The sequence below is a fragment of the uncultured Polaribacter sp. genome (assembly GCF_947501385.1).
Taxonomy (GTDB): Bacteria; Bacteroidota; Bacteroidia; order Flavobacteriales; family Flavobacteriaceae; genus Polaribacter.
In genome coordinates, this window is record NZ_CANMVP010000004.1 from 57,672 (window position 1) to 115,342 (window position 57,671).

Consider the following 57,671-nt stretch of genomic DNA (forward strand, 5'->3'; position numbering starts at 1 on the left):
AAATGAATACCAGGTTCAAAATCTAAAAATAATCGAGACAAATGCTGTGAGGATGCCTGCCAAGGTTGCCATAAAATATGGGTAAAAAAAGAAACTAACATAGCGCGCATTCTAAAATTAAGATAGCCTGTTTCTTCCAAACATCGCATACTTGCATCTATTAAGGGAAAACCTGTTCGCCCTTCTTTCCAAGCTTTTTGGTATTTTATAGAAATACTCTTTTTTAATTTGTGATAGCCTTTGTTAACACTCACATTTTCCATCGTATGTTCCATTTCAAACTTTTGAATAAAATGCGCTTGCCATCTTAATCTAGAAATAAATGCGCCTAAAGGTTTTTTATTACTTTCTGTTTTATGTTGATGCGCTTCTTGAAATATTTGACGAATAGATACATTTCCCCAAGCAATATAAGGTGATAATCTGCTACAACTTTCTCTAGCCAACGCGGGTTTAGAAATATTGGACATGTATTTTCTATAACGTTTCTCGAAAAAAGTATCCGCATATTTCCAAGCCATTTTTGTACCTCCTTTTTGAAAATAAGGATGCTTCGGTGTTTCTAAATTTACTACTTGAAAGTATTTTTCTAATTGAGAAATTTCGTCTGTGGAAATAAATTTAGTTGCATTTAGTTCATTTTTTATTTGAACATCTAGCATGTATGCATCCCATTTTTCAAACCAGTCTTCTCTAGTTAGTAAGCCTCTTAACACACCATTGTTATTGTTTTCTATCCAGTTTACAGAATTGTTTCTACAATATCTAGTAAATTCTTTATCTCTGTTGAATGTAATTAACAAACCAGTTTCTTGATGAGAGAAAACAGTGTTAATTTTATAGCTGTCAAAAAGCGTATTAAAAGCGTTTACAACTTCTGTTTGAACGCAAAGAACTTTTGTGTTGTATTTTTTTAAATCGGTATTTAAATCTTGAATAGATTGTTTTATAAAATTCCAATGGCGCTCATCATAATGTGCATCTTCTAGTAGAGAATTTTCAAAAACATATACTAAGAGTGTACGTTTGTTAGATTGTAAAGCGTTGTGAATTGCCTCATTATCTTGCAAACGTAAATCACGTTTAAACCAAACAACATTTATTTCTTCTCTATTAATATTCATCTAAATTTTCTATAATATGATTTGCTTTTTCTTTAATCTTTGTTCTATCTGCTGCAGACATTTTATGGAGCAAGCTGTACATCATTTTCATTCTAAAATTAGAAGAAAGCTGCGCTTGCTTTTCATCTAGAAAATTCCAATATAGGGTGTTAAAAGGACAAGCATCGTCTTCGAATTTTTTTGTCTTTTTATACACGCAAGCATCACAATAATTACTCATTTTGCTAATATAGCTTCCACTAGAAACATAAGGTTTTGTTGCAATTTTACCACCATCTGCAAACTGACTCATGCCTCTTGTGTTGGGCAACTGAACCCATTCAATAGCATCTACATAAATACCCAAATACCAAGCATCAATTTCATCTGGATGTATCTGGGTTAACAAAGCAAAATTGCCAGTAATCATTAAGCGTTGAATGTGATGTGCGTACCCGTTATCTAATGAATTGTGAATCGCGTTTTTTAAGCAATTCATTTTGGTGTTGCCAGTCCAAAAGAAATCTGGTAATTTATTGTTGTTCTCTAAAAAATTTTCATTTTTATAATCAGGCATCAACATCCAATACATGCCTCTCATGTATTCTCGCCAGCCTAAAATTTGTCGTATAAAACCTTCCACTTGAGAAATGTCTATATCGTTTTCTGGTTTCCTATAGGTTTCTAAGACTTGATTCACGACCTCTTTTGGCGAAATCATTTTCGTATTCATAGCAAATGAAATTCGACTATGAAAAAGATACATTTTGTCTGTATGCATCGCATCTTGATAATCCCCAAAATGGACTAATAAATGTTCGCAGAAATACGTTAATTGCTCTAAAGATTGTTTTCTGGAAATGGAATATTCAAAATATGTAGGATTGATTTTCCCAATCGTTTTGATACCTGCTTTTTCAATTTCTGAAACAATTTCTTCCACATTCGTATCGAAACTTATTTCTTGCGGAATGAATGCATCTCCTTTCCATTTCTTTCGATTGCTTGCATCATAATTCCATTTGCCACCTTCTGGTTGATTGTCTACAACTAAAATTTGATGTTTTTTACGCATGTTTCTGTAAAAATTCTCCATTAAAAATTGCTTCTTCCCTTTAAAGAAAGTTTCTAAATGGTCTCTTTCTGTGTAAAAATGCTCTGTGGAAAAAACTTCAGTAGCAATCTTTAATTCTTTACAAAAATCTTTTAACTGTTTGTCTAATCTGTATTCATCTGGTGCTAAATATTCAAATTTTTCAATATTATTTTCTTTGATTAAAATTGATAAATTTTCAACTAAACTTTGCGTGTTTTTCTGATCATTAATATTGTAATAAATACATTTATGATGGGCTGTTTTTAGCTCTGCTGCAAAATTCCGCATTGCAGTAAAAAAACCAACTACTTTTTGAATATGATGTATAACATAATCTGTTTCTTGCCGCATCTCAAAAAGACAATACGTAACATTTTCATCTGGATTTAGAAACCATGAATGTTCGCTGTTTAGTTGGTCGCCTAAGATTAGCCTTAAAGTTTTCATTTTTATTTTTTTTTGACAAGGGAGCGAGCATGCTTCCTTGCTAGAATAACGTTTTTTCTAACCACAATTTTCTGAATTTATGATTGGCATCATAACGTGCTGCTTGTAGTTTTGTGTTAAATTTTCTATCTCTAGGGTCATTTCCAACGCCAGCAACATACATCCAGTTTCCATAGTTACTATGTACATCATAATCTATTAAAACCGATTCAAAATAAGCGGCACCGATTCTCCAATCTAACAAGAGTTCTTTTGCAAAATAAGAAGCTACATTTTGTCTTCCTCTATTGCTCATCCAACCCGTTTCTTTGAGTTCTATCATATTTGCGTTTACAAAATCGTCTTTTGTTTCACCGTTTATCCATTGTTGAATTAATTCTTCATCAGCGTTCCAGTCATAATTTTTAGCTAAGATTCCGCCAATTTTAAAAATAGCTGCGTTGTGTTTTAAAGAGATGTACTTAAAGTAATCTCTCCAAATCAATTCAAAAATCACCCAATAAGTCGATTGATTTGCACCATATTCTGCTTCGTATTCTTTTATTTTCCAGTAGATGGTTTTTGCAGACAAACTTCCATTTGCCAACCAAGGTGAGAATTTTGTACTATACTCTGTTCCCAATAAACCGTTTCTGGTTTTTTTATAAAAACCGACCTTCTTTGTTTCAAAAAAATAGTTATGTAGTCTTTCTAAAGCAGCATTTTCTCCGCCAGAAAAAGGAAATGCAGCTTTTTTAGGAATTTCAAAATCTGAAATACCGAAATCTTTTAAGGTTGGTATTGCTGTGTGATGCTGTGTTAGATTTTCTTTTGGCAGTTTTAAAATAGCTACTTCTTTTTCAATTTGTACGGTCTTTTCTAGCTTCTTTCTAAAAACTGTAAATACGTTCGGGATGTTTGCAAAGTCTTTAGAAACACTTTCTGGATGGTATAAAAACTGATCATAATCTTCCACAAAAGCCACATTTTCTGGAAGTGTGTTTTTAATAAAAGTATTGGTTGCAACTTCCTCTTTTGTCCATTCTTTTTGAGTGTATATTGTGTCTATTGAAAACGCATCACAAAGGGTATGAATTTTATTTTCCGGACTTTCGAAATGGGTGAGTAGTGTTATGTTTAAATCTAAAAGATTTTTTTGTAGCGCTGTAACTGTTTCAATTAAAAATTTAGTTCTAAACTTGGCTGTTTTGGTAAATCCGAATTTATCTTTTACAAATAATTTCGGATCAAAAAAATAAACAGCAAGTACTTTTTTGTGGCGCTCTGCGGCTTTTTTTAAAGAGGTATGATCGTTTACTCGTAAGTTATTACGAAACCAAACTAAACCCGTGTTTTCTTGTTTCTTCTGCATTTTTCACTACAATATTTTACGTTTTCCCAATTCTTCCCCCACTTTTTTCGCCAAGCAAAAGGTCTATCACAGACCAAACATATTTTTTCTGGAAGGTTTTCTTTTTTGTGCATTATGTGAAAAGGAAGTATGCTCCGTTGCTATTTATTAATGTTATTGATCATTCCGTTAAAGACAAACCAATGAAAGGGCATTACCGCATACCAATACATTCTACCTGCAAGTCCATGAGGTCTAAAAGTGGCTGTTTGGTATAAGTAGCCATCTTCAATTTTAAATTCTAACCAAGCTTCTCCTGGTAAAATCATTTCTGCATACAATAAAAGTCTTCCTTTTTCTTTATCCGCATAAATAACACGCCAAAAGTCTAAGGCATCACCAGAAAATAATTCAGTTGGGTGTCTTCTTCCTCTTCGCAAACCCGCACCACCAAAAATCTGATCTACAAAACCTCTAATTTTCCATAGAAATGTTCCGTAATACCAACCCGTTTCACCACCAATAGCCCAAACTCTATCAAGTACTCTATCTCTATTTTTAACTTTTCTTTTTTTAAAGTCTTTAAAGCAGCCAAATTCTGGAACATTGATGAATTCATGTACGTAATTCTTCATTCTACCGCTGCTTACGTAAGAATCTTTCCAACTAGAAACAATACTGTTTTGTTCTATCTTTTTGAAAGCCAGTCTTACGGCTTCTTTGTAAGACATGGGTTCAACATCTAAAAGCGTATTGATATTACTTTTTTTTCCGATGACTTCAACACCCATAGAATTTACTAATGTTGAAGCCAATTTGTAAGAGGTAGAGGTCACAAAATACAACCAATAGGAGGATAGTTTTGGAGTCATCACAGGTACGGTAATAATGTATCTTTTCAACTTTCTTACTGCTGCAAATTGCAATAGCATCTCTTTATAAGTAAGTACTTCTGGGCCAAAAATGTCATGAGAAGTATTGTATAATTCTTCTTTTCCTAAAGATCTGTGTAAGAAAACCAACACATCTCTAATGGCTAGTGGTTGCGTTTTTGTATTTAGCCATTTAGGAGCAATCATTGCAGGAAGTTTTTCAACAATATCTCTTATAATTTCGAAAGAAGAACTTCCAGAACCAACAATAATGCCTGCTTTAAATGTGGTTAATGCATATTTTTCTGAAGCCAATGTGCTTTCTACATTTTTTCTTGAGAGTAAGTGTTTAGAAAGATTGGTGTCATTTGTAATACCGCTTAAATAAATAACTTGTTTTAGCTGAGAATCTTCTGCAAATTTTTTAAAATTAAATGCACACTTTTCTTCTAAAGCATGAAACTCTTTCGCAGAATTAGACATCGAATGAATTAAATAGTAAGCAGCATCAATATCTTCTGGAATGGCACTTAGTGTATGTCCATTTAAGAAGTCTACTTCTATCAACTCTATATTTTGCTGATTTTTAAAATAATTCTCAGCTCTTTTTTTATCTCTTATAGCACAAACAACGGTATGACCATCGTTTAATAATAAGGGTATTAATCTTTTACCAATATAACCCGTTGCGCCTGTTACAAGAATTTTCATACACTTTTTTCCAATTTTTTTGGTCTTTGGTAAGACAGTTGTTTCTTGAATTTTGGAATCGCATAGGTATCTAAACCATTAATAGTTGCCACATTTCCTTTAGAAAGGTTTATCAAACCATCTTCTTGCAACAACGTATCATTTACATATAGTTCTTGAATTTGCGCTACAACTAATAGTACATCGTTAGAAGGTACATAAATTTCTTCTATAAACTTCATACTCATTTGAACGGGTGCATTTTTAACAAAAGGAGCTTTAAAGTCTCCTTTAAATTCCTCTTCTAAGCTGGTAACATCAAATTCCGAAACTTCTTCAGGATATTTTGCAGACGTGTGATGCGCATCATCAATAATCTCTTCATAAATATGATTGATCGTAAAAAAACCTACATCTTTAATGTTCTTGTGTGTATTTCTTGGAACCGTTGTAGGTCTTAAAATAAAACCTAAGGTTGGCGGATTAGAACCTAAATGTGTAACAGAACTAAACACAGCAACGTTTGTAATGCCTTTGGTAGAAATAGAACCTATTAAATTTGCAGATTTAAATCCAGAACAACTGTTTATGAGGTTAATTCTAAAAATTTTATCTAATGCATCTAAGTTTTTTCTGTTGAAAAATGCCATTATAAAGAATTGTAATTATTAATTTTTACATTTTTCGCTTTCAGATCGTGCATTAAATTATACAAACCAAAAAATGTTCTATTGATATAAATAAAATGTTTAGAACCCCTATTCCCGTTCATGTTTTTTAATTCTGTACTTTTAGCATACTTCGATCCTAAATCAGCTATTTTACCAAAGAAAATACCATCAGAAAAATCAAAAAATTCTTGATGAAGTGGTTGTGTAAACAGGCTTAACATTTCATGAAACATCGCTCTAAAAAAGTCTAACTCTTCTTTAGAATCATCTTCTCTAAGAATTTCTAGTTCATATAATTTTTGTTCAAAAATTGCAGGATTGGAAATGCTTTCTGGTTTTGCCAATTCAAAATAAGGTATATAAAAATCCATAGGAATGGTTTTCATACAACCAAAATCAATCACAATTAATTCGTTTTTTGGAGATACCAAAAAGTTTCCCGGATGTGGATCTGCATGCACTTTTTTAAGTGTATGCATTTGAAACATATAAAAATCCCACAGAGCTTGTCCTAATTTGTTGGAGATTTCTTGATCGTTTGTAGCAAATTCAGATAAATGAATGCCATTCATCCAATCCATCGTAATAATTCTATCTGAAGATAACTCTGAATAATATTCTGGAAAATTAAGATTAGGAATGTGTTTGCAGGCAGCTACAATTTCTTTACTTTGTTCAACTTCTAAAATATAATTGGTTTCTTCGACCAATTTATTTTCTACTTCTTTAAAATATTTATCAGAGTCTTTTCCTTTGATATTAAACATTTTAACAGCAATAGGTTTTACCAAAGATAAATCAGATGAAATACTTTGAGCAACCCCAGGATATTGAATTTTTACGGCTAATTTTTTGCCATCTTTTTCTGCTTTATGCACTTGGCCAATGCTTGCTGCATTTACCGAAACAGCATCAAAATTGTCATAAATTTCACTTGGATTTTTACCAAAATACTTTTTAAACGTTTTTAGAACCAAGGCAGGAGAAAGTGGAGGTACAGAAAACTGTGAAAGCGAGAATTTTTCAACATACGCCCTTGGTAAAATACTTTTTTCCATACTCAACATTTGAGCAACTTTTAATGCACTTCCTTTCAATTGCTTTAAACCATCATAAATATCTTCTGCATTGTTTTCATTCAACCTTTCTTTTGCTTCAACTTCTGTTTTGGTAATTTTATCACCATAATACTTTAAATAATTTACACCAATTTTAGCACCTGTTGTTACTAATTTTGAGGCACGTTGAATTTTTGATGTTGGTATGGAATCTATTGTTTTCATATTTGCTGAATTTATTTCAGAATCTTTTTTTTAGTTAAAATTTACTTTTTCTTTTAAAATAAATTTCCCGAAATCAATAATACTTTTTAAAGGTTTAATATCCATCAAGTCAAAACGAGCATTGATAGATTTTTCTATAAAAATATCTGTTTTTTCAAATGAAGGAGAAGCATCATCTAACCAAAATTTTATCGTAATTAATAAATGCATCCAAGAAGATTCTTGAATGGTCTTGTCTTGAATTTTCTCTAGTTTTTCTTGCTGTAAGTCGATCTTTTCAATACCTATATTATTTACAAATATTTTGTAATCTTGTCTTAAATGTTTTAAAGATTTTAATTTCTTTAAATCACCATTCTCTCTTAATGCATATACAACGTAGCTTCTGTTAGCTGTTAATATTTCAAAGAAAGTAAAATAGAAAGTTAATAATTTATTTCTAGCATCATAGGTAGGATATTCTTCACTTTTTGCTAAAAGTTTCATTGTATTGTTAAAGAACTCACTAAAAATAGATTGTTCTATTGCCTCAAAAGAGCCGTAAAATTTATAAAAATCTCCTTCTTCGAAATTGTTTTCTTTTGCAAAACTGAAGACAGATTTTGGGTCGTGGTTGTTTTCTAGTACAAACTCCATGTACCAAGAAATTAGATTGTCTTTGCTGATGTTTTTCTTGCGAGCCATAATTATTAAAATTTAATGTAAAGATACAAATGTTTAAGGAAATTGATTATTAGTTAAACAATAATCTTTTGTTAAATATAAAAGTACGTTAAAATGGGTTTTTCTAAGCCTGTAATTAGAAATTTGTTTGTAAATAAATTTTGTATCTCAATGCAATATGTATTTTTGTGTAGGGTAGAAAGTTAGCCTCCATCAAATTATAATTTTAAATTCTCAAAAATGATATTCAAGTTGAAATTCTCTGTCGTTATCCTGTTACTTTTTTCGTTTTTTTTACTTTCTTGTCAAAAAGACAATCAGGCGAAAAAAAATAGCGAAGAAAATTTAGAAACAATTACCGATGTAGCTAAAAAAGCACCAGAAGGAATGGTTTGGGTTGCCCCAAAAACATTTTTAATGGGGGCAAAAGAAGGAGACGAATTTGCAATGATGAGAGAAAAACCAGCACACGAAGTGTATATAGATGGTTTTTTTATTGATGCTCATGAAGTTACAAACCATCAGTTTAGAAAGTTTGTTGAAGCTACTCAGTATATAACTACTGCAGAGAAGCCGATAGATTGGGATGAAATCAAAAAAGACTTGCCCGAAGGAACCCCAAAACCTGCAGACTCTATTTTACAGCCTGGTAGTTTAATTTTTAATAAAAATGCAGGAAAAGTTGTTTCGATGAATAATTATAGCCAATGGTGGTCTTGGAAAATAGGTGCAAACTGGAAACAACCAGAAGGGCCTGGAAGTTCTATAGAAGGAAAAGATAATTTTCCGGTGGTACATATAAGTTATCATGATGCTTTGTCATATTGCAAATGGGCAAATAGAAGATTGCCAACCGAGGCTGAGTGGGAAGCAGCTGCCCAAGGAAAAAATAGCAATACCATTTTTACATGGGGAAATGATAAAAAAGATTTAAATGCAAACGCAAATACTTGGCAAGGAAATTTTCCGGTAACTAATATTTCTGAAGATGGTTTCGAATATATTTCACCCGTAAAATCCTATCCATCAAATAGTATAGGCCTTTATGATATGGCTGGTAATGTCTGGGAAATAACTACAGACTTATTCAACGTGAACTATTATCAAAGTTTAAAACCTGACGAAGTTTTAACAAACCCAACGGGAGCAGAAAAGTCCTATTCACCTGCAAATCCTGCTCAATTAGAATATGTAATAAAAGGCGGTTCTTTTTTGTGTCATGAGTCTTACTGCGCAAGTTTTAGAATTTCTGCTAAAATGGGCATGGAGCCAAGCTCAAGCTCAGATCATATTGGTTTTAGAACCGTAGCAACTGAGAAAATGTTGTTAAAATAAGTAGTATTCAGCGCACTTTCTTTTTTTATTTCTTGTAATTATTGCATTTGAGTTAAAGTTTAATTCAAAAAAACACTTTGCAAAATATACATTTGTAGTCTTAAAACTAAAAAAACAAATTATTATGGCAGAAATTAAAATTGAAAAGAAAAAGGCTATCTGGCCGTGGATTCTTTTAGTACTATTGGCTTTAGCAGCAATCTTTTATTTTATGTTGGCTGATGACGATAACGACCTAGATGATGACGTTATGACTACAGAACAAGTATTAGACAACAGTAAAAATGATGAAGATAAAGTTTTAGATGCTGATGATTTAGCAGCTTATAGAACCGCATTCGCTAAATATTCAGATTATATTGGAGATACGAGTAAAATGGGTATTGATCATGAATATAGCAATGCTGCATTACTTTACTTAATCAATGCTGTAGAGGCAAAATCTGACGTTTTAGATGTAGATATTAAGGCAGATTTAGACCAAGCTAGAGAGAATGCAGAAGAAATTACAGAAGAACCATATGAAGTGAATCATGCAGACTTGATTAAAAATTCTGGAAAAATTATTACACGTGCGCTTTCTACTATACAAAAAAGCAAGTATCCTAATTTAAAAGCAGAACTTTCTAAAGTTGAAAATTCAGTGGCAGCGATTACAAAAGCAGAACACACATTAGATCAAAAAGGTGATGTAAACGGCTTTTTTAAAGCAGCAGAAATGTTATTGTTAAAAATGAACTAAAAAATTTAATTATGAGCAAAGAGAAAAATTTATACTATTTAGAAGAACTTAGTGACTATAAAGTTGCTAATAGCGATAAAGATGTTCGTGGTTGGGTTGTAAAAGACGCCAATGGCAAAGTAATTGGTAAAGTAGATAATTTACTAGTGAATAAAAAAACAGAACGTGTGGTGTATCTAGACGTTGAGGTAGATACATCTATTATAGATGCAAACCACAAACCTTTTAATTCTAAAGCAGAAGATGGTGTGCATGGTTTTATTAATGAAGACGGTGAAAATCATATCATCATTCCTATCGGAATGGCAGATTTGAATTTAGAAGACGAAATTGTATCTACAAATCAAATTGATCACACTACCTTTTTACAAACCAAAAGAGTTAAAAAAGGAACACCAATTAACAGAGATTATGAGGTGATTGTTTTTGATACATATATCCGTCAAGGAGAAAATTTTATTTATCCGTTAGATGATAAATTTTACGATCAAAATGAATTTAATTCTTAGTCTAAAGTATTAATTGAATATTTAAAAAGTCGAAAAACAAAATGTTTTTCGGCTTTTTTTTTAAAAAAACCTGAGTTCGATTAATATCTAAAACGCAATGTGTTGATTTTTAATGGAAAGCGTTTATTTTTTATATCCTGCAAGGTTTTGTTTTAACCTTGTAGGTATTGGGTTTAAACATAACAGACCTACAAGGTTTTCAAAACCTTGCAGGTCAACTACGAACAACTGATAATCAATAACTTATTACTCGAACTCAGGTTAAAAGTAATGTTGCTTTTAAATGAGTCATTTAAACTCTGATAACTAGATTTTATAAAGATTATTTAAGTATTATCTTACTCATTTTTCATACAATGTTGTAATGATTTTTTAATAAATATTTCGTGTTCCTTTAAAGTTTTGTCTAAATTCTGATGGCGTACAGTTTTGTTTTTTTTTAAAAATTCTATTAAAATTAGAGATGTTATTAAAACCGCAATTGTAACATATTTCAGAAATGCTTTCGTTTGTTTCTATCAATTTTCTTGTAGCATAGCCCAAACGCAATTCATTTAAAAATTCCACAAAAGTTTTACCCGTACGCTGTTTTATCAATCTACTGAAAGAAATTACAGTCATATTTATATAGGCAGCAGCATCTTGTACTTTTATCTTTTTCTCATAATTAGATTTAATATAATTGTAGGCTTTTTCGATGCGATCGCTATTGTAAAAATCATTCTGATTTTCAAAAGAGATATTGGTTAGAGTTTTCTTGCCTTTAGAAATGGCCAACTGATATAGTAAAGTTTGAAAATCAATAAAATTTTCAAAGCCACTTTTTTCAGAAATGAGCACTAATTTTTTTTCTAGATTCATCGCAGTTTCTTTAGAGAATAAAATCCCATGATTAGAGCTTTTAAATAGTTCTTTAATGGGTTTAATGATATTTTTATTCAAAAGTTTAGCATCAAATAAATCTCTAGGAAATTGTATCGTTATCTCGTGTAAAGTTTTAGTTGTATCATTTTTGTAATTTTCCCATCCATGATAAATATTCGGACCCACCATTACCAGCTCATATTCCTCAATTTCAGCAATGTGATCTCCAACAACCCTTTTTGCACCTTTTGCATTGTGAATAAAGTTAATCTCATATTCTGGATGAAAATGAATGGGAAAAGTAAACTCATTCCGTTTTCTGTCAAAAATCAAGAAACAATCACTTTCCTTTAATGGAGTTATTTCTCTGTGTACCATAATAAATATGCTTACAAAAATTAAATTTTTATAAAAATACACAATTTAATGATAAAATAGTATGTATTCTTTTTTAACATATTAATATTCAATATTAACATTAGTTAATGCTTGTCATAAAATTATTAAATAATTTTTATTTCAATTTGCTGATTTTCAAATTATTAATATAAAAATGATTCAATTTTAATAATTTAAAATATATAGAAATCGAATGTTAAAGTTGTAAAAGTATTATGTATTGATGTAAAAATACTTGTAATAAGGGGCACATCTGTATAATTTTGACATCAACATTAAAGATGTTGCAATTTAAGATGCTCTAAATTGATAATAATAGAATAATTACTATAGATTTTTAAAAAATAGACAAATAAATTAATAATCATTATGAAAAAAAACTTTCCGCAAATTTTAGTATTCCTATTTCTTATTTCTTGTTGGAATACATTTGGACAAGAAAAAATAATTTCTGGAATTGTTACAGATAAGAATTCCGAACCTTTATTTGGTGTTACAATTAGAATTAAAGGAACCAATAAAGGAACCACTACAGATTTTGATGGTAAATATTCAATCAAATCAAATAACAATCAAAATGTTTTAGTATTCTCTTACTTAGGGTTTAAAACGGAAGCGATTCGTATCGATGTTCAGACGTCTATCAATGTAGTTCTTGAGGAAGATTCTTTAGCACTTAATGAAATTGTAATCGTGGGTTATGGAGCGATGAAAAAAAGCGATTTAACCGGTGCAGTTTCCTCAATTAGTGGAGATGACTTATTAAAAGTCGCGTCTAACAGACCTGTAGAAGCTATTCAAGGTCGTGTATCTGGTGTTAGTATTACAAAAACTTCTGGTAGACCAGGCGCTGGAATGAAAGTAAGAATTCGTGGTGTTGGTAGTACCAACAATTCAGACCCATTATATGTGGTAGACGGAGTTCCTATCGGTAATGATATCGAATTTTTGGCACCCGAAGATATTCAAAGTATCGAGATTTTAAAAGATGCATCTTCTACCGCCATTTATGGAAATAAAGGTGCAAACGGAGTTATTATTGTGACCACAAAATCTGGTAAAGCTTCTAGCAAACCCACATTTTCTTTTAATACCTATTATGCCGTTGCAGAAATTCCAAATAAAATAAATTTATTAAATGCTTCTCAGCAGGCTGGTTTAATTTACGAAGCAGCAGAAAATGATGGTCAAACATTGCCTTCAAATTTACAAAACCGATTAAATTATGTTTTAGCCACCAATGCAAAAGGTACAGATTGGCAAAATGAAGTTTTTCGATTAGCAGCTCAAAAAAATTACAACTTAAGTGTAAGAGGCGGATTGTCGATGGATGATGGTTCTGGTCAAAAATTATTGTATTCTTTAAGTGGTACTTTATTTGACGAAGAAGGAACTATAGAAAACACTGCATTTAAAAAGTACATATTCAATTCTAAAACAGAATATTATTTTAACGATCGTGTGCATGTAGGTATTCAGTTAGATTTATTTAGAAGTGAATTGGGGAACTTTCCACAAGGTATTTACGGCGGTCCAATTCCGCTATCATTAACAAGTAGTCCAGTAGATAGTCCAACAGATGTCAATGGAAACTTTATACCCTTAGAAACTGCCTTTGGAAATAATCCTTCATTATTAGTAGATCAATTAAAGTACGGTGAAAATAATACAAATTCTTATGGGTTTAGATCTTGGCTCCAATTTGATTTAGCGGAAGGGTTAAATTTTAAAACGAATTATAAAATTTCAAGAGGAGCGAGTCACAACAAAAATTACCGTCCTGCTTATTACTTAAATGAAAATTTTAATAGAGCCTTAAGTGAATTATATGAGCAAAGAGGCGAGTTTTATAGCTGGACTTGGATCAACTTACTAAACTATAACAAAACCTTTAATGGTGTACATAAAATCATCGCAACTTTAGGCCAAGAATCTTCTTACAATAAAAGTTCTGGATTTAGTGGTGTAGGAATTGATGTTCCTATCGATGCAGATTTGCAGTATTTAAACTTAGCTAAGACGTTTAACGAAAGAATAAATTCTTTTCAAGGTCAAAATGGGACACAGTCTTATTTTACACGTGCTTTTTATTCTTTTGATAATAAGTATATGGTAACAGGAACTTTACGATATGATGGTTCTAGTAAGTTTACTGGAGATAATAAATGGGGATTATTTCCATCCATAGGAGCTTCATGGAAAGCCGATGAGGAAAAATTTATACGAGATTTAAATACATTTTCAATTCTAAAATTGAGAGCAGGCTGGGGACGTGTTGGAAACGAATCGAGTGCACAAGCAGGTTCTGATGTGGCAAACATTGGTAATTATTCGATGCAATATGTTTTTAATGATGAGCAATACCAAGGTGGAACCACCACAAACATACCAACACCAGGTTTAAGATGGGAAGTTATTGAGACCCAGAATTATGGAATCGATATGGGGTTTTTGGATGGAGATTTAACGGTTACAGCAGATTATTTCATCAAAGAAACAAAAGACATGATTACACGTGTGGCATTGCCTGGATATTATCCTAGAGATCGCCCAAATGCAAATATTGGAACCATGAGTAACAAAGGTTTTGAATTTCTAGCAAACTATAAAATTAATATTGGTGAGCTAAACTTTAGCGTAGGAGCAAACATCACATTTATTGATAACGAAATTAAGAAATTGAACTCAGATTCAGACGCTTTTATAGACGGAGGGTTTATAGACAAACTTGGGTTTACTACAAGAACTGAAGCAGGAAGAGAAATTGCTTATTTCTATGGCTACCAAACGGATGGAATCTTTAGAAATCAAGACGAGGTTGATGCCTATGCAACAATACAACCAAACGCTGCCGTTGGAGATGTTCGTTTTTTAGATAACAATAATAATGACATCATTGATGCAGATGATAGAGCGTACTTAGGTTCTGCACAAGCAGATTTTTCTTATGGTTTTAATTTTAATATAGACTATAAAAGTTTCGATCTATCCGCTAATTTTTATGGGGTTCAAGGTGCAGAGATTGTAAATGGAATGAGTTTAAGATTGTTAGATGTAAATGATTATTTCAATGCATACGAAGATCGAATCAACAGATTCCATCCAGTAAATAATCCTACGGGAACGCAACCTAGAGTTACTTTGTCTGATGCAAATAACAACGCACGTTTTTCAGACAGATATGTAGAAGACGGCTCTTTCTTAAGATTAAAAAATCTTCAAGTTGGTTATACGATTCCTAAAGAGTATACACAAAAATCGGGTATTGATAGACTGAGATTTTACCTTTCAGGTCAAAACCTGTTGACTTTTACAAACTATAAAGGCTATGACCCAGAAATTGGAGATTTAACTCAAGATGCAGCAAACGACGTTCGAAGCTTAGGTATTGGAGTAGATTTAGGAAATTACCCACAACCGAGACTTTATTATTTTGGAATAAATGTTACATTTTAAAAAAAAAGAGATGAAATTATTTAAAAAATTAACAGTATTAGTAGTGATTATCATGTTTTCAGCTTGTGAAAGCAATTTAACCGATCTTGAAAATATAGGAACACAGACGGCAGCAGTGTATTATAACGATCCTGTAAATGCACTGGCAGGTTTAAACTCTTGCTATGCATCCATACAAGATGATGAGTTCTTTGTTTTTGGAGATATCATGTCAGACGATGCCATTAAAGGAGGAAGTAACTTTTTTGACTGGGTAGATCGCGAGTTTTTAAGAACATTTACAGCAAATTCTGGTAACGGTGCTGTAAGTGGAACATGGTCATTAATGTATCGAACCATTGTGAGATGTAATGATGTGATAAACGCATTACCTACAGCCACTTTCGATGAAGATTTAAAACAACGAATTTTAGCAGAAGCGAAGTTTATAAGAGCTTATGCATATTTTAAATTGGTACCGTTATTCGGTGCAGTGCCTTTGGTAACTAGAGATTTTACTGTAGAAAAGTTAACGTTACCAAGAAGTCCAGTAACCGATATTTATGCTTTTATAAAACAAGATTTAAATGATGCAATAGATAATTTACCTATGAAGAGTGAATATGCTGCTTCAGATTTAGGTCGTGTAACTAAAGGTGCTGCCCAAATGCTAAAGGTGAGAGTCTTAATTCAAGAAACAGGATATAGCAATAATACGGTATTAGCGGCAACAGCAGGTCATACTGTAGATGTAAATGCAAATTGGAATGAAGTATATAACCTTACGAATGCCATCATAAATTCAGGAGAATATGCTTTGGCAAGTAATTACGCAACCATTTTCGAGGAAGAAGGTGAAAATAATATAGAATCTATTTTTGAAATTCAGCACAAACAAACCAATAATGAATGGGGCGAAAGTGTTGGAAATACAACCATAGTACAGATGGGAAATAGAGACGATTGGGGTTGGTGTTTTAATTTGCCAACAGATGCACTTTACAACACATTTTTAAGTACAGACCCTAGATTACTAAATACTATTTACGGACAAGAGTTCGAAGTATTATATGGCGTAGCTCAAGTTTGGGATAAACAACTTTGGACATTAACCGATGATAGCACAAAAGAGTATGTAACAAAAACAAGATTGAATAGAAAATACGCATTGGCCAAAGAAGATAGATCTGGAAACCACAACAACCAAGATGTAAATAAAAGAATAATGCGTTATGCTGAGGTTTTACTAGCGCATGCAGAAGCAGCTCATTTTAAGGGTTTTGAAGGTGAAGCTAGAAACTTTGTAAATAGCGTTAGAGCACGTGCTCAAAACTCCTCAATGCCTTTAGGTAGTGCTTTGGGGCAAACATCTGGGTATACGTATGATGCTTTTTCTGGAGCATCGGTGCCACCTGTTACAAGTACAGGAGATGCACTTTTACAAGATATTTGGAAAGAAAGACGATTAGAGCTGGCGATGGAAGGGATTCGATATTTTGATCTTATCAGAACAGGTAGAATAAGTTTATTACCCAATGAAAATAATTATAGTACGCACGATGGTCTTTTACCATTACCAATTGGAGATGTAAATACATTCGGGCTACAACAAAATACAGGCTATTAATATTAAAAAAAACTACTACAATGAAAAAACATTTAAACTATGTATTCATCATAATTCTAACGTTAGGAATTATATCGGGTTGTCAAGAAGATGATTCGTTTTACGATGTAAATTGGCCAGTGCCAACAATCACCAATGTAAGTACTTACAATGATTTATTTTCAAGTACAATTACCCTAACTGGTAATTTTGCAAGTATAAAAAGCGTGCATTTCGGAGACGTAGCAGGTGAAAATCTAGAGGTTTCAAGTGATGAAAGCACTCTAATGGTAGATGTTCCTCGAACGATGAATATCGACGGAGCACCTATAAAGGTTAGCAATGAATATTCACAGACTTATCAAACAGCTAAGAATTTTGTTCCCATCATTCCAGCAACATCGGTACTAGAAGTGAGTCCTATTCAAGTTGGACTGACATTTACGGTGAAAGGAGAAAATGTTGATTTGTTAACAGAGGTTAAAGTTGATGGTGCGGTAGTTCCTGTGGTAGCAAAAAAGCTAAATTCTATGATTTTATCGGTTTCTGGATTAAACCTGAGAGCGGGGATGTTAGTAGATGTATCTTTTAAAAGTTTAGCAAAAGATAATATTCCAACAGCAGAGAAAATTGAAGTTGTGTATCCTTTTATCGCTTATAATGAGGTCATTATTTGGGATTTTAAAGACGGCACACATCAATACACAGGTGAAGGATCTGCTACAGTAGAATACGGAGATGTTATGGGGACAGATGCAAATTATTTTTCATTGAGAGCACCAGGTTATCGATGGGCGAAAGCCTCAGGGAACATGGTTTCTGCTGATATTCCAGACGTAAGCGGATTAACAAATCCGTACATCACATTTGCCATAAGAACACCAGCAGGAAGTGCTGGGTATTTTCAAATGGAAGATCAAAACGGTCATTGGAGACATTTTGGTTTTGGCTTTGATACAGGTGGTTCATGGATTATTATTTCATTACCTCTTGACGAAAGTTGGCAAGGTGGTGGAGATGATTTTAATCCGGGTTCTTTTAAACCAAGATTAGGTTTTAAATCTGGAAATGCAGGCGAAAATCAAGACTTAGATATTGCTTATGTAAAGGTAACTGAAGGGAAATATGATGGAAGTCAGGAAATTGGTGATGCGCTTGTAGGTTCAACAAAGCCTGCGAAGTTGGTTGTGATGGATTTTGAAGAAACTTCGAATTGGCCAGATGTTGTTAAAGGAGGAAATACTGTCGCATCATTAGACCTTAGAAAAAGTGAAATAAATCCCTTTTTTGGTGATCAGTTCTTCACTTATGCAGATGATGGTTCTCTAGGGAATTGGGGAGGTTATTGGGGTCAAACCATAGCAACAGACATGTCAAACTCACAACTATCTATTTTTAACGATCCATATATCTCAATGGCTTTAAATAGTATTGCAGGCAATGCGCAATACCTCATTTTAAGAGTGTACCAATATGATGAACAATTAGCAATGGTGCAAAAGTTTTTTCCGAACACAAATGGAGAATGGGAAACTTTTCAATTTAGCTTGTTTAATACAGAGTTAGAAAATTGGAGTGATGCATCTACACCTTTAGGAGCACATTATAAAACATTAAAAACATTAAATATAGATGCTCCAATAGATAGAATAGAAGTTATTGTAGGTCGAAATAACGCAAATACCATCGGATTAAGTATCGACGATATGGTAATTACAGAAGGACCAAGATTTTAATCATATTTGAATTAGTTCTTTAACAAAAGGGTATTCTACTTTGAATATCCTTTGTTAAAATACTTCTCTTAAAAGCAACGCTCATTAACACTTATTTTTATGAAATTTTTTTTAAAAACACTCTGTCTATTTTTATTAGTGGTGTCTTGTTCGGAACAAGATGACTTTTTACTGAATGAAGAATCGAAGTTACTCTCTTTCTCAATTAAAGCAATGGAAAATAATTTTGACATATCATCAAATAACATGGTGTCAACAACCCTGAAAGATGAACAAGATCTATCAAAATTAACAGCTATTTTTGAGGTATCTGAAAACGCGAAGGTGTATGTTGGTAAAACATTACAAGCTTCGGGTTTTTCTGAAAACGACTTTAGTAACAATCCAATTTATATTGTTGAGGCAGAAGATGGTACAAGAACCCGTTATACCATTATGATAGGTGTTGCGGCAAAACTAACTGAATTTAAAATAGTAGAATTAAACAATACAACATTTACTATTGACAGTCTTAGCATAACAGCTAAAGTACCCGCAGGAACAGATTTAAAAAATGTAACAGCAAAGTTTGATGTAACAGAAAATTCAACATTAAATATTGGAGGTATTCCTCAGGAATCTGAAGTTACAAAAAATGATTTTAGCAATCCTATTATATACACATTGGTAGGACAAAATGGAGATTCAAAACAATATACAGTTACCATTACAGAAGCGCCAAACAATGAGCCAACGGCAGATGCAGGTTCCGATAAAATTGTAATTCTTTCAAATGGAAATTCAACAGTAAAAGTAAATTTAGACGCTTCAGCATCTTCAGATACCGAAGGACCATTAGCTTCTTTTGAATGGAGAATGGATGGCAATATTATTGGTAATAGTGAGCTATCTACAATAGATTTAGAGCTAGGTAATTACAGTATTGAGTTAATAGTTACCGATAGTTCTGGAGCAACAGCCACTACTACAATTAATATTGAAGTAAGAATGCAAGGAATTTATACACCCATTGATGTCAATGCAACTACTGAAACGATCAATCTATATAACAACATAGCCAATATTGCTAATAGCAGCCAATTTGCATTTGGTCAAGAATTTCCTATGTCTTTTCAGTTGGGTGGTTTAAGAACAGATTTAAGTACCTCAGATGCTAAAGATGTGGTAGGAGATCATCCTGCAGTTTACGGGATAGATCCAAACTATTTAATGTATAAATCGGCGCAACAGAGAGAAGTTCACATTAATGAGGCAAAATATGCATACAATAACGGATCGGTAGTGACGATGGATTTTCATCAACAAAGTAAAACTGATGGAAAAATTTACATGCGAGATATTACTACAGAAACAGATAAGAGTTTAATGTATGATGTTGTGAATAATTTAAATGGTTCTCGAGATTGGTTTTATGGCGAATTAGATGAGGTTTTAGGTATTGTAAATGACGATTTAGGCTTTCCTGTAGTATTTAGATTGTTTCATGAAATGGACGGAGATTGGTTCTGGTGGGGAAAGAATAGTAAAAATCATTCACCTCAATTGTACATAGACTTTTATAAGATGGCAGCCGATTATATGAAAGAAAGAACAAACTTGGTGTTGTTTGCTTGGACGCCAAATCAAAAAATAGAAATGAGTTATTATCCTGGCGATACTTATGTAGATGTTGTGGGAATTGATGTATATAATCCTGTAAAAGCAGTTCTTAAATCTAATTTAATAGAGTTAAGTACGTTCGCTTTAGACCATGGAAAAATAGCGATTCTTTCTGAAACAGGAAAAGTTGATTATGTAAATACGAATCCTACGTTTTGGACTTCAAATGTTTTAGCTGCCATTCAAGAAGGTGGTAGTGACATAAGAATCGCTTGGGCATTGGCATGGTTTAATGCCCCTTGGAATTCGTCTCAAAGCGATTTGTATATACCTAATAGTGATAGTCCTGCTGTGGTTAAGGAAGATTTTATATCGTTTTATAATAGCCCGTTAACCTTGTTTCAGCAAGAGCTAGATAACTTGAATATCTATAATTAGATTTTTGATGAAAAAAATTAAAGTCTTTATTTTATCGGTTTTTTGCTTGTTCTTATTGAATAGTTGTGGTGCTAGTAATGGCGTTTACAATAAAAAAAGTACAAGTACCAAGCTGTTAAAAAAAATGAAGAGGATCAATTCCAAAGGCATTATGTTGGGTCATGAAGATGCTTTAGCCTACGGCACTGGCTGGAAATATATGGGAAATGGCGAATTAGATGCTGACGTATTTAGAGCTACAAAGCAATTTCCAGCAGTTTTAGGCTGGGATTTAGGTAAAGTAGGAGATTCTCTAAATATTGACGGAGTGCCATTTCATCACATGAGAGAGTTAATGCTAAAAGGTCATGCAATGGGAGCGATAAATACCATGAGTTGGCATCCTTTTTTCTTTAAGGGTAGTATTAGTTCTTGGGACAAAAAAGAAGGCTTGGTAAAATCATTACTTCCTGGTGCAGAAAATCATAGTGAGTTGGTGACCAAATTAGACAAAGTAGCAGTTTTTCTAAGTTCTTTAAAAAATTCCAGAGGAAAAGTAATTCCAGTAATTTTTAGACCGTGGCATGAAATGGATGGTAGCTGGTTTTGGTGGGGACAAAAATATACAACCATCGAAGATTATAAAGCACTGTTTGCCTTTACTGTAGATTATCTAAGAAATACCAAAGGCCTAAAAAATATACTGATTGCATACTCGCCCGATAGGCATTTTTATACGGAAGCAGATTATTTAAAATATTATCCAGGAGATGAGTATGTAGATATTTTAGGAACAGATAATTACTATGACTTTAAGGAAAAAGGAGATGGTTTAGATGCACTTGTAGAAAAATTAAATATTGTAGTAAATACGGCAGAAAAGCGAGATAAACTCGCTGCTTTAACCGAAACAGGATCTGATGGCATTCCAGACCCAACATGGTTTACTCAAAAGTTAGGTAAAGTTTTAGGATCTAATGATTTAATGAGTAAATTATCTTATGTGTTGTTTTGGCGAAATGGAAAAGTAGACCATTTTTATATTCCTCACAAAGGACATGCATCGTTTCAAGATTTTATTGATTTTACCAAGAATGAAAAAGTATTATTACTGAAAAAATAAAAATTATTAAAAAGGCAATATGAAGTATATTGAACGACTAAGAAAAATAAAAAAAGATTTTAATACATTAATTACTAGACCCAATACAGCTTTATTTAGTACTAATGGTATTTACAATCGATACAAAAACCCGATTGTAACCAGAGATCATATTCCGTTGAATTGGCGTTTCGATTTTAACCAAGAAAAGAATCCGTATTTTATGGAACGCATTGGTTTTAATGCCACTTTAAATTCAGGAGCTATAAAATTAAATGGCAAATATCTTTTAGTTGTAAGAGTAGAGGGGAACGATAGAAAATCCATCTTTGCGATTGCAGAAAGCCCAAATGGTATCGATAATTTTAAATTTTGGGATCGTCCGATAACCATTCCTCAAACAGAAAACTTAGATACCAATGTGTATGATATGCGTTTAATTCAGCATGATGATGGTTGGATTTATGGAGTATTCTGTACCGAAAGAAAAGACCCAACAGCACCCGAAGGAGATACTTCAACTGCGATGGCAGCAGCAGGAATTGTAAGAACAAAAGACTTATTAACCTGGGAACGATTGCCAGATTTGATTTCTACCACTGGACAACAACGTAACGTGGTGTTGTTTCCTCATTTAATTGATGGTAAATATGCATTTTTTACCCGTCCGCAAGATGGATTCATCGACACTGGAAAAGGCGGAGGTATTGGTTTTGGACTTTCAAACACAATTGAAAATGCAGAGGTTAAGGAAGAAAAAATTGTATTTCCTAAAACCTACCATACTATTTACGAACTAAAAAACGGTTTAGGACCTGCGCCAGTTAAAACAAAAGAAGGGTGGTTAAATTTAGCACATGGCGTTAGAAATACCGCAGCAGGTTTACGTTATACAACCTATCTGTTTATGACACATTTAGATAGACCTTGGGATGTAACTCACAAACCACATGGTCATTTAATAGCACCTTTAAAAGAAGAACGTATTGGAGATGTTTCCAACGTTACTTTTTCCAACGGTTGGATAGTAGATGATGACGGTACAGTTTATATTTATTATGCTTCTTCAGACACGAGAATGCATGTAGCAACATCAACCATAGATCAGCTTGTAGATTATTGTCTTAATTCTCCTGAAGATAAGTTATATTCTCATCTTTCGGTTCAAACCATTAATCAATTAATTGATAACAATAAGGTATATGAAAATATAAATTCAAATAAAGTGGAAGCAAATTATGATTGTAAATCTTAAAAGTACACATACTATTTCTGAGGATTTGTTGCGTTTAAGTAGAGAAGCTTCAACCGAGTTAACATCTCTTTTACATTTCTGGAGCACCGAAGCGTTGGATCTTAAAAATGGTGGTTTTCTTGGAGAAATTGACGGACTTGGAAATAAAAACAATTTTGCAACCAAGGGCGCCGTTTTAAATTCTCGAATTTTATGGACATTTTCTGCTGCCTATAGAATCACAAAAAATGAGAAGTACAAAGAGATGGCAGATTTACAATATCAATACATCATCAATCATTTTTGGGATCAAAAACATGGTGGTTTAATTTGGGAAGTAGATCATCTTGGAAACGCCATTAATAAAAGAAAACAAGCATACGCACAAGGATTTGGAATTTATGCGTTTTCTGAATATTACAAAGCAACCGATACGGAAGAAAGTTTAGACTACGCAAAAACATTGTACCACATCTTAGAAAGTAAATTTTACGATACAAAATATTCAGGATATATTGAAGCTCTTCAGGAAGATTGGAGTCGTATTAACGACATGAGATTGAGCGATAAAGATTTAAATTATCCAAAATCAATGAACACCCATTTGCATATTTTAGAACCGTATGCCAATTTATATAGAGTTTGGAAAGATAAATCATTGAAAAATAATATAATTGAGTTACTTTCAATTTTTCAGAATAAAATTATTGATAAAAAAACAGGTCATTTTAATTTGTTCTTTGGAATGGATTGGACTAATAAATCTGCCGCTATTTCCTTCGGACACGATATAGAGGGCGCTTGGTTATTACACGAAGCAGCGCAGGTAATTGAAGATAAAACTATTATTGAAAAGGTTCAAGAAACAGCTGTAAAACTAGTAGATTTAACCGTAGAAAAAGGGCTAGATAAAGATGGTTCTTTGTTTAATGAGTTAGATGGAAATGTATACGATACAGATAAACATTGGTGGGTACAGGCTGAAGCTATTGTTGGCTTAATGGATGCTTATGTAATCAATCCGAAACAGGAGTATTTAGATGGCATGCTTAAAATTTGGGACTTTATAAAAAATCATTTGATTGATCGAAAAAATGGAGAATGGTTTTGGAGAGTCGATACAAATGGACAGCCAATAGCTAGAGACTATAAATTAGGATTTTGGAAATGTCCGTATCATAATTCTAGAGCATTAATGGAAATCATCGAAAGAATAGCACTAATTAAAAACGAAACGCTGTGAGCAATCAAATAAAAATAAAAGAGAAAATTGGGTATGGTTTTGGCGATTTTGCATCGTCTATGTTCTGGAAACTATTTTCGATGTTTTTAATGATTTATTATACAGACGTTGTAGAAATCTCTCCAGCATCTGTAGGAACCATGTTTTTATTAACGCGTTTGTGGGATGGTTTAAATGATCCTATTATGGGGATTATTGCAGATAGAACCAACACAGCGAAAGGAAAATTTAGACCTTATTTATTATGGGTTGCAATTCCATTTGCCATTATGGGTGTATTAACATTTTCATCGCCAGATTTTGGGCCTTCAGGAAAATTGATTTATGCATATGTTACTTATACTTTAATGATGATTGTCTATACGGCAATCAACGTACCTTATTCATCTTTGATGGGTGTAATGACGTCAGATACTAAAGAACGTACCTCATTAGCTTCATTTCGATTTATTGGCGCCTATTCTGGAGGTATTTTTATGACAGCAACCGTGCCTTATTTGTTAGATTATTTTAGAAATTCAGGCGCTAGTGAAGCACAAAGTTATCAATATACGATTGCTATTTATGCAGCATTGGCGGCATTTTTTTTTACCATGACCTATAAATGGACGAAAGAACGCGTAAAGCCATTAAAAGAAAAAGTATCTATTAAAAAAGATTTAAAAGATTTGGCAAAAAATGGGCAATGGTTTATCATGCTGGGCGCAGGAATTGCGGTTTTAATATTTAATTCCTTACGTGATGGAAGCATTATGTACTACTTTAAATATTTTGTTCATGACCAAACCTTACCCGTTTTTGGTGAAGTTAAATGGGACAAATTAGCGGGTGCATATATGACGGTTTGGTTGGTAACCAATTTGTTAGGCGTACTATTGGCAAAACCAGCGTCAGCAAAATTTGGAAAGAAAAACACCTTTATTGGCGCAATGCTTATTGCTTCTGTATTTAGTTTTGTTTTTTATTGGGTAGATCCAAATTCTGTGGGAATTATTTTCGGATTAAACGTTATCATTGGATTAGCAGCAGGAATTGTATTACCACTTATTTGGTCTATGTATGCAGATATTGCAGATTATTCTGAATGGAAAACAGGAAGAAGAGCCACAGGTTTGGTGTTTTCTTCATCATCAATGTCCCAAAAAATGGGTTGGACGCTTGGAGGCGCAATAACAGGTTGGTTATTATATGCCTATGGTTTTGAAGCCAATGCAGCACAAACGACAGAATCTTTAAAAGGAATTCGATTATTAATCAGTATTTATCCAGCAATTGGGGCTTTATTGTCTGCACTTGTTTTATTGATTTATAAATTAAGTGACTCTTTTATGGATACCATAATTTCAGAATTGGAAGCTAAAAGAGCTGATTAATTTTTTTTATAATAAGGTGTTTTTAAGATAGTCAAGACCTCACAGGTTTTCAAAACCTGTGAGGTTTACAAAATATACAAGTAGTAATGTATTGAAAATAAGTTATTTATATTTCTAGTTTAAATTTTATCACTTAAAAAAAACTTCAAAATATTTGAAATTTAATAAGAAAAAAATGTTTAAAAATAGGTATATAAAATTTGTTGCTATGATGGTATTGATGATTTTTTCTCGTTGTCAAAAACAAGAAGTTATCAAAAATTCACAACCTAATATTTTATTAATCATTACCGACGACCAAGCGTATGGAGATTTATCACTGACTGGAAATCGGTATGCAGAAACTCCAGTTATAGATAAATTAGCAGAAGAAGGCGTTTTTGCAAAACAATTTTATGTGAGTCCTGTTTGTGCGCCAACAAGAGCTAGTTTACTAACAGGAAGGTATCATCAAAGAACAGGAGTTTCTGGAGTTACTAGAGGTAGAGAAAACATGAATTTAGATGAAACCACATTAGCTAATATTTTGCAAACTGCTGGTTACAATACAGGAGCTTTTGGCAAATGGCATAATGGAGCACATTTTCCATATCATCCTTTAGGTAGAGGTTTTAACGAGTTTGTAGGTTTTACTTCTGGTCATTGGACCAATTATTTTAATACCACTATTGAGAAAAACGGAAAAGCACTTAAAACATCAGGTTATTTACCAGATATTTTAACAGATGAAGCTATTAGTTTTATTGAAAAATGTAATACTGACAAAAAACCTTTTTTCTGTTATGTGCCTTATCAAACACCACATACGCCTTTGCAAGTTCCTGATGTATATTTTGATAAATATAAAAATAAAGGGGTAGATGATTTTAATGCCACAATTTATGGAATGGCAGAAAATATTGATAATAATGTTGGCAGAATTTTAAAAAAATTAGAAACTTTAGACATAAAAAAGAATACCATAATTATTTATATGTCAGACAATGGGCCTCTTAATCTTCGCTATAATGCAGGGTTAAAAGGAAAAAAAGGGTCCGTAAATCAAGGTGGTATAAAAGTGCCTTTTATTATCAATTGGAAAGATAAAATAGCAACCAATAAAACAATTTTAACACCTTTAGCCCATATTGATATTTTACCGACTTTGTTAGACTTGATACATATAAATCACGATTATAAAAAGCCAATTGATGGAAAAAGTTTCAAATCACTATTAACAGAAAATAATGACAAAACAGTCGAGAATAGAAATTTATTTGCAGAATGGAACGGCAATAAAAGAGTACGTTCTGGTGATTATTTATTAATTAATGAAGAGCTTTTCAATATAGTAAAAGATGCTTCTCAAACTTATGATGTAAGAAGTGAAATTCCAAAAGTATATGATTCTTTGTTGAACACCTATCAAAAATGGTTTGCTTCCTTACCAGCTAAAGTAGCGTCAAAACCGATTCTTGTAGGCTATGAAGATTATCCAATAACACATTTACCTGCACATGAGGCAAATTTATTTCCACCTTTTGAATTCAGAAAAGACAGAAAACACACCGGAATAGCATATCATAGCTTATACGGTTGGGCACATGACTGGATAGATTTTTGGACAAAAACAGAAGCCTTCGCATCTTGGGATATTGAGGTGATAGAAGATGGTGAATTTGAAATAGAAATGAAGTATGCACTGGCAAAAGAAAATGTAGGTGCTGAGTTGATGCTTGAAGTAGACAATCAGCAAATTTTAATAGATAGTTTAGAATCTTTTGAACATTCCGAATTTCAAAATTTTGATCGTGTAGAAAGAGGTCAAGAAGCACCAGAAACAGATTGGAACACAGTAACAATTGGTCAATTAAGATTAACCAAAGGAGTAAAAACGATTAGCTTAAAAGCGATAAAAATAAATGGCGAAAAAACCATAGAATTAAAAGGAATCTTACTAAATAAAAAAAATGAATAGCGTATTATTACTTTTAATGATTATTCCGTACTTTGTTGGTTGTCAGACAAAAAGATCAAACCATATGATCAGAAAAGAAATCAATAGCAATTGGGTTTTTAAAGATCTTGATAAAAAATACTCAGGAGTTGCAAAAGTACCTGGAACGATCCATACCGATTTATTGGCGAATAATTTTATTAAAGATCCATTTTATCGCACCAATGAGAAACAGCAACAATGGATCGATAAAAAAGACTGGGAATACACTACTATATTAAATGTTTCTGCAGAAGAATTCAAGAAAAATAACATTCGCTTGAATTTTGAAGGTTTAGATACTTACGCAGATGTTTTTTTAAACGATAGCTTAATTCTAAACGCCAATAATATGTTTCGTTCTTGGGAAATAGATGTAAAATCAATTCTTAAAAAAGGAGAAAACCAATTAAAAATACTGCTTCATTCCCCTATAAAAAAAGGCTTAGAATTGTTGGAAGTTTCGCCATATCCATATCCCGCTATTAACGATCAATCAGAAAACGGAGAAATTGGTGATAAAAAAGTATCAATTTTTACCCGTAAAGCGGGTTATCATTATGGTTGGGATTGGGGACCAAGATTAGTAACCTCAGGTATTTGGCGACCAGTGGTTTTAAAGTCTTGGAATACCGTTCGTATAAATGATGTATTTATCAAACAACCAAGCATTACAAAAGAAGAAGCCCAATTAATTTTTGATGTAACGTTAGAAGTTGATGCTCCTTTTTCAGGAAAAATCAATATTATAAATAAAAATTCAAAAATAATTTACGCTTTTAAAAATTTAGATTTTAAATCAGGATTACAAAATTTAGCGATTTCTTTTTCAATTGAAAACCCAAAATTATGGTGGTCTCAAGGATTAGGAGAGCCTAATATGTACAATTTTACGGTTCAACTTTTAGATGACGAAGGAAACGAAACTTCAAAAAAAGAAATTTCTACAGGTTTACGAAGTATTAAACTAATCAGAGAGAAAGACGCTATGGGCGAATCTTTTCTTTTTGAATTAAATGGTGTGCCGGTATTTATAAAAGGAGCGAATTATATTCCGAATGATAGTTTTTTACCAAGAGTGACAAAAAGTGATTACGAAAAAGTAATTGCAGATGCTGGAGATGCCAATATGAACATGCTTCGTGTTTGGGGTGGCGGTATTTATGAAGATGATTATTTTTACAAACTCTGTGATGAAAACGGTTTGATGGTTTGGCAAGATTTTATGTTTGCCTGCTCCATGTATCCTGGAGATGCATCGTTTTTAGAAAATATCAAGCAAGAAGCCATAGAAAATGTCGTCAGATTAAGGAATCATCCTAGTATTGCACTTTGGTGTGGTAACAATGAAATAAATACCGCATGGAGCCACTATTCTAAAGGTGGCTGGGGATGGAAAGAAAAATACACAAAACCACAAAGAGAAGAAATTCAAAAAGCATATTTGGATATTTTTCATGAGATACTCCCTAAAGTTGTCAAAAATTATACTGACGGTGATTATTATTGGCCTTCCTCTCCACAAGCAGGTTTTGAGCCTCAAAAACATGCAGGTTATGAAAATACTTCTGGAGATATGCATTATTGGGGTGTTTGGCACGGACAACACACTTTTGAGAATTTCGAAAAATACAAAGCACGTTTTATGAGCGAATATGGTTTTCAATCTTTTCCAGATTTTGAGACCGTAAAAAAATATACGCTTCCAGAAGATCATAATATTGAAAGTGCTGTAATGGCATCGCATCAACGAAGTGGTATTGGCAATCTTCGTATCAAAGAATACATGAGTTGGGATTATAAAGTACCTGATAACTTTGAAAATTTTTTATATATGAGTCAGGTATTACAAGCGCGTGGCGTAAAAATGGCTATTGAAGCACATAGAAGAGCAATGCCCTATACGATGGGAACTATGTATTGGCAAATTAATGATTGTTGGCCTGTTGCTAGCTGGAGTAGCACAGATTATTACCATAAATGGAAAGCGCTACATTATGCCGTTAAAAAAGTGTATGAGCCTATTATTTTAACTGTTCATGAAGAAAAGAAAGAAATGGTAATCCATGCTGTTTCAGATAGGTTAAATGATGGCGCTGGGAAATTAAAATTAACCATTTTAGATTTTAATGGCAAAGAACTTTTTACTAAGGAGATGGATGTTGTTGCAAAAAAGAATACAAGTTCTGAGTTATTCAGAACGCAAACTTCAAAATTTATAAAAGGTTTTAATCAGAAAAAAATTGTATTAAAAACCGAGTTTATAAAATTAGGAGATTCATTAACTATTCAAAATCTATTTTATTTTAAAAAGCCAAAATTTTTAGCTTTACAAAAACCGAATATAAAAACGGAATTAATTGAAGAAAATGATACGTATTATTTGAAAATTTCAACAGATAAATTAGTAAAGGATCTGTACCTCAACTTTAAAAATAAAAAGGTTTTTCTTGAGGGTAATTATTTCGATTTGCTACCAAATGAAATTAAAAGTATAGAAATCACAACCGATGAAGTTTTGGATATTAAAAATTTAGAATTACAGCATATTCATAAAATTAATAACAAATAATTGTAAGTACGTGAAAGAAATTAATTTTACGAAATAAACTGACTTGTAATTTTCAGGGTAATCAAGACCTCACAGGTTTTTAAAACCTGTGAGGTCTATGTAAAAACAAGATGTAATGCAAATAGTTTGCTCTTTATATTTCTATTTTAAATGTTGCCATATATCATCTAAATAATAGAAAAACCTATCTGTAATCAAATAAAAAAGTCAATCATGAAACCAAAATCAATTTTACTCTTCTCAATTATCTGTCTAAGCTTATTGTCTTGTGCAAGTTACAAGCAAAAACTAGTGAAAGTTGAAAATGGCGATTTTTTAGTAAAGAAAAAAGAATATAGTTTTATAGGCGCCAATTATTGGCAAGGGATGAATTTGGGCGCCCCAAAATCAGGAAACCAACAACGATTAATTCGTGAATTGGATGAATTACAAGCATTGGGTGTTACCAATTTAAGAATATTGGCAGCTAGCGAAGCCGATAAAGAGATGAAGTATGCTATACATCCAGCATTGCAAACAGCACCAGGCGTTTACAACGAAGATTTATGGCAAGGCTTAGATTTTTTACTTTCAGAAATGAAAAAAAGAAATATGAAAGCAGTCATGGTTTTAGGAAATTTCTGGACCTGGAGTGGAGGGTTTACGCAATACTTAAAATGGAGTGGAGCAGGAGAAATTCCATTTCCGCAAGATCCTGAACATTCTTGGCAGAATTTTACAGACTATTCAAAGCAATTTTATTTTAACGAGAAAGCTCAGAATATGATGTACAATCATATAGAAAAAGTCATCAATAGAAAGAATAGCATTACTGGAAAAGTTTATAAAAAAGACCCGACAATTATGGCGTGGCAATTAGCAAACGAACCTAGAGGATACGATGTACCAGATGCTTTTGTAGCATGGACTAAAAAAACATCGGCATATATTAAAAGTTTAGATAAGTATCATTTAGTGTGTTTGGGCACTGAAGGAAATACTTCAGGAACCACTGCAGGTACCAATGTTTTAAGAGATAATAATGATGTGAATATAGATTATATTACCATGCATATTTGGGCACAAAATTGGGGATGGTTCAAACCTACGCAAGGTGAAGCAGTTTTTCAGGAAGCTTTAAAAAAAGTAGCTGATTACTGGGCGGATCATGTGCAGGTAGCAAAAACCTTAAACAAGCCCATTGTTTTAGAAGAGTTTGGTATTGCTAGAGATGGTTCTTCTTATCAATCCACAGCTACTACAGTTTGGAGAGATCGTTTTTATACTTATTTATTTGAAAAAGTCACTAATTCTGTAAGTACAAATGGACGTGTAAAAGGTTTAAATTTCTGGACTTATTCAGGGGAAGGCAGGCCAACAAGACCGGGATTGTTCTGGAGAAAAGAAGACACAGTTATTGGCGATCCACCTCATGAACTACAAGGTTGGTATGGAGTTTATAATACAGATTTAACGACGGTTGAGGTGATAAAAAAGAATGCTAAAAAATTAAATACACAAATAGATTAAAAATGATTTGTTCATTTAGGTTTCTTTTGATAATAATTATGATGAGCAACCTTTTTAATCTATCTGCTCAAAATCCTTTATTGCCACATGTGTATGCTGCAGATCCATCGGCGCATGTTTGGCCAAATGATAGCAAAACACTTTGGCTATATACTTCACATGATGAACCTGGAACCAATCATCATGCTACTATGAATAGCTATCATGCTTTTTCAACACAAGATTTGGTGAATTGGGTAGATCATGGTCGTGTGCTTGCAGTTGAAAATGTAGATTGGGCAATTTCAATGGCTTGGGCAACTGACGCTGCGTATTGGAAAAATACTTATTATTTAGTGTATTGCATGGTTGAGGAAAGAACAGGCATATTTAGAACTGGATTGGCAACCAGCGATGATCCACAAGGACCATTTAAAGATATCGGATTTATTAAAAACGTAGCATGGGGACAAGACCCAGCCATTTATATAGAAAATAACAAAGCGTATCTTTTTTGGGGTTCAGGTGGAAAGTGTTACGCAGGTGAACTTACGGATGATTTGTTAGCGTTGAAGAATGAAACCAAGGTTGAGCTGACAAAGCAACTCATAGAAGTTTTTGAAGGACCTTGGGTTCATAAATACAACGGAATGTATTATTTATCCTATCCAGCATTATCCCATAAAAAGTGGCCAGAAGAAATGTATTATGCAGTTTCTGAAAATATTTTAGGTCCTTACCAGTTCAAAGGAAACTATTTGCCATTTTTTGAAGGACAATCTGCCACAAACCACGGATCAATAGTTCAATTTAAAGAGCATTGGATTTCGTTTTATCATGCTGCATGGCTTTCTGAAGGAATTAATGAATCAAGAAACCTAATGGCAGATTTTTTATCTTATAATAAAGATGGAACTATAAAGGCAATTATTCCTTCTAAGGAAGGAGTTTCTTCTGGCAAAAAGGGAAAAACAATCATCCATTTAGAAGCCGAGAACGCCCTTTTACAAGGTGGTAAATTTGGAGCAATTGCCAAAGATTTCAAAGGAAAAGGATTTTCAGGAACAGGATATGTTACAGGATTTGATAAACGAAGAGATTATATAGAGGTTTTAGTACAAGTTGCAAAAGAAATAAAAGTTAATTTACAAGTAAGATTATCTGCAGATGCTGATTACACAGCAGATATTCTAGTAGGTTTTACCATGATGGCAGATTGGGGAGGATTGCCAATGAAAAAAACAAAGGGATGGGAAATCATTGATTTAGGGAAAATAGTTTTGAAAGCAGGTGATAATAAAATACGCTTTACGCCTCAACAAAATGTAAACTTAAAAATTGACTATTTCCAAATTGCCTTACCAGACTAAAAATATACTTTATAGTTCTCAACTATTTTAAGTATCATTAGCTTGATTGGAACTATTATTTTAATCATAATTGCTTGATTTATACAGGGTTTTGATAGAATACTATTATGTAGTGAGAGGTACTTTAAAGTAACTTTGAGTACTTAATTTTAAATTATATCATTATGAAAAAACAACTACTTTTATTTTTATCATTCTTCGTATTACTAGTACCAATCTGTATAAACGCACAAACAGGAACTATTACTATAGTATCAATTCAAAGTCCTATTGAAGCAGGAACCGCTGGAGCTATTGAAGTAACCTATACGTCAGATATTGCATGTAAATTAAATATTCAATTAAGAGAAACCAATGCAAATGAAACTACTGTAAATTATGGTCCATGGAATGGTCAAATGGACGTAACGGATTTAGCCGTTGCTGCTACACCAACAACCGTATCTTTCAATTATAATATTGCAGGTACTCAAAAACCTTCCTCTGATTTATCTTCAGGAGTTCAATACACGTTTGTTCTTAAATTAGTAGGAGACAATGCCGAAGGAGAATATGGGTATAATAATGGAAAAACTGAAAATATTACAGAGGTAACGGCATCGACTTCTGTAGTAAATAGTGCAAATTTCACCTCAGTACCAACAACCATTGCTGCAGGAGATAATTTAACTGCAAACTTCGAATATACGTTAACAAATGAGGGTAAAGTAAAGGTAGATGTTAGAAAATATGACGGAGATACGTGGCTTTCTGATGGTTTAGTTGCCGAAGCATTTGTGAATCCAGCAGCAGCTACTAGTGCTTCAGCTGTTACAGATTCAAAAATACTTACAATAGCTGGAGATACGCCAACGAGTTCTTCATTAACGGGGAATGAAAATTATAAAACGGTGGTGACACTTTATGATAGTACTTGGACTTTTATAATGCAAACAAAAAGTGATTTAACAATTACAACATCCTTAGGAGTAGAAGAAGTAAAGGAAGATGTTTTTACTTTTTACCCGAATCCTGTGGAAAACATTCTAATGATAAAATCGAATATTCTACAAGTGAAATCAATGAAAATTTTTGACATGACAGGTAGAACGATCAAAGTGATACCTAATGCTGAAAATTTAAAATCTATCGATGTATCAGATTTTACAAAAGGGCTTTATATTATTCATACAAACAACAATAAGCAATATACTTTTTTGAAAAAATAAGAACCGAATCAAAATATTTGCAAATTTTAAAAAAGGCTATCTTGATTTTCTCGGATGGTCTTTTATCTTTCAAAAAAACTTCGATAAAATAAGGGAAGAGGGAAACTCTACTTAGACTGTATGATGAAATAAAGTGCAAGTATTGTTTTTGATCATGGCGTTTTTGATACAACTATAACAGGATGGCCTAAATCGGATTATGCAATGGAAGATGAATTGATTTCATCTGTAATAATGAGTTAACATTGCCTTTTACTATGAAAATAATTATTTTTATAAATTTACATTTAATAGAAAAACACCCTTAAGGCATTGAATTTTATTATCTAGTTAAAAGCTAAAAACCATGCAATTTATTGCATTTACTTTAATTTCTATAAAGTTTGAAGAGTATATTGTCATTTCGACAGAGCGAGAAACGAGTGAAGAGAAATCTTAATACTAATAAGATTTCTCTTCATGCCTTATTCCTATTGATGTGTTTATTTAACTATTCGATTTTAAAACAATTAGTAGTTCTCGACTGCGCTACCATTGACGTGTTTATTTAATTTATTGATTATTAGACACTTATTAGTTCTCTTCCGAAGCTTCGGAACGCTACCATTGACGTAGCTTGTAAATTGCTGTTTTACAAATTATTAATATATGTCTGGTCGAGCGCAGTCGAGACCTCATTAAAACCTCTCGATAGCTTCGCTAGCTACTTTCAATGAAAATGTATTTTCATTTCAGTAATGCTCGAGGAGACATTACGTCATTCCAATCGTTTGATAAAATTTTTTCTCGGGTCTCGAACAGACATGATTACAAGAATTCTGTCTTATCGTTCTCTAAAAAGAATTTCATTCTTTTGTCAAAACTATGGATTTCAAATCTATGGTTTCTTTTATACAACTGTATAGGTTTCTAAATTTTCTGAAGTAATAATATCTATAGGTAATAAACTTTTTTCAGGTATTTCTTTTCCAAAAAGAAAATATTCAACAAGATAAGTTAATCCTAAATATACCTGTTTTTTAGGGTTTTGATGAATTAGAAAGTCAATAATATGATCATTTAAATGCTTAATATTCTCATTCAGTAAATCGTATCCAATTACTTTAATACCTTCTATTTTATTCTTTTTAAGATATGCTGCAATCTTATAGACTTTAGATGTAGTGACAAAAACACCCGAAACATTTTTAGAAGTTTTAAAAAGATTGTCTAATTTATTCGTTAGATTATTTTGATGAAAGTTAAAAGTTTCTATGGTGTGATTCGTTTTTTTATTTTGATCAAAATAGTTTCTAAAACCCTTTTCCTTTTCTTGCATAGGTATCGAATTGTTGAAATCTTCATCAATATGAACAATGGCAACGGTAGAGTTTTTATCAATTAACATATGTAATAAACTTGCAGCAATTCTGCCACTTTTAAATAAATCTTGACCCACAAAGTTTTTTGTAGCATCAATTTCTAACTGATTATTAAATTTGCTTACAATAATATTGTTGTCCACATATTTTTCTACTATTTGTAAGGTCTCTTTGTAAAATAAAGGTGCTAACAAAACAGCATCAGGAGCAATTTTTAAAACTTTCTTATTTACAGCTATAAAAGATTGTATGTCAGTTGGGTTAAAAAAGAAAGGCTCGATAAAAACACCAAAGGAGGTAAATTCATTAACAGCTTCAGTAATTCCTTCATTACAAGGAAACCAAAATAAATCTTCTTTAAAATCTGGTAAAACCACACAAATATGATATTTTTTTGTGTTTTTTAAGCTTCTTGCTAATAAATTAGGGGTATAATTTATTTCATTCAAAACAGTGTTCACTTTTTCAAATGCTTTTTTAGAAACTTTTCCTCTTTTATGAATAACTCGATCTACAGTTCCTTTAGAAACGCCAGCCAATTTGGCAATATCTTTAATGGTGGGTGTTTTCATTCATACAAATATAGAACATTCGTTTAAAAAAAATGTGCTCGAGCACATTTTTTAACAAATTTCTAGGTAATTTTAATAAAAAAAAATATATTTGTTTAAAATAAACAAGATAAATAGTTTAATGATACTATGAAAGATTCTGTAAATCAATCAACTAAAACAAATAAAAACAAACCCACATTAGTAATATTAGCTGCTGGTATGGGAAGCCGTTATGGTGGATTGAAGCAAATGGACACTTTTACTGCAGAAGGAGATACCATTATAGATTTTTCTTTATATGATGCTATACAAGCGGGTTTCGGAAAAGTAGTATTTATCATTAGAAAAAGTTTTCAGGCAGAATTCAAAGCTATTTTTAATGAAAAATTAGCTGGTAAAGTAGCAATTGAATATGTCTATCAAGAATTAGAAAATGTGCCAGAAAAGTATAGAAATCCATTGAGAATAAAGCCTTGGGGAACAGGTCATGCCTTATTAATGACCAAAGATGTTATCAAAGAAAACTTTGCCATTATAAATGCAGACGATTTTTATAGCAGACAAGCTTTTCATGTGATTGCAGAAGAGTTAAGAAATACGGATGAAAATAGTTACAATTTTAGCATGGTAGCCTATTCTCTAAAAAATACGGTTTCAGATAATGGATATGTTTCTAGAGGTGAATGTGCTGTTGATAAAAATGGGTATTTAACCGATGTTACAGAAAGAATAAGAATCGAAAAAATAGATGGCGTTTTAAAAAGTGAAAATGAAAAAGGAGAAATGCTTCCGATTGATGAAAACACAATTGTCTCTATGAATTTCTGGGGTTTTACATCAAAATGTTTTGAATTTGGCGGCGAACTATTTCTCGATTTTTTAGAAAAAAACAAAGAAAATTTAAAAGCAGAATTTTATTTACCGTTAATAGTAAATAAAATGTTAGAAGGAAAAAAAGCATCTGTAAAAGTTTTAGAATCAGACGCTAAATGGTTTGGTGTTACCTATAGTGACGATAAAGAAAAGGCGCAAAAAGAGATTAGTAGGTTGAAAGAGAACGGAGTATATCCAACTAAACTATGGGAATAAGATGGAAGCAGCAATGATAAAATCAATTTTTAACGAATTTGACCATCGATTTAATTATAAAAATCACTCAGAATTGAATTCAGGGCATATCAATGATACTTTTTTTGTAGAAACAGATGGTCATAAAAACTATATTCTTCAAAGAATAAACCATAGTGTTTTTAAAGATGTTCCTGGTTTGGTAAACAACAAAGCATTAACAAGTAATCATTTAAAAAGTAAATATCCTAACCTTTCTAAAGACGAATTAAGTAAAAAAGTATTGAGTTTTGTAAAAGCTAAAAACTCCGATTTTTACTACTTTAAAAATGGAAACGACTTTTGGAATGTAATGGTTTTTATTGAGAATAGCGTTACACACGAAATTGTAAAAGACAAAGAAATTGCCTATGAAGGTGGTAAATTGTTAGGCGAATTTTTAAATGGTACTTTAGATTTTGATAGCAGTCAATTAATAGATGTTATCCCGAATTTTCATGACATGTCTTTTCGATACAAACAATACGCATCTTCCATACAAAGTGCATCAAAAGAACGTTTAAAAAAAGCAGAAAAGTATACAAAAATTGTTGCAGCTTTAAAGGATGAAATGCACATTCTACAAAACTTAAAAGAAACAAGAAAAATACCTGTAAGAGTCACGCACAACGATACTAAAATATCGAATGCGCTTTTTACAGAAGATCATAAGGGAATTTGTATGATCGATACAGATACGGTAATGCCAGGAATTATTCATTATGATTTTGGGGATGCCATAAGAACCATTTGTAATTCGGCGGCAGAAGATGAAAAAGATTTGTCTAAAGTGGAGTTTAATTTAGAATATTACAAAGCGTATGAAAAAGGCTTTTTAGAGCAAACTGCGGCTTCTTTATCAGCAGTAGAGTTAAAATATTTGCCGTTGGCAGCAAAAACAATGATTTTTATCATGGCACTACGTTTTTTAACTGATTATTTAAATAATGACGTATATTATAAAACAAAGTATCCAGAACACAACTTAGAGAGAGCCAAAAATCAATTCAAGTTGATTGAAAGTTTTTCTAAAAAAATAGCTAATTAAATTAAAAAATATGCAACAAAAAAATAATACCACGGCAATTGTAATTATTGCAAGTTTATTTTTCATTTTCGGGTTTGTAACATGGATCAATGGAGCTTTAATTCCATTTATGAAAACCATTAACGAGTTAACAGATGCGCAATCTTATTTAGTTGCTTCCGCTTCCTATATTTCTTTTGTAGTGATGGCATTACCCGCTTCTTACATCTTGAATAAAATTGGCTACAAAAAAGGAATGTCTTTAGGATTAATTATCATGGCTATTGGTGCATTGGTTTTTATACCAGCAGCAGAAGCAAGAACATATTGGGTGTTTTTAGCAGGAATTTTTATTCAAGGAACTGGTATGACCATTTTGCAAACTGCCGCAAACCCATACATTACCATTTTAGGACCTATTGAAAGTGGTGCAAAACGTATTGCCATTATGGGAATTGCCAATAAAACTGCAGGTGCTCTTGGATCTTTAATTTTTGGAGCTTTGTTATTATCAGGAATAGATGAAACAAAAGAAAAACTTGCTGGTGCAACTTTAGACGAAAAAAACGTGCTGTTAGATACTATGGCAGACAGTGTTTTTATGCCTTATGTAATAATGGCAATTGTATTATTTTTATTAGGAATTCTAATAAGAAAAGCTCCGCTACCTCAAGTAGAAGCAGATGAAGCAGAAGAAATTGCGTCAGGTAAAACTGCAAAAACTAGTATTTTTCAATTCCCAAATTTATGGTTGGGTGTATTAGCTTTATTTGTTTATGTAGGTGCAGAAGTAATTGCTGGAGATACCATTATTGCCTATGGAATTTCATTAGGTTTTACAGGAGAAGAAGCAAAATATTTTACAACCTATACTTTATTGGCAATGGTAGCCACCTACGCTTTGGGCGTGTTTTTAATTCCGAAATATGTAAAACAAAAAACAGCTTTAATTGCAAGTGCTGTTTTAGGGATATTTTTTAGTTTTTGCATTTTAAATACTACAGGTTTTGCATCTGTTTTATTTGTTGCTGCTTTAGGGATCGCAAATGCCTTGGTCTGGCCAGCAATTTGGCCTTTGACTTTAGACGGTTTAGGAAAATTCACAAAAACAGGTTCTGCACTTTTAATCATGGCAATTTCTGGTGGTGCAATTATTCCGCCTTTGTATGGTAGAATTGTAGACGCAAATAAAGAAGAACTAATTACAAGTGGTTTACAAGAAGCAGATGCAATGGCAACAGCTTCTACAGAAAGTTATTGGATTTTAATACCATGTTATGTGATCATACTGCTTTTTGCAGTTTGGGGACACAAAATAAAAAATTGGAGTAAATAATAGAATAGTAATTTTAAAATAGATTAAGACATCATGCTTAAAAGTACCATAGACAAAGCAACAGGTTTCGAAAAAAGATTTGAAAATATCGGCACCGTAGTTTTTGAAAATTCAACCTTGGCATCCAAAGAAATAGCCCAAGAAATTGCGAGTCTTATTAAAGTGAAACAATCGCAAAGGCAACCTTGCATTTTAGGTTTGGCAACCGGTTCTTCACCAAAAGGATTATATGCAGAATTGGTGCGTTTACACAAAGAAGAGGGTTTGAGTTTTAAAAATGTAGTATCTTTTAATTTAGATGAATACTATCCTATGGAACCAGATTCTGTAAATAGTTATGTTCGTTTTATGCAAGAGCAATTGTTTCATCACATAGATATTTTACCAGAAAATTGTTATGTGCCAGATGGAACTCTAGAAAAAGCAGAAATCAGAAATTATTGTGATCAATATGAAGCAAAAATTGAAGCTTTAGGAGGTATTGATTTACAGATTTTAGGAATTGGAGGAAATGGTCATATTGGTTTTAACGAATCTGGGTCACTTCAAAATTCAAAAACAAGGTTAGTCGCTTTAGATCATATTACAAGAGTTGCTGCAATTGGAGACTTTTCTGGATTAGAAAATACACCGAGAACAGCAATTACTTTGGGTGTTAAAAAGATTATGGAAGCCAAAAGAGTCATATTAATGGCTTGGGGAGAGAGAAAAGCGAACATTATAAAAGCTTCTGTAGAAGACGAAGTTACCAGTTTAGTACCCGCTTCTTATTTACAAGAGCATAGAAATGCTATGTTTGTTTTAGATCAAGCTGCAGCATCAAAACTAACAAGAATCAACACACCTTGGTTGGTAGAGAAAATTGTTTGGACAGATCAGTTAATTAGAAAGGCGGTATTAAGTTTAGCATTGTATTTAAAGAAACCCATCTTAATGTTAACAGATGCAGACTATATCGAAAATGGTATGAGCGATTTGTTGGCAGATTCTGGTCCCGCTTATGATATTAATATCTTAATTTTTAATAAATTACAAAATACCATTACGGGTTGGCCAGGAGGAAAGCCAAATGCAGACGATAGTAAAAGACCAGAAAGAGCAGAACCTGCAAAAAAACGTGTGTTAATTTTTAGTCCACATCCAGATGATGATATCATTAGTATGGGTGGTACTTTTAAGAGGTTACATGAACAAGGGCATGAAGTTCATGTTGGCTATCAAACTTCAGGAAATATAGCCGTCGCAGATGATGAGGCGTTGCGTTTTGCAAGTTTTGTTTGCGATTATAATGACAAATTCGGAATCGATAACTCTGAAGCTACAAATATTTACAAAAAGGCAGCAAAATTCTTAAAGAATAAAAAATCGAGTGAAATAGATACACCAGAAGTTAGATACATTAAAGGTCTAATTAGAAAAGGAGAAGCAAGAGCTACTTGTCACTTTATTGGAATTCCAGATGCTCAAATTCATTTTATGAACCTTCCTTTTTACGAAACAGGCGCCATAAAAAAGAACCCAATAGGAATTGGAGACGTTAAAATTACATCAGATTTAATAGAAAAAATTAAACCCCATCAAATTTATGCAGCAGGAGATTTAGCAGATCCTCATGGAACTCATAAGGTTTGTTTAGATACTGTTTTTGCTGCTGTTAAAGAATTAAAGCCTAAAAAATTCATGAAAGATTGTTGGGTTTGGCTGTATAGAGGTGCATGGCAAGAATGGGGAATTGATGAAATAGAAATGGCAGTTCCAATGGGACCAGATCAAGTTTTAGAAAAACGAAAAGGAATTTTTAAACATCAATCGCAAAAAGATGGGGTAGTTTTTCAAGGTGCAGATAGTAGAGAATTTTGGCAACGTGCAGAAGATAGAAATAGAGAAACTGCAGCATTATACGATCAATTAGGGTTGTCTCACTATGCGGCAATGGAAGCTTTTGTAAGATGGAAATATTAAAAATCTGGAAAATTTTATCACAAATAATAATCAGATAATTGGTGAAACTTGTTTGAGGCAGGCAGATTTCTTGCTAAAATTGATGACCTTCTTTTTTAATAAAGTATAATTTTTACTGAAATATTGGCATTATAATTTATAAGAACAGCATCCTATGTTTTTTTAGGGATGAATTCATCAAACTTTAAATTTAACCGCAAATAAACATCAGTGAATTCGAGGCTAACATAGAGGATACTCTTATTTAATAGAGTATCATTTTGTCCATATAATTTATCAATAAAAATAGTTCTCAACGTTTTTTTTTACCTTTAATAAACAATATAGTACAATTAATAACTGTGGAAAACAAGGCAGCACATACACATCTTCATGTACATGAAAATAACTCATGCAAAAAAAAAGCGGTACTGTCTGTAAATAAAATTCATAGTAATGATTTGCAACTCTGGCAAGAGTTTCAAACAGGAAGTGAGTCTGCCTTTGCTACTATTTACGAACAAAATGTTGCCTTATTATATAGCTACGGATTGAAACTAGTTTTTGATAAAGAGTTGGTAAAAGACATGACGCAAGATCTATTTATAGAACTTTGGAATTCTAAAGAAAGGCTTGCTAGAGTACAATCTATTAAAGCATATTTATACAAATCATTAAGACGAAAGCTAATAAAATCTTCTTCAAAACAAAAAAAGCGATTTGATAAAAGTAAAGATGTTAGTAATTTAGACAAAAAAACACCCTCTGCCGAAATTAGCCTTATCGAAAAACAGCTTTTTGATGAAAAACGAGACGCTTTAAATAAAGCAATTACAACGTTATCAGAAAGACAGAGAGAAATTATTTACTTAAAATTTTACGGAAGATTAGGCTACAATGAAATTGGAGAAATCATGTCACTAGACAAAAAAAGTGCCTATAATTTAATGGCACGTACTGTTAAGATTCTTAAAAAAAATCTAATTTCCATCATTCTGTTTAGTTTGTTACTTTACATAACCTAGGCAATACGCACCTAGAAACCCTTTTTTTTTTACCCCCAATTTACCCTTATAACACTGGGTTTTTAACTATTATTAAAAAAAAGTTAAGATTTTGTGAAGTAAAAATTAAATTTTCTGCTCTTACTAATAAAGGGTCTAAATTTCTTTAGATGCCAAAGCAATAAAAAGAACTTTTAAATGAAATATATTCATTATACGGTAGAAGATTTTGTAAAAGACGAGTACTTTCAAAAATGGATTTTAGACAACGACAGCATGACTTCGAACTTTTGGGATAATTGGCTAGCGAAACATCCTGAAAAGAAAAGTACTATTGAAGAAGCCAAAGAACTTATTCTATTGTTAGATTTTGATAGCAATAAACTTTCTGAAACTGATTTTGATGCAATGTGGCAAAATATCGTTGAAAAAAGAAATAAAAAAATAGGTACTTTAAAAAGACCAAGAAACAAAAAGGGTAGAAGATTGTACTGGGCATTTACAGCTGCAGCTTCTATACTTTTACTCGTATCGCTTACCGTATTTTTTAATAAAGAAAATACATCACTTCAGTATACTACAGAACCAATAATAGTAAATAACCAAATTGATACAGGTTCCGATAAAGCTACTTTAACCTTAGATGATGGTACAAATGTTGTTTTAGAAAAGGGAAAAAAATATACAGCAAGTAATGTAACAAGTAATGGAGAAGAGATTGTATACAAATCAAACACTTCTGTTGCTAAAAAGACCGCAAGTACAAAAATTGCTTTTAATACATTAACGATTCCTAGAGGAGGTCAATTTTTTATGAAGCTTGCAGATGGTACGCAAGTATGGTTAAATTCAGAGAGTCAATTAAAATATCCAGTTGCTTTTAGAGAAGGTAAAACAAGACAAGTAGAATTGGTGTATGGCGAAGCTTACTTTGATGTCTCTCCAAGCACAGAAAATAAAGGCTCTAAATTCAAGGTTTTTAATGCTGCACAAGAAATTGAGGTGTTAGGCACTGAGTTCAATATGAAAGCATATAAAAATGAAAAACATATATACACCACACTTGTAGAGGGCAAAGTAGCGATAGCAACAGATACTGGAAGAAAATTTTTAAAACCTAAACAACAATCAAAAGTAAATTTATTTAATAAAAATATTACCATTTCAAAAGCCAATATTTTTAATGAAGTTTCATGGAAAGATGGCATCTTTAGTTTTAATGACAAATCATTAAAAGAAATTATGGTTATTCTATCTAGATGGTATGATATGGAAGTTGAATTTAAAAATACAGATATAGAAAACGAAGAGTTTATAGGTGTTCTTAAAAGGACTCAAGATATAGAAGGCGTATTATCAATTATTAAAAGTCTTGGTGTCATAAAAAACTATGAAATCAATAATAGAAAAGTAATTCTGCAATAACAAAAAGCAGCATATTAAATAATTAACAATATAAAATAAATGAAAATATAATCAAAGAAATTATCTCGAAATATTAAAATATCGCTTACGCGAATAAAAAAAAGGGAACGAAGTCTAAACATTTGGACGTGCATCAAACTTCGCCCCTTCTAAAACGTATTAATTAAAACAAAGTTTAACTAACACTCTACAAATTTATGGAAATTATATTAATTAATCACCGTTCTTTCTCTTGTAAACGGCTAACAATGATGATTATGAGAGCATTTATCTTTTTATTATGTACTACCGTTTTTAGTTTTACTCCTGCAACTGTTTTCACTCAAGAGAAAGTAACCATAGAGCAAAATCAATTAGTAACCGTAGATCGAATCTTCGAAATCATTAAAGAGCAAACGAACTACAAATTTATGTATCCTAAAAAAATGTTTAAGGATACTCCTAAAGTTAATTTAAAAAAAGGAACTATTAGGGTAGATACATTATTAAAACAAAGTATCTCAACAACAAAGTTTAGTATTGTTTTACTAGCAGATAACATAATTGTTATCAAAGAAAAAACCAATCAAGAAACAACAATATCGGGCAAAGTGGTGGATGAAGAAGGCAATCCTCTTTCAGGAGCCACGGTTCAAGTAAAAGGAACATTGATAGGAAGTGATGCTAATTTTGATGGGTTTTATAAAATAACAATTCCAGAGGGTAGTGAAACTCTTGTCTTTAAATATTTAGGATACAAATCTCAAGAAGTTTTAATTGCTGGAAAATCATCAATAGATGTTGCATTAGTTTTAGACGATACAGCTTTAGATGAAATTATTGTAGTTGGTTATGGTACACAAAGAAAAAGAGATGTAGTAGGTGCTATTTCACAAGTAAAAGGAGATGATCTAATATTATCTTCAGCACCATCAGTAGGGCATGTTTTACAAGGAAGAGCAGCTGGTTTGCAAGTAGTTCAGAATAGTGCACAACCAGGGGGTGGTTTAGATATTCAAATTCGTGGTTCAGCATCAATAAATGCCTCAAATGCTCCTTTATACGTAGTAGATGGTTTTCCTATTTCAGATTTTACACCTCCAGAAGATGGAAATCGATATAGTGGAGGCACTCAAGGAGTTTTAAATTCATTTAATCCAAACGATATTGAATCTATAGAAGTATTAAAAGATGCAAGTTCTACCGCAATATATGGCGCTAGAGCAGCAAATGGAGTTGTAATAATAACTACAAAAAAAGGAAAAGCAGGTAAAATGACAGTAGATTATTCTACTTCGTTTTCTTTTCAAAGCTATGAAGACAATTACGAAATACTAGATTTACCAGAATATATGCAATTAAGAAATGAGGCTGCATTTGAAAGATGGAAATTTTTAAATAGAGTTGGATATACTAGTAGCGATGGATCTACACAAAGTAGAACCTTACAAGAAGCAACTGCAAACCCAGCTGCTGGAGTTGCTTTTAGTAGATTTTATTCAGATGAACAAATAAACAATGCAGGTACAGGCACTAATTGGTTCGACTTAGTTACCCGAAATGGTTTAATTCAACAACACAATATATCTTTAAGAGGTGGTTCGGAATCCACCCAATATTATTTGTCTGGAAATTTATACGATCATAAAGGAATTATGAAAAATTCTACATTCGAAAGAACTTCCTTAAGAGCAAATATCAACCATAAATTTAATGAGCATGTGAATGTTGGTATGAATTTAACTATGAGTAGAATAAATAATGATTTTACCCAATTGGGGGGGCAAGCTTTTGAAAATTCAGGTTTAATTAGATCTGCGTTACAATTTAGTCCTCTTATTGAAGCTGTTGATGCATTCGGCAATTACCCAATCAATCCAGACAATGCCACAGTGCCCAATCCGTTTTCATTATTAACCATAACAGATCAAGGCAAAACAGACAGAACACTTGCTAATTTCTTTGTAGAAGTTAAACCTATAGTTGGTTTAACATTTAGAGCGCAAGGTGGAATAGATTTTGGCGTTGATACCAGAAACATCTATATTCCAAAAACAACATTAGCAGGTTTAAACGATAACGGAAGAGCAACAATAGGAAATAATTTTAAGAATGATAAGCTATTTGATTTGACTGCAAATTATTCAAAAACTTTTTTTAAAGATCATCAATTTAACTTCTTAGTTGGGTATGCTTACCAACAATTTGAAGAAACAGGCAATTTAACTGTAAATAGAGATTTTCTTACCGACGCTTTTTTATGGAATAATATGGGTGCCGCTTCTTTAAGAATTTTGTCAAATTCATCAAAATCTCAAAATGAATTTGTTTCTTTTTTTGGTAGATTAAACTATATATTTAAAGATAGATATATTGTAACATCTACTATTCGTAGAGATGGATCTGGTCGTTTTGCAAAAAACAATAGGTTTGGAATTTTTCCTTCTATTGCTTTGGGTTGGAATATTGCCGACGAGCCTTTTATGGAAAACATAAGTGATAAAGTATCACAACTTAAATTAAGAATCGGATATGGACAGACAGGAAATGCAGATTTTAACGCCAACGCCGATGCAGCATTCGAAGCATATGCAGCTTGGTTAGATCCAGATGAATCTATATTGACAGGAGTTTTTCCTTCAAGATTAGAAAACCCAGATTTAAAATGGGAAACAACTACAGAGACCAATATAGGATTAGATTTTGGTTTTTTAAAAAATAGAGTTTCTGGTTCTATAGAATTTTTTAGTAGAGAAATTTCAGATCTTATTGCCTTTAATCCAATCAATTCCTATCATGAAATAAATCAAGTTTGGGCTAATATTGGTAAAACACAAAGTAGAGGCGTAGAAGTTACTTTAAATACAACAAATGTTAGAACAGCAAATTTTACTTGGAAAAGTACTTTAACTTATTCTACATATAATGATAGATGGTTAGAACGAGCTCCAGACTGGAAGCCTTCTGTATATGAAAGTGTAAATGATCCTATTCGTGCTCAATTTACGTATTTGTCTGATGGGATTATGCAAATTGGTGAAGTAGTTCCTGCGCAAGGAGATTTATTTCCAGGACAAATAAAAATAAAAGATGTAAATGGTTTTGAAAGAGATAATATAGGAAACCCTGTAGTAGATGAAAATGGTGTTTTTCAAAGAACTGGTGCCCCAGATGGACAAGTTGATGCAGCAGATACCGTGTTACTTGGATCTTCAGATCCAGATTTTATTGCAGGATTTACAAACATGATTACGTATAAAGATTTCCAATTAAATTTCCATTTTAATAGTATGTTCGGGAGAAAAATAGTAGATCAAACAGACGTTGCTTATGGGGTTCAAATAGACCATGTAACGGGCAATAATTCTCTTATAAACGTCCGTAATAGATGGACTCCAGAAAACCCATCTACAACCAGACCAGGCTCTCATTTTGGCTACTCTCAATATGGAACTGGAGATTTCTTTTTGCAAGATGCTTGGTTTATTCGTTTAAGCAATCTCTCTTTGTCTTATAGACTTCCACAGCAATGGTTTGGAAAACATGTAAAGAGTACTGCTTTAAGACTAGATGGTCAAAATCTTTTTATAATAACACCTTATAAAGGTGCAGATCCAGAAACAAATGGGTATGATCCAGATGTATTATCTGTTGGTGGTGACGCTACAAATACCGTAGCGGCCTATCCAAATGTTAGAACTTTTACGGTGGGTCTTGATATAAAATTTTAATATAAAACTAATAATTATGAAAAAATTAAAGATAATCATCTTAGGTTTATTAATAAGCTTAAATTTTGGATGCAATCCGGAACTTGAGTCAGTTGAATTTTCTGAAATTAATCCAGCTATTTTTCCTCAATCAGAATCTGATATTGAAGCTTTAGTTCTTGCTGCTTATAGACCCTTACGTGGTGCTTGGTGGGATGGTTTTCATACCACTTCAGAACGTGGTGTAATGTTTATTAATGATGCAAGTACAGAGATTTTATATGGTGATTATGGGGTGCAGGAATATGCTACATTTCATAGTTATGAATCCAACCACCAAAGTGTTACGCGTTTTTATGATGAATTTTACAATAAAATTAGTAGCAATACATTAAGTATTGCTAGAATAGAAAGTTCTTCTGTATCAGACCTTCTGAAAAAAGGGGGTATTGCTGAAATCAAATGTGCAAGAGCCCTGTTAAGCTACGAACTTTTTGATATGTATGGACCAATAGTTGTAGCTCCTCTTGAAGTACTCGAAAATCCTTTAATAGAAGAACCTTTGTCAAGACTTACCAACAGCGAGATGGTTGCTTTTATTGAACAAGATTTATTGGATGCAGCCGAAGATTTACCACCACCTTCAGAAGCTAATTATGGTAGGTTTAGTCAAGGTTTGGCAAGAATGTTATTAATCAGATTATACTTGCACGAAAAAAGATGGGCCGAGGTAGAAGAGCAAGCAAATTTAATAATGGCAATGAATCATTATGATTTAGAAGATGATTATGCAGGCTTGTGGGACGTTCAAGCTCCTGTTGATAGTAAAGAAGTAATTTGGGCAATACCTGCAGATTATATTGGTACAAGTGAAAACCAATGGCAATTGATGGTGCTTCCATCTAATTATCCTGTACAAAGTGGCTGGAGTACGATACAAAGTACCTGGAAATTTTATGAGTCATTTGAACCAAATGACATTCGTAAACAAGCCTTAATTGCAGAGTATGTTGGTACTGATGGTGTTACTTATAATAAACAAAACCCTGGTACTAATATACAATATGGGCCCATACCTTTAAAAATAGATTTAGATGCAGAAAGAGCTGGTTTAACAACCGTAGATATTTTAGTATATAGGTATGCAGATGTACTTTTATCTAAAGCAGAGGCGCTAGCAAATAAAACGGGAACTCCAACACAAGAAGCAATTGATTTAGTAAATATTGTTAGAAATAGAGCAGAGTTAGATGATCTTTTATTAGCAGACTATGCCGATATAGATACCTTTAATACGATGATTTTATTAGAAAGATCTCATGAGTATTGGTGTGAGAATGGACAATACCGTGCAGATTTAATTAGACATGGAAAGTATAACCAATATAACAGAGAATTAGTAGGAGTAGCAAGTCAAACAGCACCACATAAAGTGGTTTATCCTTTTTCTTTAACTCAAATAAGTGAAGGTAAAGGTAAGTTTATACAAAATGCTGGTTATAATTAGGAATTAATTTGTTTTAGGGGTTGTATGTATTTTAAAATTTAGTACTAAACAACCCTTCAAATAAAATGTAAAAATACTTATATAATATAAAAGATGAACTCCAGAAGAAATTTTATCAAGAAAACAGCCCTACTTGGTGCTGGTCTTTCCATACTTCCAAATTATACGTTTGGTATGGGAACTGTTCATAATGCCGATAAATTAAAAATAGGAATGATTGGTGTTGGTTTGCGTGGAACAAATCATTTAAAAAATTTACTATTAAGAAATGATATCACCATTACAGCAATTTGTGATATTGATTCAAAAAGGACAAAAATTGCTGTAAATCATATAACAGAAAGCGGATCTAAAAAACCATTAGTTTTTGGGAAAGACGATTACGATTACAGGAATCTTTTAGCGCTAGATAATGTAGACGCTGTGGTAATCTCTACACCTTGGTTATGGCATACACTAATGGCTAAAGATACTATGAAAGCTGGTAAATATACAGGCTTAGAAGTTTCTGCTGCCAATACAATGGAAGAATGTTGGGATTTGGTAAACACTCATGAACAGACAGGATCTCATTTAATGATTCTAGAGAATGTGAATTATCGAAGAGATATTATGGCCGTATTAAATATGGTCAAACAAGATGTTTTTGGAGAATTATTGCATTTTAGATGTGGGTATCAACACGATTTAAGACACGTAAAATTTAATGATGGAAAAACAGCTTATGGTAAGGGTGTAGAATTCGGAGAAAAAGGTATTTCAGAAGCTGCTTGGAGAACACAGCACTCTGTTTTAAGAAATGCAGATGTATATCCTACTCATGGTACTGGTCCCATAGCAGCAATGTGCGATATCAATAGAGGTAACAGATTTATGACTTTAACATCTACCGCTACTAAAAGCGTTGGATTGCATAATTATATTGTAAAACATGGTGGGGAAAATCATCCAAATGCAAAGATAAAATTTAAATTAGGCGATATAATTACTTCTACCATAGAAACTACTAACGGAGAATCTATCATTGTAACACATGATACAAATTCGCCAAGACCCTATTCACTAGGCTTTAGAGTTCAAGGAGCAAATGGCTTATGGGAAGTAGATGGTAATAGAATTCATATTGATGGAAAAACAACACCACATGAATGGGAGAATGCAGATAATTGGTTAAAAAAATACGATCATCCATTATGGAAAAAATATGGCGAACTAGCAAACGGAGCTGGCCATGGAGGTATGGATTTTTTTGTAATGCACGCTTTTGTTGAAGCAGCAAAATTAAATGTAGCCCCACCAATGGATGCTTACGATGCCGCAGCTTGGAGTGCTATTACACCATTATCTGAAGCATCAATTGAAAACAACGGAGCACCACAAGATTTCCCGGATTTTACAAGAGGAAATTGGGTAAAGAGAAAGCCTTATCATTGGATAAAAGACACATTTTAACCACTAAAATCATAAAACTAACATTATGAAAAATAAAATTGTATTACTTTTTTTAATTATCATTAACCTAAGCTGCATGAGTTGTGGTGCTGGTTCTAATGAGAATGAAGAAGAAATTATCGATGAAACGCTAGCTGAAATTACCTATACAGCATCCTCTGATGTTATTTCAAATCCAGAAAGAGGATTTATGCATACCTGGAGTGTTCAATCAGAAGGTAATCCGCTTAGTTTAATCACACTTCATAGTTTAAAAAATGAAAATGTAACTATTATTTTGCGTTTGTATTATTTAGAAGCATTTAAAAATTCCGATTTAAGTATAGCGCAATTAGATTTAATAAAAACTGATTTTGAAAGATTAAGAGAAGCGGGTATTAAGTGTGTATTGCGTTTTGCATATAATAGTAGTCAAGCGGATACAGATGCACCTTTAAGTAGTATATCATCTCATTTAGATCAATTAAAACCAATTTTTACAGAGAATGCAGATGTTATTGCATTTGTGCAAGCAGGTTTTATTGGTTCTTGGGGTGAGTGGCATACTACAACAAATGGTTTAAATACAACGGAAAATAGAACAGCGGTTGTTGGTAAACTTTTAGAAGTGCTACCTAAAGAGATTAAAATTCAATTAAGAACACCAAAATATAAACAAGAAGTTTTTAACTACTCAACCGCAATAGATGTTAATACAGGTTATGGAGAAACAGACATTGCACGTGTCGGTTTTCATAACGATTGTTTTTTAGCAAGTGTAAATGACTATGGAACTTATGAAAATATTGCAGTAGAAAAAAGCTATATAAGCAGTGAAGCTTTGTATGTGCCTACTGGCGGTGAGACTTGTCCTCCAAGTGATATTCCAACAGCAAGTTGTACTACTGCGCATGCAGAAATGGCACTCTTAAAGTGGACCTATTTAAATCTTGACTATTACGGGCCTGTATTAAATGTTTGGAGAAATAATGGTTGTTTTACAGATTTTCAAAAACAATTAGGATATAGGATTCTGTTAAAATCTGCAAGCTTAAAAAAAGAAGCAACTGTTGGTGGTAATTTTGAATTAAACACAGTTATAGACAATGTAGGTTTTGCACCTGTATACAATGCTAAAAAAACATTTTTATTGTTTAGAGCAGTTAATGGTGGCATTATATATAAAAAAGAATTACAATTTGATATCCGAAAAGTAATACCAGCTGTAGATTACGATTTAAAGGAATCCGTAAGTCTTTCAGGAATTCCCTTAGGTAATTATGAATTGCTTTTAAAAATTGAAGATGGTCACGATACTTTATCGAACAGACCAGAATATGCAATACAATTAGCAAATACCAATACTTGGGAAGCTACCAATGGGCTGAACAATTTATCTCACACTTTAACTATTAATTAAAATTTTTAATCTTAAAATAAATATATCATGAAAAAAATTAATTTTTTCTGCTTTTTTATCGCATTTTCATTGCTTATGAGTTGTGGAGATGATACAGAAGTAGACACAACAGAAAATATTGTAGCTGATTTTTCATTTACTAGCGATAGAAGTACATTTACTTTTACAAACCTTTCTGAAGGAGCCACCAGTTATAAATGGGATTTTGGAGATCTTTATTTTTATTCTTATGAAGAAAATCCAGTGTATAGTTATGATATTAAAGGCGGAGAATTAACAGTTACTTTAACTGCTTATAATGACGCTGGAGGTGAAGTATATACTTCCAAATCTATCGTTGCTCCAATAGTTATAACTACTGACATAGAAATAGATGGTGATTTTGAAGAATGGGATGTAGTACCGTATTCAGAAGAATTTCCAGATGCTACCATTAAAAAAATGAAGTTTTATACTAAAGGAGCCAATATCAGTATCTATTTTGAAGGAAATAAAGACATGACTTTAGAAGTAGTTGATATGCAATTTAATACTGATGGAAACAGAGATACAGGATATACGGAGCGCTGGATGAGTCTTGGTGCAGATTATTTATTTGAAGGTTCTTTATCAGGACAAATCCCTTTATTCTCCCATTCAGGTGTAGGTGGCGGCTTTAGTTATAATTGGATTGGACCACAAGATAGTTTTGAAACATCGGGTGTTATTTCTCTTGATGATGAGACGAATGCCATTGAATTTAGTTTTCCAAAAAGTATATTTGGAACATTAGGAGGTGATACTCTTGAACTAGGAATATGGTTGAATTGGGGAGCAGAATTCATTCCTAAAGATGTTAGTGGACAGCCAATTATTATATATCTTAAATAGAAACCTTAAGTTTTTGTGAATAAATGATATAAAAATTAACGGTGACAACTTTTATTGTCACCGTTAATTTCCCTAATTATTTTAAAAATTATCAAACAAGTTGAATTCCAAAAAATTCAGACATGTTATAATGATGCTAAATCTAAATACATTATAAGACATCAAAAATTATAGAAATGAATATGAATTAAAATACATATAAAATGAAAACAAAATTACTTAATGCTGTTTTTATAGCAAGTTGCATATTCAGTTATGCGCAAACCACTGTAAATTCTAACGTTACAGGAAGAATATGGATGGATCGAAATTTAGGAGCAACAGGTATACCTACAAGTATTGACGACATTGAAAATGCTGGAGATATATATCAATGGGGAAGAGACACAGATGGTCATCAACTTAGAACAGCTAGTCTTACTTTGGGACCAGTAGCAGCAGGTACAGAAAGTTCTAATACAATTCATTTAAATTCTTGGGATTGGCCTGCAGATTGGCTAATTACACAAGATGCAACACGTTGGCTAGATACTGGAGGAACTGAAGATCCGTGTACAGCAGTATCAACTGATTTTAGATTACCTACTGCAACAGAATTTCAGGCAGAAATAACCGCACATTCAATTACAAATGCTGAAAGCGCATTTGCAAGTATTTTAAAATTGCCATATACAGGTTATCGAGGATATTATGATGGTGTTATCTATAATTACAATACAGAAGGTTGGTATTGGACTAGTACATCAGATGCTGGAGTCTCTAGCCGTTTTTATTTTAATGGAACTGATGCAAATATGGGCACTTACAATAGAGCAGCGGGCATGGCAGTACGTTGTATTAAAAAAGAAACTACAGCTAGTGTAAATGACGAACTTTTATTAGGTTTTGAAATGTACCCAAATCCAGCTATTTCTTCGAGCAAAATTAGTTTTAAAGTTTCCGATGTAGTTAAAAACGTAGAAATTTTTGTGTATGATCTTACTGGTAAACTAATTCATACACAAAAAGATGCGTCTAGAACCATACATTTAAAAGAGGCCTCAAAAGGAATGTATTTCGTTAAATTTATTTTAGACAACAAGAATACAGTTGTTAAAGAATTAATCATTAAATAAAATTTGGTTGAAAATGTAAAATACAACTAGATTTAAAATTTAGTGTGATATCTAATTTTCTGAAAAGTAAAAAATACAATTTATGATAAAAAATCACTAAATAAATTCGGAGTAAGAAATTAATTTAATAGAGGTCAGTAGCTAGTTACTTATTAAAAATAATAATTAACTAACAATGTCTGGTTGAGCATTGCCGAGAAGCAAAAGATATTTTGCGCCGAAGGTAGCTAGCGAAGCTATCGAGACCTCATTAAAACCTCTCGACTGCGCTCGAGGAGACATTACGTCATTCCAATCGTTTGATAATTATTTTTCTAGGATCCGAACGGACAATAACAAATGATTGAAACACCTGACAAACATTGCTTTAAAATTTGTACTTAGTATGTATTTAACTACTGATCTCTATAATTTAAAATTATGAATCCTATTTCTACAAAAAATAACAGACTTTTATCCATAGATGTTTTAAGAGGCTTTGATATGTTCATCATTATTTTTGCAGATCGTTTTTTTTATAATCTACATGAAGGCGCAAATACTAAAATAACAGCTGCTTTAGCCAAACAATTTGAGCATCCAGAATGGTTTGGTTTTCATTTTTATGACATTGTAATGCCACTTTTTCTTTTTGTTGTTGGAGTAGTAATTCCTTTTTCTATGGAAAGAAGAGTACAAGAAATTGGCAATAAAGCGAAACTTTATCCGCATATTATAAGACGTTTTGTGATTCTATTTATTTTGGGTTGGATCGTTCAAGGAAATTTACTGGCTTTAGACACAGAAAAATTTCAAATTTTTAGCAATACCCTTCAAGCAATTGCGGTAGGATATTTCTTTTCTTGTATAGCCTACATTCATTTGAGCAAAAATGGTAGGTATCTGCTTTTTGCAGCTTGTCTTGTTGTGTATGCTTTAATATTAGAGTTTGCTCATGTGCCTGAAATGGGTACTAGCAAATTACTCCCAAACAAAAATATTGCGCTATATATTGATAGATTTGTTTTTGGCGATTTTGATGATGGGTATCAATATACTTGGTTGTTAAGTGGTTTAGGTTTTATTGCGACTACATTATCTGGTTTGTTTGCAGGAGAAGTACTTCGCTCTAAAATACCTAGAGAAAAAATAGCACGTAATCTTATCTACATCGGAATTATTGCAATAATATTAGGATTGCTATTAAATATTTGGCATCCCATCATAAAAAAATTATGGAACAGCTCTTTTGTGCTATTTTCTTCAGGAATATGTTTTTTATTACTAGCACTATTTTATTGGATTATCGACGTAAAAGGCTATACGAAATGGACAAAACCTTTAAAAATTATCGGTATCAATGCTATTACCGCTTATGTTATTTCTCATGTCATCAATTTTCCAGAGCTAGCAAAACAAGTACTGTTTGGTTTTGAACACTATTTAGGGGGTTATTATAATGCTTTTGCAACTGTGGGAGGTTTCGGAATCATTTATCTCTTATTATGGTACATGCATAAAAACAATACCTACATTAAAATTTAACTTTAAAAGACAACCCATCATGAAAAAAATAGCACAAATAATTGTAAGTTTTAGTTTCTTTATGATTGCTTGTAGCGGTGGAGTGAGCTTTCATGAAGAGGACCCAATTGCTGATGATCCAATTTTAAATAAAGGAGGTGTTTCAGAATTCACAAAGGTACAACCCATGACTGGTATTGTTGTTTGAGATGGAAACGATCAATACAAATATCAAACTTTAGCACGTATAAAAGAAGCCAGCCTTAATACAGGCTATAAATTTGAAATAACAAAATTTGAAAAACCGAATACTACATCTCTTAAAACTTTACAGCCAAATCAAGAAAGCGTATTCACTATAAATAATATTGGTGATGAAACTCTAATAATCACCTGCGATAGATTGTTAAGCGGACAAGTTCTCGATTTTAAAAAATCATATTAAACCGAATTTCTATTGAAAGCCATAAGAACTCTAAAAGGATACACAAATAACATTTGAAACGAGTTTATTCTTAAATTTACCAGTACATGTTTTAAATCTCAATTTTTAGAATCTGTTTAGCCATGGACTAGCTAAAAGAATGCACAATCCTTTCTTAAGATTACCATTGATAAGGTACGGTTCCCGTTGAATCAACCGTATGTCCCCACTTCTCTATGTATGTTTGTCCTGGCAAAAATGCATCATCTAAACGATTGAGTTTTTCTTCAAGTAATTTTTCTAAGTTTTTAGAAATGCTATTATAAGTAGGGTTTTCTATCAAATTATTTAATTGATACGGGTCTGCAACATTATCAAACAGCAACCATTCGCCCTCTAAATCTTTGGCATAGGTATGTGTTTTTGTGATAATGCCTCTAAATTCTTTTCCTCCATTTTTTCTCTTCCATTGGCCAAATGGTTGAATGCATGCAACCAAAGATGCTTTTCTATGATCCTCTTTTTTTTCAAGAATGATATCTGTAATATTCTCACCGTCTAACCCTTTGGGAATACTTATACCAGACATTCCTAACATAGTGGGTAGTATATCTAGGGTATTTAATAAGAAATCACTTTTCTTTCCTTCTTTTCCAAATAAAGCTGGATATTTAAGAATAAAAGGCACCTTAGCTGATTCTTCATAGATTTGTTGTTTTTTCTTTTTACCATGACTATTGATCATATCGCCATGGTCTGATGTAAAAACGAAAATGGTATTATTTTCAATATTACTTCGCTTAATGGCGTCCTGTAACTGTTGTATGTAACTATCTAGCGCAGAACAATGCGCATAATATCCCTTTAATAGGGTTTTTGTATTTTCAGCTAATTCTTCTGGAACGTTTGGTCTTAATTGTATGTCCACATTTTTGTATACATCCTGAAATTCTTTAGGCGCAGTTTGATACGGTGCATGAGGTGGTCCCCATGCGAGGATCAATGAAAAAGGCTTTTTACTTTTTGACTGTTTTTCTATATAAGCAATGGCGTCTTTTGTTTGAGCTTCTGCATCGTAACCTTCCCATTGATGTAGTTTGTCATCATTTCCCCAGTAGCTTGAGTTATGATACTTATGAGAGCACTCCAACGCTTTCCAATAATCGAAACCTTGTCTTCTTTCTTTGGGTATATATGCTGAACGACCATGACCATCTAGATGCCATTTTCCAATATAGGCAGTATGGTATCCTTCTTCTTTAAAGAGTTTTGCGAAACTATTAGCCTTAGGGTTTAGAGAAAGATCATTCATAAACATACCATTTTTTAATACATACAGACCAGTAAGTAACATCGCCCTGTAGGGAGTACATACAGGGCTCGTGGAAACTGTATTTGTAAAACAAATTCCTTCGGAAGCAAGTTTGTCTAGATTGGGAGTTTTTACATTAGGATTACCAGCATAGCCAGTTGATTGCGCCCGCCATTGATCAGCTAAAATAAATACGATATTAGGTTTTTTGATTTCATCGTTGTGCGTTTTTTCTGTTTTCTTGTGACAAGAAATAATAAATAAAGACAAGAATAATAAATAA

Annotated in this window: 41 protein-coding genes (2 of these 41 cut by a window edge); 30 read left to right on the forward strand and 11 right to left on the reverse strand. The window is 32.4% G+C overall.

All coding sequences use genetic code 11. The features are described from left to right. The 8 genes in view from Q0998_RS03790 to Q0998_RS03825 are tightly spaced (at most 40 nt apart) and all read right to left on the reverse strand, a layout consistent with a single transcriptional unit that may run on beyond the window. On the reverse strand, positions 1–1,124 hold the 5' portion of the coding sequence (locus Q0998_RS03790; protein ID WP_299666470.1) for a cryptochrome/deoxyribodipyrimidine photo-lyase family protein. It extends 367 nt beyond the left edge of the window; the window shows 1,124 of its 1,491 coding nt (coding positions 1–1,124); it begins with the start codon at positions 1,122–1,124; its stop codon lies beyond the left edge, outside the window. After that, positions 1,114–2,646: a cryptochrome/photolyase family protein gene (locus Q0998_RS03795; RefSeq protein ID WP_299666473.1), complete on the reverse strand. Its 1,533-nt coding sequence runs from the start codon at positions 2,644–2,646 to the stop codon at positions 1,114–1,116. The genes Q0998_RS03790 and Q0998_RS03795 overlap by 11 nt, the downstream gene beginning before the upstream one ends. A gap of 40 nt (positions 2,647–2,686) precedes the next feature. After that, positions 2,687–3,997 (reverse strand): DASH family cryptochrome, encoded by a 1,311-nt coding sequence (locus Q0998_RS03800; RefSeq protein WP_299666476.1) that lies wholly within the window; start codon positions 3,995–3,997, stop codon positions 2,687–2,689. Then, positions 3,967–4,110 (reverse strand): DUF2256 domain-containing protein, encoded by a 144-nt coding sequence (locus Q0998_RS03805; protein ID WP_299666479.1) that lies wholly within the window; start codon positions 4,108–4,110, stop codon positions 3,967–3,969. The genes Q0998_RS03800 and Q0998_RS03805 overlap by 31 nt, the downstream gene beginning before the upstream one ends. A 27-nt stretch (positions 4,111–4,137) precedes the next feature. Then, the gene (locus Q0998_RS03810; RefSeq protein ID WP_299666482.1) at positions 4,138–5,559 is read right to left on the reverse strand and encodes an SDR family oxidoreductase; all 1,422 of its coding nucleotides are present in this window, start codon (positions 5,557–5,559) and stop codon (positions 4,138–4,140) included. Further along, entirely contained in the window at positions 5,556–6,188 is a 633-nt protein-coding gene (locus tag Q0998_RS03815) for a flavin reductase (protein ID WP_299666484.1), read from the reverse strand. Before Q0998_RS03815 ends, Q0998_RS03810 begins: the two co-directional genes overlap by 4 nt. Next, positions 6,188–7,492 (reverse strand): lipopolysaccharide core heptose(II) kinase RfaY, encoded by a 1,305-nt coding sequence (locus Q0998_RS03820; RefSeq protein ID WP_299666487.1) that lies wholly within the window; start codon positions 7,490–7,492, stop codon positions 6,188–6,190. Before Q0998_RS03820 ends, Q0998_RS03815 begins: the two co-directional genes overlap by 1 nt. Positions 7,493–7,522: 30 nt before the next feature. Next, positions 7,523–8,176, reverse strand: coding sequence for a TetR family transcriptional regulator C-terminal domain-containing protein (locus Q0998_RS03825; protein WP_299666490.1), 654 nt, complete (start codon positions 8,174–8,176; stop codon positions 7,523–7,525). A gap of 219 nt (positions 8,177–8,395) precedes the next feature. On the opposite strand from Q0998_RS03825, the gene Q0998_RS03830 reads away from it, so the two are divergent. The 3 genes from Q0998_RS03830 to Q0998_RS03840 all read left to right on the forward strand — a co-directional run bounded on the left by Q0998_RS03830 (position 8,396) and on the right by Q0998_RS03840 (position 10,741). Beyond that, a complete protein-coding gene (locus Q0998_RS03830; RefSeq protein ID WP_299666492.1) occupies positions 8,396–9,490 on the forward strand; it encodes a formylglycine-generating enzyme family protein in 1,095 nt (364 codons plus the stop codon). 124 nt (positions 9,491–9,614) lie between these two features. Then, entirely contained in the window at positions 9,615–10,232 is a 618-nt protein-coding gene (locus Q0998_RS03835) for a hypothetical protein (RefSeq protein ID WP_299666495.1), read from the forward strand. Positions 10,233–10,243: 11 nt separating this feature from the next. Beyond that, positions 10,244–10,741, forward strand: a complete 498-nt coding sequence (locus Q0998_RS03840; RefSeq protein WP_299666498.1) for a PRC-barrel domain-containing protein — start codon at positions 10,244–10,246, stop codon at positions 10,739–10,741. Positions 10,742–11,113: 372 nt separating this feature from the next. On the opposite strand, the gene Q0998_RS03845 is transcribed toward Q0998_RS03840, so the two are convergent. Continuing rightward, positions 11,114–11,983 (reverse strand): AraC family transcriptional regulator, encoded by an 870-nt coding sequence (locus Q0998_RS03845; protein ID WP_299666501.1) that lies wholly within the window; start codon positions 11,981–11,983, stop codon positions 11,114–11,116. 390 nt (positions 11,984–12,373) lie between these two features. Here Q0998_RS03845 and Q0998_RS03850 point away from each other — a divergent pair, with 390 nt between their 5' ends. The 13 genes from Q0998_RS03850 (at position 12,374) to Q0998_RS03910 (ending at position 34,362) form a co-directional block, all read left to right on the forward strand. After that, positions 12,374–15,460 carry a TonB-dependent receptor gene (locus tag Q0998_RS03850; RefSeq protein ID WP_299666504.1) on the forward strand — a complete coding sequence of 1,029 codons (3,087 nt, stop codon included), beginning with the start codon at positions 12,374–12,376 and terminating at the stop codon, positions 15,458–15,460. A gap of 10 nt (positions 15,461–15,470) precedes the next feature. After that, positions 15,471–17,066, forward strand: coding sequence for a RagB/SusD family nutrient uptake outer membrane protein (locus Q0998_RS03855; protein ID WP_299666506.1), 1,596 nt, complete (start codon positions 15,471–15,473; stop codon positions 17,064–17,066). A 20-nt stretch (positions 17,067–17,086) separates the two neighbouring features. Continuing rightward, entirely contained in the window at positions 17,087–18,781 is a 1,695-nt protein-coding gene (locus Q0998_RS03860; protein WP_299666508.1) for a hypothetical protein, read from the forward strand. Positions 18,782–18,880: 99 nt separating this feature from the next. After that, the gene (locus Q0998_RS03865) at positions 18,881–20,818 is read left to right on the forward strand and encodes a glycosyl hydrolase (protein ID WP_299666511.1); all 1,938 of its coding nucleotides are present in this window, start codon (positions 18,881–18,883) and stop codon (positions 20,816–20,818) included. Between the two features lie 7 nt (positions 20,819–20,825). Then, positions 20,826–21,920, forward strand: a complete 1,095-nt coding sequence (locus tag Q0998_RS03870) for a glycoside hydrolase family 26 protein (RefSeq protein ID WP_299666514.1) — start codon at positions 20,826–20,828, stop codon at positions 21,918–21,920. A gap of 19 nt (positions 21,921–21,939) precedes the next feature. Further along, positions 21,940–23,154: a glycosidase gene (locus Q0998_RS03875; RefSeq protein WP_299666517.1), complete on the forward strand. Its 1,215-nt coding sequence runs from the start codon at positions 21,940–21,942 to the stop codon at positions 23,152–23,154. After that, positions 23,138–24,376: an AGE family epimerase/isomerase gene (locus tag Q0998_RS03880; RefSeq protein WP_299666520.1), complete on the forward strand. Its 1,239-nt coding sequence runs from the start codon at positions 23,138–23,140 to the stop codon at positions 24,374–24,376. The genes Q0998_RS03875 and Q0998_RS03880 overlap by 17 nt, the downstream gene beginning before the upstream one ends. After that, the gene (locus tag Q0998_RS03885; RefSeq protein WP_299666523.1) at positions 24,373–25,749 is read left to right on the forward strand and encodes an MFS transporter; all 1,377 of its coding nucleotides are present in this window, start codon (positions 24,373–24,375) and stop codon (positions 25,747–25,749) included. Before Q0998_RS03880 ends, Q0998_RS03885 begins: the two co-directional genes overlap by 4 nt. Before the next feature lie 175 nt (positions 25,750–25,924). Continuing rightward, the gene (locus tag Q0998_RS03890) at positions 25,925–27,706 is read left to right on the forward strand and encodes an arylsulfatase (protein WP_299666526.1); all 1,782 of its coding nucleotides are present in this window, start codon (positions 25,925–25,927) and stop codon (positions 27,704–27,706) included. Beyond that, positions 27,699–30,296 (forward strand): glycoside hydrolase family 2 protein, encoded by a 2,598-nt coding sequence (locus Q0998_RS03895; RefSeq protein ID WP_299666529.1) that lies wholly within the window; start codon positions 27,699–27,701, stop codon positions 30,294–30,296. Before Q0998_RS03890 ends, Q0998_RS03895 begins: the two co-directional genes overlap by 8 nt. Before the next feature lie 213 nt (positions 30,297–30,509). Continuing rightward, positions 30,510–31,805 carry a cellulase family glycosylhydrolase gene (locus Q0998_RS03900; RefSeq protein WP_299666532.1) on the forward strand — a complete coding sequence of 432 codons (1,296 nt, stop codon included), beginning with the start codon at positions 30,510–30,512 and terminating at the stop codon, positions 31,803–31,805. A 38-nt stretch (positions 31,806–31,843) separates the two neighbouring features. After that, positions 31,844–33,154 (forward strand): family 43 glycosylhydrolase, encoded by a 1,311-nt coding sequence (locus Q0998_RS03905; RefSeq protein ID WP_299666535.1) that lies wholly within the window; start codon positions 31,844–31,846, stop codon positions 33,152–33,154. A 164-nt stretch (positions 33,155–33,318) separates the two neighbouring features. Continuing rightward, complete coding sequence (locus Q0998_RS03910) at positions 33,319–34,362, forward strand: T9SS type A sorting domain-containing protein (RefSeq protein WP_299666538.1); 1,044 nt, start codon at positions 33,319–33,321, stop codon at positions 34,360–34,362. A gap of 889 nt (positions 34,363–35,251) precedes the next feature. On the opposite strand, the gene Q0998_RS03915 is transcribed toward Q0998_RS03910, so the two are convergent. Next, entirely contained in the window at positions 35,252–36,295 is a 1,044-nt protein-coding gene (locus Q0998_RS03915) for a LacI family DNA-binding transcriptional regulator (RefSeq protein WP_299666541.1), read from the reverse strand. Positions 36,296–36,424: 129 nt separating this feature from the next. Between Q0998_RS03915 and Q0998_RS03920 the strand changes: the two genes are divergently transcribed. The 14 genes from Q0998_RS03920 (at position 36,425) to Q0998_RS03985 (ending at position 55,860) form a co-directional block, all read left to right on the forward strand. Then, the gene (locus tag Q0998_RS03920; protein ID WP_299666544.1) at positions 36,425–37,366 is read left to right on the forward strand and encodes a sugar phosphate nucleotidyltransferase; all 942 of its coding nucleotides are present in this window, start codon (positions 36,425–36,427) and stop codon (positions 37,364–37,366) included. 1 nt (position 37,367) lies between these two features. Further along, positions 37,368–38,432, forward strand: coding sequence for a phosphotransferase (locus Q0998_RS03925; RefSeq protein ID WP_299666546.1), 1,065 nt, complete (start codon positions 37,368–37,370; stop codon positions 38,430–38,432). Positions 38,433–38,442: 10 nt separating this feature from the next. Continuing rightward, positions 38,443–39,747: a sugar MFS transporter gene (locus Q0998_RS03930; RefSeq protein ID WP_299666548.1), complete on the forward strand. Its 1,305-nt coding sequence runs from the start codon at positions 38,443–38,445 to the stop codon at positions 39,745–39,747. 33 nt (positions 39,748–39,780) lie between these two features. Then, complete coding sequence (gene nagB / locus Q0998_RS03935; protein WP_299666550.1) at positions 39,781–41,709, forward strand: glucosamine-6-phosphate deaminase; 1,929 nt, start codon at positions 39,781–39,783, stop codon at positions 41,707–41,709. 341 nt (positions 41,710–42,050) lie between these two features. Continuing rightward, positions 42,051–42,713: a sigma-70 family RNA polymerase sigma factor gene (locus Q0998_RS03940; RefSeq protein ID WP_299666553.1), complete on the forward strand. Its 663-nt coding sequence runs from the start codon at positions 42,051–42,053 to the stop codon at positions 42,711–42,713. 177 nt (positions 42,714–42,890) lie between these two features. Beyond that, complete coding sequence (locus Q0998_RS03945) at positions 42,891–44,117, forward strand: FecR family protein (protein WP_299666555.1); 1,227 nt, start codon at positions 42,891–42,893, stop codon at positions 44,115–44,117. A gap of 257 nt (positions 44,118–44,374) precedes the next feature. Further along, positions 44,375–47,827, forward strand: a complete 3,453-nt coding sequence (locus Q0998_RS03950; RefSeq protein WP_299666557.1) for a TonB-dependent receptor — start codon at positions 44,375–44,377, stop codon at positions 47,825–47,827. Between the two features lie 16 nt (positions 47,828–47,843). After that, a complete protein-coding gene (locus Q0998_RS03955; RefSeq protein ID WP_299666559.1) occupies positions 47,844–49,313 on the forward strand; it encodes a RagB/SusD family nutrient uptake outer membrane protein in 1,470 nt (489 codons plus the stop codon). A gap of 93 nt (positions 49,314–49,406) precedes the next feature. After that, positions 49,407–50,765, forward strand: a complete 1,359-nt coding sequence (locus tag Q0998_RS03960) for a Gfo/Idh/MocA family oxidoreductase (RefSeq protein WP_299666560.1) — start codon at positions 49,407–49,409, stop codon at positions 50,763–50,765. 25 nt (positions 50,766–50,790) lie between these two features. After that, the gene (locus tag Q0998_RS03965; RefSeq protein WP_299666562.1) at positions 50,791–52,164 is read left to right on the forward strand and encodes a DUF4832 domain-containing protein; all 1,374 of its coding nucleotides are present in this window, start codon (positions 50,791–50,793) and stop codon (positions 52,162–52,164) included. A 27-nt stretch (positions 52,165–52,191) separates the two neighbouring features. Further along, positions 52,192–53,034, forward strand: a complete 843-nt coding sequence (locus tag Q0998_RS03970) for a PKD domain-containing protein (protein WP_299666565.1) — start codon at positions 52,192–52,194, stop codon at positions 53,032–53,034. Between the two features lie 203 nt (positions 53,035–53,237). Continuing rightward, the gene (locus Q0998_RS03975; RefSeq protein ID WP_299666568.1) at positions 53,238–54,149 is read left to right on the forward strand and encodes a T9SS type A sorting domain-containing protein; all 912 of its coding nucleotides are present in this window, start codon (positions 53,238–53,240) and stop codon (positions 54,147–54,149) included. Between the two features lie 420 nt (positions 54,150–54,569). Then, the gene (locus Q0998_RS03980) at positions 54,570–55,673 is read left to right on the forward strand and encodes a DUF5009 domain-containing protein (protein WP_299666570.1); all 1,104 of its coding nucleotides are present in this window, start codon (positions 54,570–54,572) and stop codon (positions 55,671–55,673) included. Positions 55,674–55,692: 19 nt separating this feature from the next. Further along, on the forward strand, positions 55,693–55,860 hold the full coding sequence (locus tag Q0998_RS03985; protein WP_299666572.1) for a hypothetical protein: 168 nt from the start codon (positions 55,693–55,695) through the stop codon (positions 55,858–55,860). Between the two features lie 397 nt (positions 55,861–56,257). Here Q0998_RS03985 and Q0998_RS03990 read toward each other — a convergent pair whose 3' ends face one another. Continuing rightward, on the reverse strand, positions 56,258–57,671 hold the 3' portion of the coding sequence (locus tag Q0998_RS03990) for a sulfatase (RefSeq protein WP_299666574.1). Its footprint extends 14 nt past the window's final position; only the last 1,414 of its 1,428 coding nucleotides appear in the window; the start codon falls outside the window, past its right edge — the gene reads right to left on this strand; it ends in the stop codon at positions 56,258–56,260.

Coding starts and splice junctions, on each gene's coding strand:
- Q0998_RS03795 (WP_299666473.1), bottom strand. CDS start 2,646: ATGAAAACTTTAAGGCTAATCTTAGGCGACCAACTAAACAGCGAACAT.
- Q0998_RS03800 (WP_299666476.1), bottom strand. CDS start 3,997: ATGCAGAAGAAACAAGAAAACACGGGTTTAGTTTGGTTTCGTAATAAC.
- Q0998_RS03805 (WP_299666479.1), bottom strand. CDS start 4,110: ATGCACAAAAAAGAAAACCTTCCAGAAAAAATATGTTTGGTCTGTGAT.
- Q0998_RS03810 (WP_299666482.1), bottom strand. CDS start 5,559: ATGAAAATTCTTGTAACAGGCGCAACGGGTTATATTGGTAAAAGATTA.
- Q0998_RS03815 (WP_299666484.1), bottom strand. CDS start 6,188: ATGGCATTTTTCAACAGAAAAAACTTAGATGCATTAGATAAAATTTTT.
- Q0998_RS03820 (WP_299666487.1), bottom strand. CDS start 7,492: ATGAAAACAATAGATTCCATACCAACATCAAAAATTCAACGTGCCTCA.
- Q0998_RS03825 (WP_299666490.1), bottom strand. CDS start 8,176: ATGGCTCGCAAGAAAAACATCAGCAAAGACAATCTAATTTCTTGGTAC.
- Q0998_RS03830 (WP_299666492.1), top strand. CDS start 8,396: ATGATATTCAAGTTGAAATTCTCTGTCGTTATCCTGTTACTTTTTTCG.
- Q0998_RS03835 (WP_299666495.1), top strand. CDS start 9,615: ATGGCAGAAATTAAAATTGAAAAGAAAAAGGCTATCTGGCCGTGGATT.
- Q0998_RS03840 (WP_299666498.1), top strand. CDS start 10,244: ATGAGCAAAGAGAAAAATTTATACTATTTAGAAGAACTTAGTGACTAT.
- Q0998_RS03845 (WP_299666501.1), bottom strand. CDS start 11,983: ATGGTACACAGAGAAATAACTCCATTAAAGGAAAGTGATTGTTTCTTG.
- Q0998_RS03850 (WP_299666504.1), top strand. CDS start 12,374: ATGAAAAAAAACTTTCCGCAAATTTTAGTATTCCTATTTCTTATTTCT.
- Q0998_RS03855 (WP_299666506.1), top strand. CDS start 15,471: ATGAAATTATTTAAAAAATTAACAGTATTAGTAGTGATTATCATGTTT.
- Q0998_RS03860 (WP_299666508.1), top strand. CDS start 17,087: ATGAAAAAACATTTAAACTATGTATTCATCATAATTCTAACGTTAGGA.
- Q0998_RS03865 (WP_299666511.1), top strand. CDS start 18,881: ATGAAATTTTTTTTAAAAACACTCTGTCTATTTTTATTAGTGGTGTCT.
- Q0998_RS03870 (WP_299666514.1), top strand. CDS start 20,826: ATGAAAAAAATTAAAGTCTTTATTTTATCGGTTTTTTGCTTGTTCTTA.
- Q0998_RS03875 (WP_299666517.1), top strand. CDS start 21,940: ATGAAGTATATTGAACGACTAAGAAAAATAAAAAAAGATTTTAATACA.
- Q0998_RS03880 (WP_299666520.1), top strand. CDS start 23,138: ATGATTGTAAATCTTAAAAGTACACATACTATTTCTGAGGATTTGTTG.
- Q0998_RS03890 (WP_299666526.1), top strand. CDS start 25,925: ATGTTTAAAAATAGGTATATAAAATTTGTTGCTATGATGGTATTGATG.
- Q0998_RS03895 (WP_299666529.1), top strand. CDS start 27,699: ATGAATAGCGTATTATTACTTTTAATGATTATTCCGTACTTTGTTGGT.
- Q0998_RS03900 (WP_299666532.1), top strand. CDS start 30,510: ATGAAACCAAAATCAATTTTACTCTTCTCAATTATCTGTCTAAGCTTA.
- Q0998_RS03905 (WP_299666535.1), top strand. CDS start 31,844: ATGATGAGCAACCTTTTTAATCTATCTGCTCAAAATCCTTTATTGCCA.
- Q0998_RS03910 (WP_299666538.1), top strand. CDS start 33,319: ATGAAAAAACAACTACTTTTATTTTTATCATTCTTCGTATTACTAGTA.
- Q0998_RS03915 (WP_299666541.1), bottom strand. CDS start 36,295: ATGAAAACACCCACCATTAAAGATATTGCCAAATTGGCTGGCGTTTCT.
- Q0998_RS03920 (WP_299666544.1), top strand. CDS start 36,425: ATGAAAGATTCTGTAAATCAATCAACTAAAACAAATAAAAACAAACCC.
- Q0998_RS03925 (WP_299666546.1), top strand. CDS start 37,368: ATGGAAGCAGCAATGATAAAATCAATTTTTAACGAATTTGACCATCGA.
- Q0998_RS03930 (WP_299666548.1), top strand. CDS start 38,443: ATGCAACAAAAAAATAATACCACGGCAATTGTAATTATTGCAAGTTTA.
- nagB (WP_299666550.1), top strand. CDS start 39,781: ATGCTTAAAAGTACCATAGACAAAGCAACAGGTTTCGAAAAAAGATTT.
- Q0998_RS03945 (WP_299666555.1), top strand. CDS start 42,891: ATGAAATATATTCATTATACGGTAGAAGATTTTGTAAAAGACGAGTAC.
- Q0998_RS03950 (WP_299666557.1), top strand. CDS start 44,375: ATGAGAGCATTTATCTTTTTATTATGTACTACCGTTTTTAGTTTTACT.
- Q0998_RS03955 (WP_299666559.1), top strand. CDS start 47,844: ATGAAAAAATTAAAGATAATCATCTTAGGTTTATTAATAAGCTTAAAT.
- Q0998_RS03960 (WP_299666560.1), top strand. CDS start 49,407: ATGAACTCCAGAAGAAATTTTATCAAGAAAACAGCCCTACTTGGTGCT.
- Q0998_RS03965 (WP_299666562.1), top strand. CDS start 50,791: ATGAAAAATAAAATTGTATTACTTTTTTTAATTATCATTAACCTAAGC.
- Q0998_RS03970 (WP_299666565.1), top strand. CDS start 52,192: ATGAAAAAAATTAATTTTTTCTGCTTTTTTATCGCATTTTCATTGCTT.
- Q0998_RS03975 (WP_299666568.1), top strand. CDS start 53,238: ATGAAAACAAAATTACTTAATGCTGTTTTTATAGCAAGTTGCATATTC.
- Q0998_RS03980 (WP_299666570.1), top strand. CDS start 54,570: ATGAATCCTATTTCTACAAAAAATAACAGACTTTTATCCATAGATGTT.
- Q0998_RS03985 (WP_299666572.1), top strand. CDS start 55,693: ATGAAAAAAATAGCACAAATAATTGTAAGTTTTAGTTTCTTTATGATT.